49 protein-coding genes and 1 riboswitch (1 of these 50 only partly in view) are annotated in these 56,100 nt (G+C 72.7%); of the genes, 25 read left to right on the top strand and 24 right to left on the bottom strand.

Translation table 11 applies throughout. From position 1 onward, the window contains the following. The 4 genes in view from ACFOSY_RS20055 to ACFOSY_RS20040 are tightly spaced (at most 57 nt apart) and all read left to right on the top strand, a layout consistent with a single transcriptional unit that may run on beyond the window. Positions 1-55 carry the 3' end of a sensor histidine kinase gene (locus ACFOSY_RS20055; RefSeq protein ID WP_394308756.1) on the top strand. Its footprint begins 1,454 nt before the window's first position, so the window shows 55 of its 1,509 coding nt (coding positions 1,455-1,509); its start codon lies off the left edge, out of view; it ends in the stop codon at positions 53-55. Continuing rightward, the gene (locus ACFOSY_RS20050; protein ID WP_394308754.1) at positions 52-714 is read left to right on the top strand and encodes a response regulator transcription factor; all 663 of its coding nucleotides are present in this window, start codon (positions 52-54) and stop codon (positions 712-714) included. The genes ACFOSY_RS20055 and ACFOSY_RS20050 overlap by 4 nt, the downstream gene beginning before the upstream one ends. A gap of 57 nt (positions 715-771) precedes the next feature. Continuing rightward, positions 772-2,187: an SLC13 family permease gene (locus tag ACFOSY_RS20045; protein WP_394308752.1), complete on the top strand. Its 1,416-nt coding sequence runs from the start codon at positions 772-774 to the stop codon at positions 2,185-2,187. Between the two features lie 13 nt (positions 2,188-2,200). Continuing rightward, entirely contained in the window at positions 2,201-3,361 is a 1,161-nt protein-coding gene (locus ACFOSY_RS20040; protein ID WP_394308750.1) for a glycerate kinase family protein, read from the top strand. 169 nt (positions 3,362-3,530) lie between these two features. On the opposite strand, the gene ACFOSY_RS20035 is transcribed toward ACFOSY_RS20040, so the two are convergent. The 6 genes from ACFOSY_RS20035 to ctaE form a co-directional block, all read right to left on the bottom strand. Further along, positions 3,531-4,901 (bottom strand): aminotransferase class V-fold PLP-dependent enzyme, encoded by a 1,371-nt coding sequence (locus ACFOSY_RS20035; protein ID WP_394308748.1) that lies wholly within the window; start codon positions 4,899-4,901, stop codon positions 3,531-3,533. A 172-nt stretch (positions 4,902-5,073) separates the two neighbouring features. Beyond that, a riboswitch (SAM riboswitch) is annotated at positions 5,074-5,190 on the bottom strand. A 71-nt stretch (positions 5,191-5,261) separates the two neighbouring features. Continuing rightward, positions 5,262-6,326 (bottom strand): anthranilate phosphoribosyltransferase, encoded by a 1,065-nt coding sequence (trpD, locus tag ACFOSY_RS20030; RefSeq protein ID WP_394308746.1) that lies wholly within the window; start codon positions 6,324-6,326, stop codon positions 5,262-5,264. 150 nt (positions 6,327-6,476) lie between these two features. After that, positions 6,477-8,114, bottom strand: coding sequence for a cytochrome bc1 complex cytochrome b subunit (gene qcrB / locus ACFOSY_RS20025; protein WP_394308744.1), 1,638 nt, complete (start codon positions 8,112-8,114; stop codon positions 6,477-6,479). Further along, a complete protein-coding gene (qcrA, locus tag ACFOSY_RS20020) occupies positions 8,111-9,169 on the bottom strand; it encodes a cytochrome bc1 complex Rieske iron-sulfur subunit (RefSeq protein WP_394308742.1) in 1,059 nt (352 codons plus the stop codon). The genes qcrB and qcrA overlap by 4 nt, the downstream gene beginning before the upstream one ends. Then, positions 9,166-9,978: a cytochrome bc1 complex diheme cytochrome c subunit gene (gene qcrC, locus ACFOSY_RS20015; protein ID WP_394308740.1), complete on the bottom strand. Its 813-nt coding sequence runs from the start codon at positions 9,976-9,978 to the stop codon at positions 9,166-9,168. The genes qcrA and qcrC overlap by 4 nt, the downstream gene beginning before the upstream one ends. Positions 9,979-10,055: 77 nt before the next feature. Continuing rightward, the gene (gene ctaE / locus ACFOSY_RS20010) at positions 10,056-10,667 is read right to left on the bottom strand and encodes an aa3-type cytochrome oxidase subunit III (RefSeq protein ID WP_031019600.1); all 612 of its coding nucleotides are present in this window, start codon (positions 10,665-10,667) and stop codon (positions 10,056-10,058) included. Positions 10,668-10,882: 215 nt separating this feature from the next. Between ctaE and ACFOSY_RS20005 the strand changes: the two genes are divergently transcribed. Then, on the top strand, positions 10,883-11,284 hold the full coding sequence (locus ACFOSY_RS20005; RefSeq protein WP_394308737.1) for a hypothetical protein: 402 nt from the start codon (positions 10,883-10,885) through the stop codon (positions 11,282-11,284). Between the two features lie 73 nt (positions 11,285-11,357). Here ACFOSY_RS20005 and ACFOSY_RS20000 read toward each other — a convergent pair whose 3' ends face one another. The 4 genes from ACFOSY_RS20000 to ctaC all read right to left on the bottom strand — a co-directional run bounded on the left by ACFOSY_RS20000 (position 11,358) and on the right by ctaC (position 15,895). Then, the gene (locus tag ACFOSY_RS20000; protein ID WP_394308735.1) at positions 11,358-12,644 is read right to left on the bottom strand and encodes a L,D-transpeptidase; all 1,287 of its coding nucleotides are present in this window, start codon (positions 12,642-12,644) and stop codon (positions 11,358-11,360) included. Positions 12,645-12,774: 130 nt separating this feature from the next. Next, positions 12,775-13,173 carry a cytochrome c oxidase subunit 4 gene (locus ACFOSY_RS19995; RefSeq protein ID WP_394308733.1) on the bottom strand — a complete coding sequence of 133 codons (399 nt, stop codon included), beginning with the start codon at positions 13,171-13,173 and terminating at the stop codon, positions 12,775-12,777. Further along, entirely contained in the window at positions 13,170-14,906 is a 1,737-nt protein-coding gene (ctaD, locus tag ACFOSY_RS19990; protein ID WP_394308731.1) for an aa3-type cytochrome oxidase subunit I, read from the bottom strand. Before ctaD ends, ACFOSY_RS19995 begins: the two co-directional genes overlap by 4 nt. Next, positions 14,903-15,895, bottom strand: a complete 993-nt coding sequence (ctaC, locus tag ACFOSY_RS19985) for an aa3-type cytochrome oxidase subunit II (RefSeq protein ID WP_394308728.1) — start codon at positions 15,893-15,895, stop codon at positions 14,903-14,905. The genes ctaD and ctaC overlap by 4 nt, the downstream gene beginning before the upstream one ends. Before the next feature lie 274 nt (positions 15,896-16,169). Here ctaC and ACFOSY_RS19980 point away from each other — a divergent pair, with 274 nt between their 5' ends. Then, entirely contained in the window at positions 16,170-17,558 is a 1,389-nt protein-coding gene (locus ACFOSY_RS19980; protein ID WP_394308726.1) for a cysteine desulfurase/sulfurtransferase TusA family protein, read from the top strand. A gap of 25 nt (positions 17,559-17,583) precedes the next feature. Here the strand turns inward: ACFOSY_RS19980 and ACFOSY_RS19975 are convergent, their stop codons facing one another. Continuing rightward, positions 17,584-18,558, bottom strand: coding sequence for a carbohydrate kinase family protein (locus ACFOSY_RS19975; RefSeq protein WP_394308724.1), 975 nt, complete (start codon positions 18,556-18,558; stop codon positions 17,584-17,586). 129 nt (positions 18,559-18,687) lie between these two features. Here ACFOSY_RS19975 and ACFOSY_RS19970 point away from each other — a divergent pair, with 129 nt between their 5' ends. Both ACFOSY_RS19970 and ACFOSY_RS19965 read left to right on the top strand, forming a co-directional pair. Next, positions 18,688-18,897, top strand: coding sequence for a hypothetical protein (locus tag ACFOSY_RS19970; protein WP_394308722.1), 210 nt, complete (start codon positions 18,688-18,690; stop codon positions 18,895-18,897). Positions 18,898-19,040: 143 nt separating this feature from the next. Beyond that, on the top strand, positions 19,041-21,185 hold the full coding sequence (locus ACFOSY_RS19965; RefSeq protein ID WP_394308720.1) for a hypothetical protein: 2,145 nt from the start codon (positions 19,041-19,043) through the stop codon (positions 21,183-21,185). A gap of 89 nt (positions 21,186-21,274) precedes the next feature. Here the strand turns inward: ACFOSY_RS19965 and ACFOSY_RS19960 are convergent, their stop codons facing one another. Continuing rightward, positions 21,275-21,631, bottom strand: a complete 357-nt coding sequence (locus ACFOSY_RS19960) for a HesB/IscA family protein (protein ID WP_006135694.1) — start codon at positions 21,629-21,631, stop codon at positions 21,275-21,277. A gap of 286 nt (positions 21,632-21,917) precedes the next feature. Between ACFOSY_RS19960 and nadA the strand changes: the two genes are divergently transcribed. Then, on the top strand, positions 21,918-23,102 hold the full coding sequence (gene nadA / locus ACFOSY_RS19955) for a quinolinate synthase NadA (RefSeq protein ID WP_394308717.1): 1,185 nt from the start codon (positions 21,918-21,920) through the stop codon (positions 23,100-23,102). A gap of 789 nt (positions 23,103-23,891) precedes the next feature. Here the strand turns inward: nadA and ACFOSY_RS19950 are convergent. The 5 genes from ACFOSY_RS19950 to ACFOSY_RS19930 form a co-directional block, all read right to left on the bottom strand. Continuing rightward, entirely contained in the window at positions 23,892-27,038 is a 3,147-nt protein-coding gene (locus ACFOSY_RS19950) for an efflux RND transporter permease subunit (RefSeq protein WP_394308715.1), read from the bottom strand. Positions 27,039-27,197: 159 nt separating this feature from the next. Continuing rightward, on the bottom strand, positions 27,198-27,887 hold the full coding sequence (locus ACFOSY_RS19945) for a response regulator (RefSeq protein WP_394308712.1): 690 nt from the start codon (positions 27,885-27,887) through the stop codon (positions 27,198-27,200). A gap of 22 nt (positions 27,888-27,909) precedes the next feature. Further along, positions 27,910-29,133 (bottom strand): sensor histidine kinase, encoded by a 1,224-nt coding sequence (locus ACFOSY_RS19940; RefSeq protein ID WP_394308709.1) that lies wholly within the window; start codon positions 29,131-29,133, stop codon positions 27,910-27,912. Between the two features lie 115 nt (positions 29,134-29,248). Beyond that, the gene (gene pspAA / locus ACFOSY_RS19935) at positions 29,249-29,530 is read right to left on the bottom strand and encodes a PspA-associated protein PspAA (RefSeq protein WP_369155639.1); all 282 of its coding nucleotides are present in this window, start codon (positions 29,528-29,530) and stop codon (positions 29,249-29,251) included. A 20-nt stretch (positions 29,531-29,550) separates the two neighbouring features. After that, positions 29,551-30,342, bottom strand: a complete 792-nt coding sequence (locus ACFOSY_RS19930) for a PspA/IM30 family protein (RefSeq protein ID WP_275412775.1) — start codon at positions 30,340-30,342, stop codon at positions 29,551-29,553. A 365-nt stretch (positions 30,343-30,707) separates the two neighbouring features. Here ACFOSY_RS19930 and ACFOSY_RS19925 point away from each other — a divergent pair, with 365 nt between their 5' ends. Next, the gene (locus tag ACFOSY_RS19925; RefSeq protein ID WP_394308981.1) at positions 30,708-31,253 is read left to right on the top strand and encodes a DUF3043 domain-containing protein; all 546 of its coding nucleotides are present in this window, start codon (positions 30,708-30,710) and stop codon (positions 31,251-31,253) included. Between the two features lie 86 nt (positions 31,254-31,339). Then, positions 31,340-32,017, top strand: coding sequence for a methyltransferase domain-containing protein (locus ACFOSY_RS19920; RefSeq protein WP_394308706.1), 678 nt, complete (start codon positions 31,340-31,342; stop codon positions 32,015-32,017). Between the two features lie 52 nt (positions 32,018-32,069). On the opposite strand, the gene ACFOSY_RS19915 is transcribed toward ACFOSY_RS19920, so the two are convergent. Further along, complete coding sequence (locus tag ACFOSY_RS19915; protein WP_394308703.1) at positions 32,070-32,315, bottom strand: hypothetical protein; 246 nt, start codon at positions 32,313-32,315, stop codon at positions 32,070-32,072. Between the two features lie 116 nt (positions 32,316-32,431). Here ACFOSY_RS19915 and ACFOSY_RS19910 point away from each other — a divergent pair, with 116 nt between their 5' ends. Next, positions 32,432-33,631 (top strand): bifunctional adenosylcobinamide kinase/adenosylcobinamide-phosphate guanylyltransferase, encoded by a 1,200-nt coding sequence (locus ACFOSY_RS19910; protein WP_394308701.1) that lies wholly within the window; start codon positions 32,432-32,434, stop codon positions 33,629-33,631. A gap of 158 nt (positions 33,632-33,789) precedes the next feature. Here ACFOSY_RS19910 and ACFOSY_RS19905 read toward each other — a convergent pair whose 3' ends face one another. Then, entirely contained in the window at positions 33,790-34,839 is a 1,050-nt protein-coding gene (locus tag ACFOSY_RS19905) for a class I SAM-dependent methyltransferase (RefSeq protein ID WP_394308699.1), read from the bottom strand. A gap of 222 nt (positions 34,840-35,061) precedes the next feature. Here ACFOSY_RS19905 and cobT point away from each other — a divergent pair, with 222 nt between their 5' ends. Beyond that, positions 35,062-36,126: a nicotinate-nucleotide--dimethylbenzimidazole phosphoribosyltransferase gene (cobT, locus tag ACFOSY_RS19900; protein WP_394308696.1), complete on the top strand. Its 1,065-nt coding sequence runs from the start codon at positions 35,062-35,064 to the stop codon at positions 36,124-36,126. A 158-nt stretch (positions 36,127-36,284) separates the two neighbouring features. Here the strand turns inward: cobT and ACFOSY_RS19895 are convergent, their stop codons facing one another. Then, positions 36,285-37,025: a hypothetical protein gene (locus ACFOSY_RS19895; protein WP_394308693.1), complete on the bottom strand. Its 741-nt coding sequence runs from the start codon at positions 37,023-37,025 to the stop codon at positions 36,285-36,287. A 60-nt stretch (positions 37,026-37,085) separates the two neighbouring features. Here ACFOSY_RS19895 and ACFOSY_RS19890 point away from each other — a divergent pair, with 60 nt between their 5' ends. Beyond that, the gene (locus ACFOSY_RS19890) at positions 37,086-37,907 is read left to right on the top strand and encodes an adenosylcobinamide-GDP ribazoletransferase (protein ID WP_394308691.1); all 822 of its coding nucleotides are present in this window, start codon (positions 37,086-37,088) and stop codon (positions 37,905-37,907) included. An 82-nt stretch (positions 37,908-37,989) separates the two neighbouring features. Further along, complete coding sequence (locus ACFOSY_RS19885; protein ID WP_394308689.1) at positions 37,990-38,595, top strand: RDD family protein; 606 nt, start codon at positions 37,990-37,992, stop codon at positions 38,593-38,595. Here ACFOSY_RS19885 and ACFOSY_RS19880 read toward each other — a convergent pair. Beyond that, positions 38,555-39,379, bottom strand: coding sequence for an endo alpha-1,4 polygalactosaminidase (locus tag ACFOSY_RS19880; protein WP_394308686.1), 825 nt, complete (start codon positions 39,377-39,379; stop codon positions 38,555-38,557). The two genes, ACFOSY_RS19885 and ACFOSY_RS19880, sit on opposite strands and share 41 nt — an antisense overlap. A 331-nt stretch (positions 39,380-39,710) precedes the next feature. Between ACFOSY_RS19880 and ACFOSY_RS19875 the strand changes: the two genes are divergently transcribed. From ACFOSY_RS19875 to ACFOSY_RS19845, 7 genes are all read left to right on the top strand, one after another. Then, on the top strand, positions 39,711-41,249 hold the full coding sequence (locus ACFOSY_RS19875) for a leucyl aminopeptidase (protein WP_394308683.1): 1,539 nt from the start codon (positions 39,711-39,713) through the stop codon (positions 41,247-41,249). A 227-nt stretch (positions 41,250-41,476) separates the two neighbouring features. After that, the gene (gene lpdA, locus ACFOSY_RS19870; RefSeq protein WP_394308680.1) at positions 41,477-42,865 is read left to right on the top strand and encodes a dihydrolipoyl dehydrogenase; all 1,389 of its coding nucleotides are present in this window, start codon (positions 41,477-41,479) and stop codon (positions 42,863-42,865) included. 60 nt (positions 42,866-42,925) lie between these two features. Further along, positions 42,926-44,701: a 2-oxoglutarate dehydrogenase, E2 component, dihydrolipoamide succinyltransferase gene (sucB, locus tag ACFOSY_RS19865; protein ID WP_394308678.1), complete on the top strand. Its 1,776-nt coding sequence runs from the start codon at positions 42,926-42,928 to the stop codon at positions 44,699-44,701. A gap of 240 nt (positions 44,702-44,941) precedes the next feature. Next, entirely contained in the window at positions 44,942-45,565 is a 624-nt protein-coding gene (locus tag ACFOSY_RS19860; RefSeq protein ID WP_006130137.1) for a GntR family transcriptional regulator, read from the top strand. A 434-nt stretch (positions 45,566-45,999) separates the two neighbouring features. Further along, positions 46,000-48,702, top strand: a complete 2,703-nt coding sequence (gene aceE, locus ACFOSY_RS19855) for a pyruvate dehydrogenase (acetyl-transferring), homodimeric type (RefSeq protein ID WP_394308675.1) — start codon at positions 46,000-46,002, stop codon at positions 48,700-48,702. Between the two features lie 75 nt (positions 48,703-48,777). Further along, positions 48,778-49,767, top strand: coding sequence for a helix-turn-helix transcriptional regulator (locus tag ACFOSY_RS19850; RefSeq protein ID WP_394308673.1), 990 nt, complete (start codon positions 48,778-48,780; stop codon positions 49,765-49,767). Between the two features lie 133 nt (positions 49,768-49,900). Continuing rightward, complete coding sequence (locus ACFOSY_RS19845; RefSeq protein WP_394308979.1) at positions 49,901-50,422, top strand: DUF4240 domain-containing protein; 522 nt, start codon at positions 49,901-49,903, stop codon at positions 50,420-50,422. A 28-nt stretch (positions 50,423-50,450) separates the two neighbouring features. Here the strand turns inward: ACFOSY_RS19845 and ACFOSY_RS19840 are convergent, their stop codons facing one another. Continuing rightward, positions 50,451-50,627 (bottom strand): hypothetical protein, encoded by a 177-nt coding sequence (locus tag ACFOSY_RS19840; RefSeq protein WP_225654090.1) that lies wholly within the window; start codon positions 50,625-50,627, stop codon positions 50,451-50,453. Then, the gene (locus ACFOSY_RS19835) at positions 50,624-51,445 is read right to left on the bottom strand and encodes a peptidoglycan recognition protein family protein (protein ID WP_394308670.1); all 822 of its coding nucleotides are present in this window, start codon (positions 51,443-51,445) and stop codon (positions 50,624-50,626) included. The genes ACFOSY_RS19840 and ACFOSY_RS19835 overlap by 4 nt, the downstream gene beginning before the upstream one ends. 308 nt (positions 51,446-51,753) lie before the next feature. Between ACFOSY_RS19835 and ACFOSY_RS19830 the strand changes: the two genes are divergently transcribed. Next, positions 51,754-52,938 carry a MarP family serine protease gene (locus ACFOSY_RS19830; protein WP_394308667.1) on the top strand — a complete coding sequence of 395 codons (1,185 nt, stop codon included), beginning with the start codon at positions 51,754-51,756 and terminating at the stop codon, positions 52,936-52,938. A gap of 12 nt (positions 52,939-52,950) precedes the next feature. Here ACFOSY_RS19830 and ACFOSY_RS19825 read toward each other — a convergent pair whose 3' ends face one another. Beyond that, on the bottom strand, positions 52,951-53,442 hold the full coding sequence (locus ACFOSY_RS19825; RefSeq protein WP_394308665.1) for a GNAT family N-acetyltransferase: 492 nt from the start codon (positions 53,440-53,442) through the stop codon (positions 52,951-52,953). Between the two features lie 63 nt (positions 53,443-53,505). Here ACFOSY_RS19825 and ACFOSY_RS19820 point away from each other — a divergent pair, with 63 nt between their 5' ends. Further along, positions 53,506-54,408, top strand: coding sequence for a TIGR01777 family oxidoreductase (locus ACFOSY_RS19820; protein ID WP_394308663.1), 903 nt, complete (start codon positions 53,506-53,508; stop codon positions 54,406-54,408). A gap of 207 nt (positions 54,409-54,615) precedes the next feature. Continuing rightward, positions 54,616-56,022 (top strand): NAD(P)/FAD-dependent oxidoreductase, encoded by a 1,407-nt coding sequence (locus ACFOSY_RS19815; RefSeq protein WP_394308661.1) that lies wholly within the window; start codon positions 54,616-54,618, stop codon positions 56,020-56,022. Positions 56,023-56,100 lie beyond the last annotated feature (78 nt).

Below are 56,100 nucleotides of genomic sequence, written 5' to 3'. Positions count from 1 at the left end.
CACCGAGGGCGGCGGCGCCACCTTCGTACTCACCCTGGAAGAGGCCCGCGGATGAACCGGATCCTGATCGTCGAGGACGAGGAGCGCATCGCCTCCTTCGTGGAGAAGGGGCTGCGCGCCAACGGCTTCACCACCACCGTCGTCGGGGACGGCGAGGCCGGCCACGAGTACGCCCTGACCGGCGGCTTCGACCTGGTGGTGCTGGACATCGGGCTGCCCGGCCGGGACGGCTTCACGGTGCTGCGCGAGCTGCGTGAGGCGCGGGTGACGACGCCGGTGATCGTGCTGACCGCACGGGACTCGGTACGGGACACCGTGGCCGGCCTGGAAGGCGGGGCCGACGACTGGATGACCAAGCCGTTCCGGTTCGAGGAGCTGCTGGCCCGGATCCGGCTGCGGCTGCGCACGGCGGCCAGGGCGCCGGAGGTGACCGTGCTGCGGTCCGGCTCGCTCGGCCTCGACCTGCGCACCCGGCGCGCCCGCGCGGACGGACGCACGGTCGATCTGACGGCCCGTGAGTTCGTGCTGCTGGAGCTGTTCCTGAGGCACCCGGGCCAGGTACTGTCCCGCGAGCAGATCCTGTCCCACGTGTGGGGCTACGACTTCGACCCGGGCTCCAACATCGTGGACGTGTACGTGCGGGCGCTGCGCAAGAAGCTGGGCGCGGACCGGGTCGAGACGGTCCGCGGGATGGGCTACCGCCTCCCCGCGTGAAGTTCCCTTCATCTTCGGCTCATCGACGGCTCACGGCCCCGGTGGATCGTCGATGACGTGACGTTGACCCCCCGGCTGACCGCCGCCCTGTGCGTGGCCCTGTCGCTGTGCGCCCTGCTCGCGGTGCCCGGCACCTTCCCCGGCCTGAGCGGGGACGCGCGCCTCACCCTCGCCGTGTTCGCGCTGGCGACCTGCGCCTGGATCGGTACGCCGATCGACGACACGTACATCGCGCTGGGCGCCGGACTCGCCCTGACGGTGACCGGGGTGATCAGCAGCGACACCCTCTTCGGCACCCTCGGCGACTCGACGGTGTGGCTGCTGATCTGCGCGTTCGTGCTGGCGGCCGCGGTCGCACGGACCGGGCTCGCGGGTCGGGCGGCGACATTCCTGGTCGGCGGGGCGCGCACGGTACGGCAGCTGACGCACCTGACGACGGCGGCGCTGGTCGTCACGGCGTTCGCGGTGCCGGCCACCTCCGGGCGGGCCGCGCTCGCGCTGCCCGTGTTCCTCGCCCTCGCCAAGGCCCTCGCCGACCGCGCGCGGCTGGTGGTGATGCTGGCGCTGCTGTTCCCCACGGTGATCCTGCTGTCCGCGGTGGCGACCCTGATCGGCGCGGGCGCCCATCTGATCACCGTGTCGGTGCTGTGGGAGGCCACCGGGGAGCGGGTCGGCTTCACCGAATGGCTGCTGCTGGGGCTGCCGCTGGCCGTGGTGTCCTCCCATCTCGCCGCCGAGGCCGTGCTGTTGACCACCACCCGGCGCGCCGACCGCACCGGCCCCGTGCGGATCACCGCCGAGGAGATCCAGCGGCACAGCGACCGCCCGGTCACCGGCCCCTGGACGCAGGGAGAGAAGCGGTGCGCCCTGCTGCTGGCCACGGTGGTCGCCCTGTGGTGCAGCGAGCCCCTGCACCGGGTGTCCCCGGCCGTGGTCGCGCTGATCGGCGCGGTCGTCGCCGCCTCCCCCGCCCTCGGCACGGTGCGCCTGAAGGACGCGCTGAGGACGGTCCCGTGGTCACTGCTGCTGTTCATGGCGGCGACCATGGCGATGGGCGTGGCGCTCGCCGAGTCCGGCGCGGCCGACTGGCTGGTCGGCGGACTGCCCGCAGGCATCGGCCCGTTGACGTTCCTGGCGGTCGTCGTCGCCGTCAGCACGGCCGCCCACCTGGTCCTCCAGTCCCGGTCCGCGCGCTCCTCGGTCCTGGTGCCGCTGGTGGTCGCGGCGGCCGTGACGGCCGGGGTGAACCCGGTGACCGCGGCGCTCGCATCCACCGCCGCGGCCGGCTTCTGCCACACCCTGCCCGCCTCCGCCAAGCCGGTCACGCTCTTCGCGGAGATCCCCGGCACCCCCACCTACACCCCGCGCGACCTGCTCCGGCTGTCCGCCGTGCTGGCGCCGCTCACCGCCGCCCTCGTCCTGCTGTTCGCCGTCACCCTGTGGCCCGCGCTGGGCGTGCCGGTGACCCCCTGAGGAGTACGCAACCATGCTGAACCGAGTCGTCGTCGCCCCCAGCGGCTTCAAGGAGTCGCTGTCCGCCCCCGCCGCGGCCGACGCCATCGCGGCGGGCGTCCGCCGGGTGCTGCCGGACGCCGAGATCGACCGTGTCCCGCTGGTGGACGGCGGGGAGGGAACCGCCGCCGCGCTGGCCCGGGCGACCGGCGGCCGGCTGGTCGCCCTGGCCGCCACCGGCCCCGTCGGCGAACCGGTCGGCACCCACTTCGCCCTGCTGGGCGGGCAGGACACCGCGGTGGTGGAGATGGCGGCGGTCGCCGGCCTCTCCCTGGTCCCCCGCACCCGGCGCGACCCGGGCGCGACCACCACGTACGGCGTCGGGGAGCTGATCCGCGCCGCGCTGGACCAGGGGGTGCGGCGGATCCTGGTCGGCTGCGGCGACTCGGGCACCTCGGACGGGGGTGCCGGGGCGCTCCAGGCGCTGGGGGCGCGGCTGCTGGACGCGGACGGACGGGACTTGGCGTTCGGCGGAGGGGAGTTGACGCGCCTGGCGCGGGTCGACGCGACCGGGCTCGACCCGCGTCTCGGGGACGTGGAGCTGGTCGTCGCCTGCAACCCGTACAACGTGCTGTGCGGGGAGCGGGGGGTGGCGCGGGTGTTCGGGCCGCAGAAGGGGGCGACCCCGCGGCAGGTGGAGGAGCTGTCGGCGGGGCTGGAGAACTGGGCGCGGGTGCTGACCCGTGACCTCGCCGTCACCGGGGTCGATCTGCGGCTCGGACGCGGGACGGGCGCCTCCGGAGGGCTGGGGGCGGGGCTGGCCTCGCTGGGCGCGGCGCTCCTGCCGCGCTTCCCGGTCCTGCTGGACCATCTCGGTCTGGACGAGCGCCTCGCCCGGGCCGACCTGGTGGTCACCGCGGAGGGGGCGCTGGACCGTCAGACGCCTCGGGGGAAGGTGCCGGCGGAGGTGGCGCGGCGGGCGAAGCTGTCGGGGCGGCCGGTGCTGGCGCTGGCGGGGACGCTGGGGGAAGGGGCGGGGGAGGTGCCGGGGGTGGACGCGTGTCATGGCATTCTGCCGGGGCCCATGGAGTTGGCGGAGGCTCTGGTCCGCGGCGCGGAGCTGTTGACGGACGCGACGGAGCGGGCGTTGCGGATGATCGTCCTGGGAGCGCGGCTCCCGTCCACCCAGGGGTAGTTCGCCCCCGCCGCCCCTTCCCCTTCCCGTCCCCGGGGGCGCTGCCCCCGGACCCCCGCTCCTCAAACGCCGGAGGGGCTGGAAGTCAGCCCCTCCGGCGTTTGAGGAGCGGAGTCTGGGGCGGAGCCCCAGTTTCGGGACGGGAAGGGGCGGCGGGGGCGAGACCCTCCTACGCCCGCCCGGACGTGTCCGGGACGCAGCGGCCGTCCACCGTCCGGTAGGACCACCGCGCCCCGTCCCGCACCAGCTCCCGCACCGCCCGCACGAACCGCGCGACATGCTCCTCCGGCGTACCGGCCCCGAAACTCACGCGAATCGCGTTCAGCGCCCCCGCATCCGGCGCCCCGCACTCCCCCGCCCCACCGGTGTCCCCGCCCAGCAGCCTCCGCACCAGCGGGTGCGCGCAGAACAGACCGTCCCGCACACCGATGCCGTACTCGGCGGACAGCGCCGCCGCGAAGTGGGAGCTGTTCCAGCCGTCGACCACGAAGGACAGCACTCCGACGCGCGGCGCGTCCTCGCCGAACAGGGACAGGAACCGCACCTCCGGCACGTCCGCCAGCCCCTCCCGCACCGCCCGCACCAGCGCCTCCTCCCGCGCGGCCAGCGCGTCGAAGCCGGCCTCGGTGAGCGCCTTGCAGGCGGAGGCGATCGCATAGGCGCCGATGACGTTGGGCGAGCCGGCCTCGTGGCGGGCGGCGGTCTCGTGCCAGCGCACGTCCACGCCCCCGTCCGCGCGCCGGGCGACCGTACGGCTGGCACCGCCGCCGGCGAGGTAGGGCTCGGCGTCCCGGAGCCAGTCGGCGCGGCCGGCCAGCACCCCGGAACCGAAGGGCGCGTACAGCTTGTGCCCGGAGAAGGCGACCCAGTCGACGTCGAGTTCGCGCACGCTCACCGCGCGGTGCGGGACGAGCTGGGCGGCGTCCAGCACGATCCGGGCGCCGTGCGCGTGCGCGGCGGCGGCGAGTTCGCGCACCGGCCACAGCTCGCCGGTGACGTTGGAGGCGCCGGTGACGCAGACCAGGGCCGGGCCGTGGGGGTCGCGGGCGGCGAGGGCGCGCTCCAGGGTCGCGACGGCCTGCGCGGGGCTGTCGGGCGCGTCGAGGAAGGTCACCCGGCCGGCCCGCTGCCACGGCAGCAGCGCCGCGTGGTGCTCGGTCTCGAAGACGAAGACCTCGCAGCCGTCGGGCAGGGCCGCGGCGAGCAGGTTGAGGGAGTCGGTGGTGGACCGGGTGAACACCAGTTGGTCCTCGACGCGGCAGTCGAGGAACTCGGCGACGGTCCGGCGGGCGTTCTCGAACAGGTCGGTGGAGAGCTGGGAGAGGTACCCGGCGCCGCGGTGGACGCTGCCGTAGTAGGGGGCGTAGGCGGCCACGTCGTCCCAGACGCGCTGGAGGGCGGGAGCGCTGGCGGCGTAGTCGAGGGCGGCGTAGGTGACCTCCCCGCCGGTGACGAGGGGGACGGCGACGTCCCGGCCGAGGACGGGCAGCGGGGAGCGGACGGACGGGTCGGCGGCGACGGCGGCAGCGACAGCAGGCATGACAAAACTCCCGGAGGGCATGACGGATCCCCGCGCGAGCGGACGGCGACGGCGGCGCTCCAGCGCGAAGGAGAGATACGACAAGGGTGTGCGGAGGCGGGGCTCGACGCCCTAGCGCATTCGCTTGCTCACGGAAGACTCCTCGACGACCCAGGACCCCTGGTGTGCGAGGGGTCCGCGCTTGCCGTGAGCCTTGCTGCCCACGGCCTGGTCTTCACCCGGGGCACCCCGCCACGGACGGAGGGTTGCCGGACAGCCGGCCGGGGCCTGATGGCTGTCACTCATGACCTGGAAAGGAACGTACGTGAGGGGACGGCCGTCCCGCAACCCGTATCCGGATGGCGGAACGGCCGCTCATGCCTACGCGTTGGTGACGGCGACCCAGCGTTCGAGGACGCGCCGGGCGGCGCCGGAGTCGATCGACTCGGCGGCCTTCGCCATCCCGGCGCGGATCTGTTCGGTGAGGGTGCCCGGGCCCGGCTCCAGGGCGACCAGCGCCGCCGCCGAGTTCAGCACCACCGCGTCCCGCACCGGGCCCCGCTCTCCGTCCAGGAGCCGGCGGGCGACCTCGGCGTTGTAGGAGGCGTCGGCGCCGCGCAGCGCCTCCACCGGGACCAGGTCGAGGCCGACGTCCCGCGGGTCGAAGGTCTCCTCGGTGACCTGGCCGTCGCGGACCACCCACACCCGTGAGGTGCCGGTGGTGGTCAGCTCGTCGAGGCCGTCGTCGCCGCGGAACACCAGGGAGGAGTGACCGCGCCCGGCGAACACCCCGGCCATGATGGGCGCCATGCGCGGGTCGGCGACGCCGACCGCCTGGGCCTTGACCTTCGCGGGGTTGGCGAGCGGGCCGAGGAAGTTGAACACCGTGCGGACGCCGAGCTGGCCGCGGGCGGCGGCCACATGGCGCAGCGCCGGGTGGAACTTCACCGCGAAGCAGAAGGTGATGCCGGCCTCCTCGGCGACCTCGGCGACCCGGCGCGGGGTGAGTTCGAGGTTGACGCCCAGCTTCTCCAGGACGTCGGAGGCGCCGGACGCCGAGGACGCGGCGCGGTTGCCGTGCTTGACGACCTTCGCGCCGGCGCCGGCGACGACGATCGAGGACATGGTGGAGATGTTCACCGTCTTCGCGCCGTCGCCGCCGGTGCCGACGATGTCGACGGTGGCGCCCGGCACCTCGATCACGTTGGCGTGGTCGTACAGCGCCCGGACGCAGCCGGTGATCTCGTCGACGGTCTCGCCCTTGGCCCGCAGGGACACCGCGAAGCCGGCAATCTGCGCGTCGGTCGCCTCGCCGCGCATGATCAGGTCCATCGCCCAGGCGGCCTCGTCGGCGGACAGGTCCCGGCCGTCGAGGAGCTTGTTCAGCAGGGCGGGCCAGGAGCGGCCCGCCGCGGTGTCGCCTCCAGCGGGGGTCACAGCGCTCATGGTCGCTCCTGACGGTCGTAGGGGTGCCTGGGGACCGGACGGGTCCCGCACCCACCCTATCCAGCCCCAGGCACGGCGAAGGGCCCCCGTCCGCAGAACGGACGGGGGCCCTTGGCCGTCGTGTGGCGACGTGCGGAGCGACCGAGGGGATCAGTGGTGGCCGTGGCCGCTCGTGATCTCCTTGTACTCCTCGACGGTCGGCTTCTGGATCTGCGACTCCTCGCCGTAGAAGCCCTTGCTGAGCTTGGCGCGCAGCTTCTCGCCGGTCTTCACCTTGCGCCGGACGCCGTTCTCGTCGACCTCCGGGCCGAGCTCGAGCGGCTTGGGCTGCTCGTGCGCGGTGAGGGTGTACAGCTGCTCCTGGCTGAGCGGCTCGTGCACCTCGATGAACTCACCGTGCGGCAGGCGCTTGATGATGCCGGACTCGCGGCCGTGCAGCACCTTCTCCTTGTCCCGGCGCTGGAGGCCGAGGCAGATCCGCTTGGTGACGACGAACGCCAGGACCGGGGCGACGAAGAACGCGATCCGGACGAACCAGGTGATGGCGTTGATCGACAGGTGGAAGTGCGTGGCCCAGATGTCGTTGCCGCCGCCGATGAGGAGCACGAAGTACAGCGTGATCCAGGCGACGCCGAAGGCGGTGCGCGTCGGGGCGTTGCGCGGGCGGTCCAGGATGTGGTGCTCGCGCTTGTCGCCGGTGACCCAGGACTCGATGAACGGGTACACGGCGATGGCGACCAGGACCAGCGGGAAGATCATCAGCGGGATGAACACGCCCAGGACGAGCGTGTGACCCCAGAAGTTGATCTCCCAGCCCGGCATGACACGGATCAGGCCCTCGGAGAAGCCCATGTACCAGTCGGGCTGGGCGCCGGTGGAGACCATGTCGGGCCGGTAGGGGCCGATGGACCAGATCGGGTTGATCGTGGCGATCGCCGAGACGGCCGCGAGCACACCGAAGACCAGGAAGAAGAAGCCTCCGGCCTTGGCCATGTACACCGGCAGCAGCGGCATGCCGACCACGTTCTTGTTGGTCTTGCCGGGGCCCGCGAACTGCGTGTGCTTGTGGTAGAAGACCAGGATCAGGTGCGCCACCACGAGGCCGAGCATGATGCCCGGCAGCAGCAGGACGTGGATCGAGAAGAACCGGGCGACGAAGTCGTCGCCGGGGAACTCGCCGCCGAAGAGGAAGAACGAGATGTACGTGCCGACGATCGGCACGGACAGGATCGCGCCCTCCATGAAGCGGATACCGGTGCCGGAGAGCAGGTCGTCCGGGAGCGAGTAGCCGGTGAAACCGGTGAACATGCCGAGGACGAACAGCAGGAAGCCGAACAGCCAGTTGATCTCACGCGGCTTGCGGAACGCGCCGGTGAAGAACACGCGCATCATGTGCACGAACATGCCGGCCAGGAAGACCAGGGCGGCCCAGTGGTGGATCTGCCGGATGAGCAGACCGCCACGGACGTCGAAGCTGATGTCCAGCGTCGACTTGTAGGCCTCGCTCATCAGCTGGCCCTGCAGCGGGACGTAGCTGCCGTGGTACTCCACCTCGTTCATCGACGGGTGGAAGAACAGGGTCAGGTACACACCCGTGAGGATGATGATGAGGAAGCTGTAGAGGCAGACCTCGCCCAGCATGAACGACCAGTGGTCGGGGAAGATCTTCCGCATGTTGGCCTTGGCCAGGGAGTAGATCCCCAGCCGGCCGTCGGCCCAGTCGGCGACCCGCTCACCGGCGGGCGCCTTCCCGCGTGCGCGGGACTCGGTGCTGGTGGTAGTACTCATCCGCGCTCCCAGAAAGCAGGGCCGACGGGCTCGTCGAAGTCACCGAGCGCTTCGAGGTAGCCCTCGTCGTTCACGCCGATGCGCAGCTGCGGCAGCGGGTGACCGGCGGGACCGAAGATCACCTTGGCGCCGTCGGAGAGATCGAAGGTGGACTGGTGGCAGGGGCACAGGGCGTGGTGCGTCTGCTGCTCGTACAGGGAGATCGGGCAACCGACGTGGGTGCAGATCTTCGAGTAGGCCAGGATGCCCTCGTGCGACCACTCGAGCGACCGCTTGTCCTTGATGTCGTCCGGCTGGATGCGGACCAGCATCAGGGCGGCCTTGGCGATCTCCGTCTGGAACTCGTGGTCGTGCTCCTCCAGGCCCTCGGGCTTGGCGAAGGTCAGCGAGCCCACGATGAGGTCCGACGGACGCAGCGGCTCGTTGGTGTTCATGTTGACGAGCAGCTTGCCCTTGGACCACAGGGTGTGGCGCAGCTTCGTCCCGGGCAGCGGGCCGAGGTCGCGCAGCAGCACCACGCCGGAGAGCGGGAACAGCGCCAGCGCGCCGAACATGGTGTTGCGGATCAGCTTCCGGCGGCCGAGCGCCGACTCCTTGGCGCCCTGGCGGAAGTCGTCCATGACCTTGGCGCGGACCTCGGGGGCGGCCTCGATCGGGTGACGCTCGTCGGCCAGCTCGTGGTCCGACATCAGCGTGCGGGCCCAGTGGACCGCGCCGGCGCCGATGCAGAACAGGGCGAGGCCGAGCGTCATGCCCAGCGCGAAGTTCAGCGCGCTGATGTGGCCGATCGGCCAGATGTAGACCGACCGGTCGACGGGGATGGTCACGTACGAGGCGATGAAGCCGACGGTGGCCAGCATCGACACCGTGAACAGCAGGGCGACCGCGCGCTCGGACCGCTTGGCGGCCCGCTCGTCGATGTCCTGCACCCGCGGCTCGTGGGGCGGGAGGCCCGGGTCGGCGAACGGGTTCTGCTCGTCCGCGAGCTTCACCGCTCCGTGGCTGGTGTCCTGCGCTGCGGGCAGGTTCTCTTCGGGAATGTCTTGGCTACTCATGACTTCTTGGCCTTTGCGGTCCGAGCGGCGACCCAGACGGCGACCGCGATCAGCGCCCCGAGTCCGAAGACCCAGGCGAACAGACCCTCGGAGACGGGGCCGAGGCCGCCCAGCTCGAGGCCGCCGGGGCTCTCGGTCTCATCGCCGTTGACCGCGTTCAGGTACGCGATGACGTCCTTCTTGTTCTGCTCCGACATGGTGCTGTCGGGGAAGGAGGGCATGTTCTGCGGGCCGGTGAGCATGGCCTCGTAGATGTGCTTGGGCGAGACGCCCTCCAGGCTCGGGGCGTACTTGCCGTGCGTGAGCGCGCCGCCCTTGCCGGTGAAGTTGTGGCACTGCGAGCAGTTGTTGCGGAACAGCTCACCGCCCTTGGCGGCGTCGGCGCCCTCGGGGCCGTACTGCGCCTCGGTCGGGACGGCCGGGCCGGCGCCCAGGGAGGCGATGTACGCCGCCAGCTGGTCGATCTCGGCCTGGCTGTAGATGTTCTTCTTGCGCGGGATCTGCGCGCCCTGCGAGGTGGCGGCCGGCATACGGCCGGTGCTCACCTGGAAGTCCACCGCCGCGGCGCCCACGCCGACCAGGCTCGGGCCGTCGGACGTGCCCTGACCGCCGGTGCCGTGGCAGCTCGCGCAGCCGACGGTGTAAAGCTTCTTGCCCTCCTCGATGGTGAGGGACTGGGCGGATTCGTCGGCCTGCGCCTTGTCCGCGGGTGCGAACACGGCGTACAGCCCCCCGGTGCATGCCAGCGCGAGGAGTAGGACGACGAGCGCCGCCAGCGGATGGCGTCGTCGTGCGGAGAGCTTTTTCACGGATTACCCCGGTGTGAGGATCTTCTGCGTCGATGCTTCTGTTGGGTGCGCTGTGTCCAGCGCGGATGAGGGCCCGCCTACTTGATCATGTAGATCGTGGCGAAGAGGCCGATCCAGACGACATCGACGAAGTGCCAGTAGTAGGACACGACGATGGCCGCGGTCGCCTGCTCGTGGGTGAACCTCCGGGCCGCGTAGGTCCGGCCCAGGACCAGCAGGAAGGCGATCAGGCCGCCCGTCACGTGCAGGCCGTGGAAGCCGGTGGTCAGGTAGAAGGCCGAGCCGTACGGGTCGGAGGAGAGGGACAGGCCCTCGTGCTTGACCAGCTCGGTGTACTCGAAGACCTGACCGCCGATGAACACCGCGCCCATGATGAAGGTGACGATGAACCACATCCGGAGCTTCTTCACGTCACCGCGCTCGGCGGCGAAGACGCCGAGCTGGCAGGTGAGCGAGGAGAGCACCAGGATCGTGGTGTTCGTCGCCGAGAACGGGAAGTTCAGCAGGTCGGCCTTCTCCGACCAGAAGTCGGGTCCGGTCACCGATCGCAGGGTGAAGTACATCGCGAAGAGGGCCGCGAAGAACATCAGCTCGGAACTCAGCCAGATGATGGTTCCGACGCTGGTGAGGTTCGGTCGGTTGACCGACGGGTGCGCGTGCCCGGTGTCTACTGTCGTTGCTGTCGCCACGCCGACATTATGTCGGTCGCTTATCCCGCCCTCACTCCCGGGGGTGCCGTTCGGTGTGTTCGCCCCTCCTGGACTGCCCGTATGGCCCACGGGAGCCCCTTTCGAAGCCGTGTCCGAACCGGTGTTGACAGGCGGTCCGAGGGGGTAGCATCCGCGCCATCGGTACCCGAAGTTCCCGACAGAGCCGTGCCCTCTCTCTTACGCGTGGAGGAACAATGCAGGCGACCGCCACGGTGCTGGTCTACAGCGACGACGCCAACACCCGGGAGCAGGTGCGGCTCGCCACCGGCCGGCGGCCGGCGCCGGACGTGCCCCTCGTGGAGTTCGTGGAGTGCGCGACGCCGGCGGCCGTGCTCACGGAGCTCGACCGGGGCGGCATCGACGTGTGCGTGCTGGACGGCGAGGCCGTGCCGATGGGCGGCATGGGCGTGTGCCGGCAGATCAAGGACGAGATCTACAACTGCCCTCCGGTGCTGCTGCTGATCGGGCGCCCGCAGGACGCGTGGCTCGCGACCTGGAGCCGCGCGGAGGCCGCGGTGACGCTCCCGGTGGAGCCCGTGGACTTCGCCGGCGCCCTGGCCTCGCTGCTGCGCCGGAAGGCGCTGGCGGGCGCCTGAGGCGTCCGCCCCGGCCCGTACGGACGACGGGGCCGCCGGCCGCCCGTGGGCGTGCCCGGCGGCCCCGCGCGCGTCACACGGCCGCGGGCCGCAGCCGCGCCGCCTCCTGGGCGGTGCCGGGCGTCTTCCCGCTGCCGGTGAGGGCGCTGCCCTCGCGCCACTTGTCCCAGCTCAGGTTCCAGTCGCCGAAGCCGTTGCCGAACGGCTCCATGGTGTCGCCGTCGGAGTTCACGACCTCCACCAGGTCGCCCGGGCGGAAGGTGTCGAAGAACCACTCGGCGTTGTCGGTGCTCATCCCCACGCAGCCGTGGCTGACGTTGGCGTAGCCCTGGGAACCGACCGACCAGGGGGCGGCGTGCACGTACTCGCCGCTCCAGGTGACCCGGGTGGCGAAGTGCACGTCCAGGTCGTACGACTCGGCGGAGCCCTCGGCGATGCCGACGGTGGTGCTGCGCATGCGTACGAAGCGTTCCTTGGCGAGCACCACCTTGACCCCGTTGCGGGTCTCGAAGCCGGGCTTGCCGGTGGTGACGGGGATCTCCTTGATCTCCTCGCCGTTCTTGTGGACCGTCAGCCGGTGCGCGGCGGCGTCCGTGACGGCTATCACGCGGTCACCGGTGCGGATGGTGAGCGGCTTGGCCGCGTCGCCGCGCAGCCGGTCGCCGACCTTGATGCCCTCCAGGTTGCTGCGCACCCGGACGGTGGCGTGGGCCGGCCAGTAGTCCCGGGGCCGGAAGTGCAGCTTCTTGTCGTCGACCCAGTACCAGGCGCCGGTCACGGCGGGCGTGGAGTCGACCTTCAGGCCGCGTTCGACGACGGCCCGCTGCGCCGGGTCCTTCACCGGCTCGCTGAGCTCCGCGACGAGCGGCTGGCCGACGCCGTAGGTGCCCGCCTCGGGGCCGAAGGTGACGCCCAGGCGCTTGGCGGCGCCGGGCTTGCCGGTGGAGAAGGTGAGGACCTTGCGGCCTGGCCTGCCGTCCTCGTCCTCGGTGCTCACGCGGACCGTGTACTGCGCGGAGGCGGCCAGCGGGGTGGTGCTGTGCCAGCGGCTGCCGTCGGCGGCCAGTTCGCCCGCGAGGTGCCGTCCGGAGGCGTCCACGGCGACGACGTCGGTGATGCGCCCGTCGGAGTCCTCGGCGACGATCTCGAGGGGCTTGTCGGGGTCGGCGGGCTTCCCCTCGTCGAGGGAGCCGCTGAAGGAGATCTGGTCCGCCGCGTCGTACGGCTCGGCGGACAGCGGGCTGCCGTCGGAGGAGCAGCCGGTGACGCCCGCGCCGAGGGCCGCCACCAGCAGCGCGCAGCCGGCGAGGCGGGCCCGTGTGCCGCGAAGGCCGGTGCGGGGGGACTCTGTGTCTCTCATGGCCTCAACGTAGGAAGCCGTGCGCGTCCCGGCTCACCGGGCGGCCCGAACGGGTGAGGCGGATACGGCAAAGGCGGGAGCCCGGACCCTCCTGACGGAGTGTCCGGGCTCCCGCGTGCTCCACGGCGTGCTACTGGGTGCGGTTCTCACCGCGGTAGTACTCGAAGACCCAGCCCCACAGACCGATCAGCAGGATCGGCGCGGAGAAGTACATCAGCCACCAGCCGATCGCCACGCCCATGAAGGCCAGGGCGCCGCCCACGGCCAGGGCCAGCGGCTGCCAGCTGTGCGGGCTGAAGAACCCGACCTCGCCGGCGTCGTCGGCGACGTCCGCCTCCTTGTTGTCCTGGGCGCCCACGTCGACCCGCCGGGCCGTGAAGCCCAGGTAGAAGCCGATCATGATGCTCAGGCCGAAGGACAGGACGAGGGCAGTGGTGCCGACCGGCTCCTTCGACCACAGGCCGTAGACCACGGCCATGGCCAGGAAGAAGAGGCTCAGCCACATGAACATCTTGCCCTGGATCTTCACTTGCCGGCCTCCTTGCCGCCGGAGAGGGCCTTCTCGCCGTGACCGGCGTTCTCGAGCTCGTCGAGCGCGGCGATCTCCGGGTGGTGCAGGTCGAACGCCGGGGATTCACTGCGGATCCGCGGCAGGGTGAGGAAGTTGTGCCGGGGCGGCGGGCAGGAGGTGGCCCACTCGAGGGAGCGGCCGTAGCCCCACGGGTCGTCGACCTCGACCTTCTTGCCGTACTTGGCGGTCTTCCAGACGTTGTAGAAGAACGGCAGCAGCGACATGCCGAGGAGGAACGAGGCGATCGTCGAGACCGTGTTCAGGGCGGTGAAGCCGTCCGCGGCCAGGTAGTCCGCGTACCGGCGCGGCATGCCCTCGACGCCCAGCCAGTGCTGGACCAGGAAGGTGCCGTGGAAGCCGGTGAACAGGGTCCAGAAGGTGATCTTGCCGAGCCGCTCGTCGAGCATCTTGCCGGTGAACTTCGGCCACCAGAAGTGGAAGCCGGCGAACATCGCGAACACCACGGTGCCGAACACCACGTAGTGGAAGTGCGCCACCACGAAGTACGAGTCGGAGACGTGGAAGTCCAGCGGCGGCGAGGCCAGGATGACGCCGGTCAGACCGCCGAAGGTGAACGTGATGAGGAAGCCCAGCGTCCACAGCATCGGTGTCTCGAAGGACAGGCTGCCCTTCCACATGGTGCCGATCCAGTTGAAGAACTTCACACCGGTCGGGACCGCGATCAGGAAGGTCATGAAGGAGAAGAACGGCAGCAGCACACCGCCCGTGACGTACATGTGGTGCGCCCACACCGTCACCGACAGACCCGCGATCGCAATGGTCGCGCCGATGAGACCCATGTAGCCGAACATCGGCTTGCGGGAGAACACCGGGATGATCTCGGAGACGATGCCGAAGAACGGCAGCGCGATGATGTACACCTCGGGGTGACCGAAGAACCAGAAGAGGTGCTGCCACAGCAGCGCTCCGCCGTTCGTCGAGTCGAAGATGTGCGCCCCGAACTTGCGGTCCGCCTCCAGGGCGAACAGCGCGGCGGCGAGCACCGGGAAGGCGAGCAGCACCAGCACACCGGTGAGCAGCACGTTCCAGGTGAAGATCGGCATGCGGAACATCGTCATGCCGGGGGCGCGCATGCAGATGATGGTGGTGATGAAGTTGACCGCGCCGAGGATGGTGCCGAAGCCGGAGAGGGCGAGGCCCATGATCCACATGTCGGAGCCGATGCCCGGCGAGCGGACCGCGTCCGACAGCGGCGAGTAGGCGAACCAGCCGAAGCTGGCGGCGCCGTCCGGCGTCAGGAAGCCGCCGACCGCGATGAGCGAGCCGAACGAGTAGAGCCAGTAGGCGAACATGTTCAGCCGCGGGAACGCCACGTCGGGCGCGCCGATCTGAAGCGGCATGATCCAGTTCGCGAAGCCGGCGAACAGCGGCGTCGCGAACATCAGCAGCATGATCGTGCCGTGCATCGTGAACGCCTGGTTGAACTGCTCGTTCGACACGATCTGCAGGCCCGGGCGGGCCAGCTCGGCGCGCATCACCAGGGCCATCACGCCGCCGATGACGAAGAAGACGAACGACGTCACCAGGTACATCGTGCCGATCGTCTTGTGGTCCGTGGTCGTCAGCCACTTGACCACGACGCTGCCACGGTTCTGGCGCCTGACCGGCAGTTCGTCCTCGTAGTGGGACCCAGCTGCCGCGGCACCCTTGGGTTCGTTGAGGATGCTCACAGGATGTTCGACTCCCGGTTCTTCTCGGGGCCGGACTGCTCGATGCCCGCGGGCACGTAGCCCTTCTGCCCCTTCTTCGCGAGGTCCTTCAGGTGCTGCTCGTACCGCTCGGGGGAGACGACCTTCACGTTGAACAGCATCCGGGAGTGGTCGACGCCGCAGAGTTCGGCGCACTTGCCCAGGAAGGTGCCCTCACGGTTGGGGGTCACCTCGAAGGCGTTGGTGTGGCCCGGGATGACGTCCTGCTTCATCAGGAACGGCACCACCCAGAAGGAGTGGATGACGTCACGCGAGGTCAGCACGAAGCGGACCCGCTTGCCCTCGGGCAGCCACAGGGTGGGGCCCGGGTTGTTGGTCTGCGGGTTCCGGGTACCGGGGATGCCGCAGTCGTAGACACCGCCGGCGTCGGCCGGGAAGGCCTCCTTGTAGCGGTCCGGAATCGCGTCGAGTTCCGGGGACGTCTTGGCGTCGCCCGTGGAACCCTCGACGTTCTCGACGTAGTTGAAGCACCAGCTCCACTGGAAGCCGACCACGTTCACCGTGACGTCCGGCTTCTTGTCGAGCTTCAGCAGCTCGGACTCGTCGCGGGCGGTGAAGTAGAAGAACACCGAGACGATGATGAGGGGGACCACCGTGTACAACGCCTCGATGGGCATGTTGTACCGGGTCTGCGGAGGTACCTCGACCTTGGTGCGGCTGCGCCGGTGGAAGAAAGCACTCCACAGGATCAGGCCCCACACCAGCACGCCGACGGCGAGCGCGGCCGCCCAGGACCCCTGCCACAGGGAGAGGATCCGGGGAGCCTCTTCCGTCGTGGGGGTGGGCATGCCAAGGCGGGGGAAGTCCTCCCATGTGCAACCGGTGGCGGTCGCCAGGACCAGGCCCGCGGTCAGTGCCTGCAGCAGCTTCCGCCGCATCGGGCGCCGCGGCTTGGGGGTACCGCCCACGCCTTCCAGGCCGTGGGGGAGGTCGGAGCCGTTGGGACTCACGTAGCGCCTTCCCGAGAGTCTCGCCCGCGCTGTTCGGCTGCGGCCTGGCCTTCTCGCTGGTCGGTCGCCGCCCTGCGTCGGGCAGGGGTTTGGATGTTTATGCGGACCAAACCCTAGCCGACGCCCTCCGGGGGGTCGCGGGGAGGGGTGCCGTACGCGCTGCGGGTTACACCGAGCGCCTCATCATGCGGGGGTACGGGCGTCGTGACGGCCGCGGCGTCGTCGCGGTGGATCGCGCGGTTCCCCGCGCCGCCGAGGGGGTTAGCGTTGCCGTGTGCCCTACTTCGATGCCGCTTCCGCCGCTCCTCTTCATCCCGTTGCCCGTCAGGCGCTGATGGCCTCTCTGGACGAGGGGTGGGCGGATCCCGCGCGGCTGTACAAGGAGGGGCGGCGGGCGCGGCTGTTGCTCGACGCCGCCCGGGAGACCGCCGCCGAGGCGGTGGGCTGCCGGCCGGACGAGCTGGTGTTCACGCCGTCCGGGACGGCCGCGGTGCACTCCGGGATCGCGGGGGCGCTGGCCGGGCGGCGGCGCACCGGGCATCACCTGATCGTGTCAGCGGTCGAACACTCTTCTGTCCTCCATGCGGCGGAGGTTCACCGGTCCGGCGGCGGCGCGGTCACCGAGGTGCCGGTGGACCGCACGGGCGCCGTACGCCCGTCCGAGTTCGCGGGGGCGCTGCGGCCGGACACCGCGCTGGCCTGTCTCCAGTCCGCCAACCACGAGGTGGGCACCCTTCAGCCGGTGGCCGAGGCGGCCGAGGCGTGCCGCGCGGCGGGGGTGCCGCTGCTGGTGGACGCGGCCCAGTCGCTGGGCTGGGGTCCGGTGGAGGGCGGCTGGTCGCTGCTCGCGGCGAGCGCCCACAAGTGGGGCGGCCCCTCGGGCGTCGGGCTGCTGGCGGTGCGCAAGGGCGTGCGGTTCGCGCCCCAGGGTCCGCGGGACGAGCGGGAGTCGGGGCGGGCGCCCGGCTTCGAGAACCTCCCGGCGATCGTGGCCGCGGCGGCGTCGCTGCGGGCGGTGCGGGCGGAGGCCGCCCAGGAGGCGGTACGGCTGCGGGAACTGACGGAGCGGATCCGGGCGCGGGTGCCGGCGCTGGTGCCGGACGTGGAGGTGGTCGGGGACCCGGAGCGGCGGCTGCCGGGCGTCGTCACCTTCTCGTGTCTCTATGTCGACGGAGAGACCGTGCTGCACGAGCTGGACCGGGCCGGGTTCTCCGTGTCGTCCGGCTCGTCCTGCACCAGCAGCACGCTGACGCCCAGCCATGTGCTGAAGGCGATGGGGGTGCTCAGCGAGGGCAACGTCCGCGTCTCGCTGCCGCCGGGCACGGACGAGGAGGACGTGGAACGCTTCCTCGACGTGCTGCCGGGGGTGGTGGCGGGGGTGCGTGAGCAGCTCGGCGCGCCGGTGTCCCGGACGGAGACCGTCCCCGAGGGGCCGGACGAGGCGCTGGTGGTGGACGCGCTGGGGCGGCGCTGCCCGATCCCGGTGATCGAGCTGGCCAAGGTGATCGGCGACGTGCCGGTGGGCGGCCTGGTGCGGGTCCTCTCGGACGACGAGGCGGCCCGGCTGGACATCCCCGCGTGGTGCGAGATGCGCGGCCAGGAGTACGTCGGCGAGCAGCCGGCGGACCGGGGCGCGGCCCATGTGGTCCGCCGGCTGTCGTGACGCGGCTGGTGACTCGGCCGGTGACTCAGCTCAGGTGCTCGCGCACCTCGGCGGCTGCGTCGTCGCCGTACGCCTTGGTGAAGCGCTCCATGAAGTGACCGCGGCGCAGCTGGTACTCCTGGGTGCCGACCGTCTCGATGACCAGGGTCGCCAGCATGCAGCCGACCTGCGCGGCGCGCTCCAGCGAGACGCCCCACGCCAGGCCGGACAGGAAGCCGGCGCGGAAGGCGTCGCCGACACCGGTCGGGTCGGCCTTGCGCTCCTCGTCGGGGCAGGCGACCTCGACGGCCGGCTCACCGGCCCGCTCGATGCGCACGCCACGGGCGCCGAGGGTGGTGACCCGGTGGCCGACCTTGGCGAGGATCTCCTCGTCGGTCCAGCCGGTCTTCGTCTCGATGAGGCCCTTCTCGTACTCGTTGGAGAAGAGGTACGTGGCCCCGTCCAGCAGTATCCGGATCTCCTCGCCGTCCATGCGGGCGATCTGCTGGGAGAAGTCGGCGGCGAACGGAATGCCCCGCGAGCGGCACTCCTCGGTGTGCCGGAGCATCGCCTCCGGGTCGTCCGCGCCGATGGACACCAGGTCCAGACCGCCCACGCGGTCGGCGACGGTCTTCAGCTCGATCAGGCGGGCCTCGCTCATCGCGCCCGTGTAGAAGGAGCCGATCTGGTTGTGGTCGGAGTCCGTGGTGCACACGAAGCGGGCGGTGTGCAGCGTGTCCGAGATGCGGACGGAGTCGGTGTCGACGCCGTGCCGCTCCAGCCAGGCCCGGTACTCGTCGAAGTCGAACCCGGCCGCGCCGACCAGGATCGGGCGGGTGCCGAGCTGACCCATGCCGAAGGCGATGTTCGCGGCCACCCCGCCGCGACGTACGTCGAGGTTGTCGACCAGGAAGGACAGCGAGACCGTGTGCAGCTGGTCCGCGACGAGCTGGTCGGCGAAGCGGCCGGGGAAGGTCATGAGGTGGTCGGTGGCGATGGAGCCGGTGACTGCGATGCGCACGGCGTGGATTCTCCTGGGGGAGGCGGTTTGACACTTCACGCTACCGGGTGGGGACGGTGTGCAGAAGCAGCCGAAACTACCCGATAGTAGCTCTTTCTTCGCGCCTGTCGGCGTGCATACGGTGCGGACATGACGAACACCAAGGTCCACACCCCCGCTCCGGTCGACCTCGAGGGCGACCTGACCGCGCTGCGCGGCGACTGCGCCCGGATGGTCCCGCACTGGGCGGCGCCCGAGCGGGCGGCGGCCCGGCCGGTGTCGCCCTCCCTGATCCATGGGGTGGACGTGCCGCCCGCCTCCGCGCGGATGCTCGACGCCATGTCCGACTACGGCGACTGAGCGACAACGGGGAACCGCGCGCTCCCCCACTGCGTCCCATCGCTGTCCCCCGTAGAGGGGATGCGGGATACGAACCCTCAGCAGCCCCGGTGCGACCGGGCAGGGTCCGCATGGGACAGCTGTGCAGGCGAAGGAGCGATGCGGTGAACACCGAGCGACCCGACCACGACGACGAGCCGCGCCCCGTCTCGGGCGACGCGCCCGACACCGGGGCCTCGGGGCCCGAGGGCGGTGAGGTCGAGGGCGCGGACAGCGGGACGGCTGAGGCCGGGACCGCCGAGCAGCGGCCCGCCACGGCGTCCGGTGGACCCACCGCATCCGCGGCCGGCACAGGTGCGACGGCCGGGTCCGAGGAGCCCGGACGGACCGAACCGCGGGCTGCGTCGGCCGACGCGTCGGCGCCTTCGCGGCTGACGAAACCGGAAGCGGCCGGTTCGCAGGACGGCGACGACACGCCCCGCGCCGAGGCTTCGGCGGCGGAGGCGGGCGAGCCGGCGAAGGGCACCCCCGCAGCCGAGGAATCCGCGCCCACGCGGGCCGACACTACGACGAACGGAGCGGACGAGCCCGCCAAGGACACCCCCGCAACCGAGGAGCCCGAGCCCACACGGGCCGAGGCTTCGGCGACCAGGACGAGCAGTGGAGCCTCCGCGTCCGGAGCCGCCGGCACGGGAGCCGCGGGCGACGCGCTCCCCGGGCCGACCGCAGCGCCCGCCGCCGCGTCGGCCACCGCGCCCGCCGACGACACCGTCGGCGGCGAGCCCGCCGACGACCACGCCTACGCCGGCTCCGAGCCCGTCGTCGGCGCCGGTCATGACCGGGACCGCAGGCCCGGTGGACCGGCGCGGCGGCGGACGCCGGCGCTCGTCGTCTCCGTCGCCGCGGCCGTGCTGCTGGTCGGCGGCGGTGGGGCGTATCTCGCGGCCGGTACGGGCGGGGACTCCGCGGGCGGCGGTACGACGCCGGGGGCGAACGGCGACGCCACTCCCCCGCCGCTCGCCCTGGACGGCTACTCCGAGAGCGGCCCGAACGGGATCGCGCCGGGCGAGCCCAACCCGTACGGCGCGACCTACCGTGCCGAGGGCACGCTCCCCGAGGGACCGGACGCGGCGCCGGTGTTCCATGCGCGGGGCCAGGTCACCGAGAAGCAGGTCGTCGCGCTGGCCGAGGTGCTGGGCGTGGAGGGCAAGCCGGTCGCCGAGGGCGGTTCCTGGCGCATCGGCGGCCAGGACGGCTCCGGCCCGACCCTGCGCGTCGACCGGCAGGCCCCCGGCACCTGGACGTACAGCCGGAACATCCCCGGCGGTGACAACTGCAAGGGCGCCACCTGCAAGGCCCCGACGGGCGGCGCCGGGGGGAGCGCGGTGAGCGAGGCCGCCGCGAAGAAGGCCGCCGCGCCGGTGCTGAAGGCGGTGGGCCAGGACGACGCCAAGCTGGACGCGAGCCAGGTGCTGGACGGCAGCCGGGTGGTGAACGCCGACCCGGTGGTCGGCGGGCTGCCGACGTACGGCTGGACGACCGGGGTGGTCGTCGGGTCCGGCGGCGAGGTGGTCGGCGGCAGCGGCCGGCTGGCTCAGCCGGTGAAGGGCGACGAGTACCCGGTGATGGGCGCCCGCGAGGCGCTGGACGCGATGAACGGCGCGCCCGGCGCCGGGGACCGCGTGGAGATCGGCGGCTGCGCCACGCCCGTACCGCTGGACGGGGAGCAGCAGCGGGAGGAGCCGTGCGCCCCGGCGGCGAAGGAGCCGGCGGGCGACACGGTGTCGGTGGACGAGGCGGTGTTCGGTCTGGCCGCGCACTCGGTGGGCGGCAAGCCCGCGCTGGTGCCGTCCTGGCTGTTCGAGGTGCGCCCGGCGGGCTCGGACAACCCGTTCACGGTGACGCATCCGGCGGTGGAGCCGGAGTTCCTCGCCGCGCCGTCGGGATCCGGGGAGCGTCCGGGCGAGGAGCCGTCGGGTCCCGGTGACGAGTCGACGTCCGCGCCGGCCACCCGTGACGTCGAGGTGCAGGGCTACCGGGCCGAGGGCGACGAGCTGACCGTGACGTTCGAGGGCGGCGTCTGCGCCGACTACAAGGCGACGGCGAGCGAGAGCGGCGGCGAGGTCACCGTGCGGGTGACCGAGACGCCCTGGCCGGACAAGGTGTGCATCATGATCGCCAAGCAGTACGAGCGGACGCTGCGGCTGGACGCCCCGCTGGGCGACCGCCAGGTGGTGACGGCGGACGGCGAGCCGGTGCCGCTGCACAAGGGCGGCGCCCGCCTGCCCGCGCCGGGCGGCGCCCGCTGAGCGCCTGACGGCGCACGCGTACGACGAAGGCGGCGGTCCCGATGCACGGGGCCGCCGCCTTCGTCATGGGCCGGCCGGGCCGGCGACGCTCAGCTGAAGGAGTCGCCGCAGGCGCAGGAACCCGTGGCGTTCGGGTTGTCGATCGTGAAGCCCTGCTTCTCGATGGTGTCGACGAAGTCGATGGTGGCGCCGCCCAGGTACGGGGCGCTCATGCGGTCGGTGACGACCTTCACACCACCGAAGTCCTTCTCCACGTCGCCGTCGAGCGAGCGCTCGTCGAAGAAGAGCTGGTAGCGCAGGCCGGAGCAGCCGCCGGGCTGGACGGCGACGCGCAGGGCGAGGTCGTCACGGCCTTCCTGGTCGAGCAGGGCCTTGACCTTGGACGCGGCGGCGTCGGTCAGGATGATGCCGTCGGTGACGGTGGTGGTCTCGTCCGATACGGACATCTACATCTCTCCCGGGTTGTACGGAGACTGCTTGCCGACGGTTGCAACCGACGGGGCCGCGGATTCATTCCGGGCCGGGTGCGTCTTTTCCTCGGCTCCCTCCTCATGCTCGCACACGCCGTGCGGAGCGGAAACCGTCGCTTGTGGGGGCCCGCGGGGAACGAAGCGGCGGCCGCCGGGATTCACGTCACATGGACGCTATAGCCATCGTCAAAGTGACGTGAACCGGTTATGATAGATAGCGTCAATTCGACGAGAAGTCGCCAGAACAGAAAGGGTGCGTGTCGTGACCACCGCCCAGACCCAGGAGCTCGACGTCCAGCCGACGCCCCTCGCCCTGCTGCTCCTCGGCCGTGAGGCCGACCCGAGGAGCGAGCGCGGTGTGGAGTGCCCCGGCGACCTCCCCTCGCCGTCCGACCCGGACCTGGTGGAGCGCGCCCGCGCGGCCAAGGCGAAGCTCGGGGACAAGGTCTTCGTGCTCGGCCACCACTACCAGCGGGACGAGGTCATCCAGTTCGCCGACGTCACGGGCGACTCCTTCAAGCTGGCGCGGGACGCGGCCGCCCGCCCGCAGGCCGAGTACATCGTGTTCTGCGGTGTGCACTTCATGGCCGAGTCCGCCGACATCCTCACCGGCGACGACCAGAAGGTCGTCCTGCCGGACCTCGCGGCCGGCTGCTCCATGGCGGACATGGCGACGGCCGAGCAGGTCGCCGAGTGCTGGGACGTGCTGACCGAGGCCGGGATCGCCGAGCAGGTCGTCCCCGTCTCGTACATGAACTCCTCCGCCGACATCAAGGCCTTCACCGGCAAGCACGGCGGCACGATCTGCACCTCGTCGAACGCGCAGCGCGCCCTGGACTGGGCGTTCCAGCAGGGCGAGAAGGTCCTCTTCCTCCCCGACCAGCACCTCGGCCGCAACACGGCGGTGCGGGACATGGGGATGTCCCTGGAGGACTGCGTCGTCTACAACCCGCACAGGCCGAACGGCGGCCTGACCGCCGAGGAGCTGCGCGCCGCCAAGATGATCCTGTGGCGCGGCCACTGCTCGGTGCACGGCCGCTTCAGCCTGGACTCGGTGAACGAGGTCCGTGAGCGCATCCCGGGCGTCAACGTCCTGGTGCACCCCGAGTGCCGCCACGAGGTCGTCGCCGCGGCCGATTACGTCGGCTCGACCGAGTACATCATCAAGACGCTGGAGGCGGCCCCGGCCGGCTCGAAGTGGGCCATCGGCACCGAGCTGAACCTGGTCCGGCGCCTGGCGAACCGTTTCGCGTCCGAGGACAAGGAGATCGTGTTCCTCGACCGCACGGTCTGCTTCTGCTCGACGATGAACCGCATCGACCTCCCCCACCTGGTCTGGGCCCTGGAGTCCCTCGCCGAGGGCACCCTGGTCAACCGCATCGAGGTCGACAAGGAGACGGAAGCCTTCGCCAAGCTCGCCCTGGAGCGGATGCTGGCGCTGCCGTAGCCGCCCGCCCCGCCCTCACCCCGACACGGGCTCCCGGTCGGGGTGAGGGCGAGTGCTGTCGGAACACAACTGTGGCCAACTTCCCCATTGAGGTTCGTAGCTGACGTGTAGTGAAATCTGATCTCCATCATCGGAATCCGGTTCTTAGACGGGGAGTCATGAAGCGACTGCTCTCAACAGCTGCCGTCACGGCGGCACTTGCCGCCGGCATTGTCATCAACACCTCAACCCCCGCAGCCGCGGCTGAGGCCCCTCCGCTTTGCAACAGCGCCGTTCAGATCGGTAGCACCGCTTACATAGAGTGGCGCGGGCAGAGTGTCGTCTCTGTGAAGCAGTTCAAGGGCTGCGGAAAGAATTGGGCGTACGCCTACGTCTGGCAGAGCTTCCGGGACACCCACCCCTCTTGGAGAATCAGCAGTTGGATTCGAACGGGTTCGTCCAATTTGGGGGTGAGGACCTCACAGGGAATAGAGGTCTGGTCAGAGGGCACCCCTACGCTGGATGTATGCACACAAGCGGGGGGCCAACTCGATTTCAATTCCCAGCGCTTGTTCGACTACACGGACACACGCTGCTGACGCCGTCATCCTCCAGCCCTTGCAGGTGGGGCACAACACCCAGGCCTACCAGCGGCGGTGAACCCGCGTCCAGCCTCAGCTGAGTGGCTACAGGGAATGCACGTCACGCGGCCATGCCGCCGTGGATGCAGCATATGCACGGCAAATCGACGGTGGCCGGTTCCCGAACCGATCGTTCCGGTTCGGAAACCGGCCACCGCTGGTCAGTTGATCAGACGGACGCCGGCCGCGTCTCGTCGGAGGAGGCGTCCGGCGCGTCCGGCGCCGGCTGCTCGGGCAGGCCCGCCTTCCTGGCCCGCTTCGCCGCCCGCTTCTGGGCGCGGCGCTCCTTGCGGAGCTCCAGCATCGCGTAGAGCGTCGGGACCAGGAGCAGGGTGAGCAGGGTCGACGTGATCAGGCCGCCGATCACCACCACCGCGAGCGGCTGGGCGATGAAGCCGCCCTCACCGGTGACGCCGAGCGCCATCGGGAGCAGGGCGAAGATCGTCGCCAGGGCCGTCATGAGGATGGGCCGCAGCCGGTGCCGGCCGCCCTCGAGCACGGCGTCGACGACGCCGTAACCCTGCTTGCGGTACTGGTTGATCAGGTCGATCAGCACGATCGCGTTGGTGACCACGATGCCGATCAGCATCAGCATGCCGATCATCGCCGGGACGCCCATCGGGGTGCCGGTGACCAGCAGCAGGCCGATCGCGCCGGTCGCGGCGAACGGGACGGACACCAGCAGGATCAGCGGCTGGGCCAGCGACCGGAAGGTGCCGACCAGCAGCATGAAGACGATCGCGATGGCGGCCAGCATGGCCAGGCCCAGGTTGACGAAGGCCTCGTCCTGGTCCTCGGTCACGCCGCCGATCTCGGCCGTCGCGCCCGCGGGCAGCGTCAGCTCGTTGATCTTCGTCTGGAGCGCCGTGCCCACGGCGCCCGTGTTGTCGCCGACCGGGCGGGCGGTGACGGTGGCCGCGCGCTGGCCGTCGATCCGGGTCATGGAGACCGGGCCGTCGACCACCCGGACGGTGGCGACGTCACCCAGCTTCACCGGGCCGAGGCGCAGGTTGCGCAGCTGCTCGACGGTCGTGGCGGGCCGCGCCGAGCGGATCACGACGTCCCGCTCGGTGTCGTCGAGGACGGCCTTGGCGGCCGGGGTGCCCTTCACCGACTGGGCGACGGCCATCCCGAGCGTCTGGGCGTCGAAGCCGGCCGCGGCGGCCTTCTCGTTGGGCTCGACCGAGATGCGGGGCACGCTCTGCGCCAGGTCGCTGGTGACGTCGGTGACGTCGTCCAGGGAGGCCACCGCCTCGCGGACCTGCTCGGCCGCCTTGCTCAGCACCTGCGCGTCGGCCGCCTTGACGACCACGCTGAGGTCCTGGCTGCCGAAGCCGTCACCGGAGGCCACCGTGGTGGTGCCGATGCCGTCGAGCCCGGCGAGGCCCTTCTCGATGTCGTCCCGGACGTCGTCGGAGGACGCGGAGTCCTCCAGCATGATCTGGTAGGTCGCCTGGTTGGTGTCGGTGCCGCCGCCGAAGGCCGCCATGAAGCCGGACGAGCCGACGGTGACCTGGTAGTCCTTGACGCCCTCGGTGTCCGAGAGCAGCTGCTCGACCTTCTTCGCCTGGGCGTCGGTGGCGGCCAGGCTGGCGCCCGGCTTCAGCTCCTGACGGACGGTCAGGACCTGCTGCTCGCCCGCGTCGAAGAAGTTGGTCTTCAGCAGCGGTGCCATGGCGAAGGTGGCGATCAGCACGACGACCGCGATGGCCACGCTGGTCAGCCGGCGCCGGGTGGCGAAGCGCAGCACGGGCACGTAGACGCGCTGGAGGCGGCTCTTCGCCTCCTTCTCCTCGGCCGCCCTGCGGGCCTCCTCGGCGTCCTCGGGGGTGCCCTTCGGGGGCCGCAGGAACCAGTACGACAGGACCGGGACGACCGTCAGCGACACCAGCAGGGACGCCAGCAGCGCGGCGGTGACCGTGAGGCTGAAGGAGCCGAACAGCTCGCCCACCATGCCGCCGACCAGGCCGATCGGCAGGAACACGGCGACGGTGGTGAGGGTGGAGGAGGTGACCGCGCCGGCCACCTCGCGCACCGCGTTCATGATCGCGGAGTGGCGTTCCTCGCCGTAGCCGAGGTGCCGCTTGATGTTCTCCAGGACGACGATGGAGTCGTCGACGACCCGGCCGATGGCGATGGTCAGGGCGCCCAGCGTCAGCATGTTGAGGGACAGGTCGCGGGTCCACAGCACGATCAGCGCGAGCACCACCGACAGCGGGATGGACACCGCGGTGACGAGGGTGGAGCGGACCGACGCGAGGAAGACCAGGATCACCAGCACGGCGAAGAGCAGGCCGAGCGCGCCCTCGGTGGTCAGGCCGTCGATGGCCTTGGAGACCGCGGGGCCCTGGTCGCTGACCACGGTGAGGGTGGCGCCGTCGCCGAGGTCCTCGCGGAGCTCGGGCAGCTTGTCCTGGACGGCCTCGGAGATGGCGACGGCGCTGCCGTCGTGGTCCATGGTGGCCATCACGGCGAGGCTGGGCCTGCCGTTGGTCCGGGTGAGGGAGTTCGAGCTCGCCTCCTCCTGGCGCACGGTGGCGACGTCGCCGAGGCGGACCGGGTCGCCCTCGCCGGGGGCGGCGGTGACCATCAGGTCCTGGATCTGCCGCACGGAGGTGAAGCCGCCGCCGACCTGGACGGTGCGGTTGGCGCCGTTCTCGTCGAAGGAGCCGGCCGGGACGGTGGCGCCGCCGGCCTGGAGGGCCTGCGCGATGGACGCGGTGGTCAGGCCCGCCTCGGCGAGCTTCGCGTTGTCGGGGACGACGGTGACCTGGAGGTCCCGTACGCCGTCCACCTGGACCTGGCCGACGCCGTCGATGCTCTTCAGCTCGGGCACCACCGTGCGGTCCAGCTGGTCGGCGAGCGCCTGCTGGTCCTTGTCGGAGGTGACGGCGAGCACCACGGTGGGGATGTCGTCCGTGGAACCGGCGACGACCTGCGGGTCCACCTCGGACGGCAGCCGGGCGCCGGCCCGGTTGACGGCCTGCTGCACGTCGGCGACGAGCTGCTGGGTGTCGTTGCCGTAGTCGAAGGACGCCATGATCACGGCGGTGCCCTCGCTCGCCTTCGAGGTGACGCCGGAGATGCCGTCGACGGCCTCCAGGCTGTCCTCGATGGGTTCGACGACCTGCTTCTCCACCACGTCCGGCGACGCGCCCTGGTAGGGCGCGATCACGGAGACCATGGGCAGTTCGATGGTGGGCAGGAGCTGCTGCTTGAGCTGGGGTATCGCGATCGCCCCGAACACGAGCGCGATGATCGACATCAGTCCGATCAGCGCCCGTTGCGCGAGGCTGAATCTGGACAGCCAGGACATAGGTCAGGGTCTCTTTTCCGTGGAGCGGCGGAGGTCCGGCAGGCGGGCGCGCGCACAGTGGGCGGCCCGCTCTACACCCTGGGCCATGACCGGGGGCCGATCCGTGGTCCCGAGGTCCGATTCTTCACACGGCGCCTACTCCCGGCGCAGTACTCGCGGCTACGCCTGGTCCGTCCTCGGACGGACCAGCCCCGACTCGTAGGCGATCACCACGAGCTGGGCCCGGTCGCGGGCGCCCAGCTTGGCCATGGCGCGGTTGACGTGGGTCTTCACCGTGAGCGGGCTGACCTCGAGCCGCTCGGCGATCTCGTCGTTGGAGTGGCCGCCCGCGACCTGCACCAGCACCTCCCGCTCGCGCACGGTGAGCGAGTCCAGGCGCTCGGCGCGCTCCGGGTCCCGGTCGGGTCCCGGCGGGCCGTCCTGGGCGAGGAAACGGGCGATGAGGCCCTTGGTGGCCTGCGGGGACAGCAGCGCCTCTCCCCCGGCGGCGATGCGGACGGCGCTCAGCATCTCGCCGGGCTCGGAGCCCTTGCCGAGGAAGCCGGAGGCGCCCGCCCGCAGCGACTGCACCACGTAGTCGTCGACCTCGAAGGTCGTCAGTATCACCACCCGCACCTCGTCCAGCGCGGGGTCGGCGCTGATCTCGCGGGTGGCGGCGAGCCCGTCGGTGCCGGGCATGCGGATGTCCATGAGGACCACGTCGGGCCGGTGCTCGCGCGCCAGCCGGACGGCCTCGGCGCCGTCGGACGCCTCGCCCACCACCTCCATGTCCGGTTCGGAGTCGACCAGGACGCGGAAGGCGCTGCGCAGCAGTGCCTGGTCGTCGGCGAGCAGGACGCGGATCGTCATGCGGGCTCCAGCGGGGCGGCGGTCACGGGCGTCCGCCGGGGGCGGCGGTGGTGCGGGGCTCGACGGGAAGGATCGCATGCACGCGGAAGCCGCCGCCGTAGCGGGGGCCGGTGGTCAGGGTGCCGCGCAGCGCGGTGACGCGTTCGCGCATGCCGAGCAGTCCGTGCCCGCCGCCGGGGGCGGCGGCCTGGCCCTCGTCGCTGCCGTCGTCGAGCACGGTGACCTCGATGTGCGGTCCGACGCGTACGACGCTGACCTCGGCGCGCGCGCCGGCCCCGGCGTGCTTCTGCACGTTGGTCAGCGCCTCCTGGACGATCCGGTACGCGGCGAGGTCGACGGCGGCGGGCAGCTCGGTGCCCTGGTCGGCGCGGGCGACCTCGACGTGAAGTCCGGCGTTGCGGAAGGTGGCGGCGAGCTCGTCGAGGCGGTCGAGGCCGGGGGCGGGCTCGGTGGGCGCCTCGGGGTCGCCGGACTGGCGCAGCAGGCCGACGGTGGCGCGCAGTTCCCCGAGCGCGTGGCGGCTGGCCTCGCGGACGTGGGCGAGGGCCTCCTTGGCCTGGTCGGGGCGCTTGTCCATGACGTGGGCTGCGACGCCGGCCTGCACGTTGACCAGGGCGATGTGGTGGGCGACCACGTCGTGCAGGTCGCGGGCGATGCGCAGGCGTTCCTCGGCGACCCGGCGGCGGGCCTCCTCCTCGCGGGTGCGTTCGGCCCGTTCGGCGCGCTCCCGGATGGCCTGGACGAAGGCGCGGCGGCTGCGGACGGCGTCGCCCGCGGTGGCGCCGATGCCGGTCCAGGCGAGGATCGCCAGGTTCTCCTGGGCGTACCAGGGCAGGGGTCCGGCGGCCATCGCGGCGCCGGTGAGGACGGTCATGGTGAGCAGGCCGAGCCGCCAGGTGGTGGGGCGGTCGGTGGAGGCGGCGACGGTGAAGAGGGCGATCACCGCGCACATGGCGACGGGGGCGCGGGGGTCGCCGGTGACGGACTCGGCGACGGAGAGGCCGCCCGTGACGCCGAGCACCGTGAGGGGGGCGCGGCGCCGGAGGACGAGCGAGGCGGCGCCGAGCGTCATCAGGACGAGGCTGAGCGGGTCGGGGGTGCGCAGGGCCCAGCGGACCCCCTCGGGGTCGTGCGGGTCGACGAACGACCCCGCGACCATGCACAGCAGGACGCCGACGGCCAGTGCCGCGTCCACGGCGGTCGGGTGGGCCCGCGCCCGGCAGCGGGCGCGTGTCAGGGTGCTCACGGCTGGTTGCGGTGACCGGGGCGGACGCCCGTGCGGCGCGGCCCCGGCTCCCCCCTCTCTGCGGACGGCCTGTGGACGGCGCGCGGACGGTCGGACCCGGGTGTCCCGGGACGTCTCAGGTCCCCGGGATGAGGCCCTCGTCGGTGAGGAGGCCGCGGACCTCCTCGAGGGTGGCGTCGGGGGACGGGAGGATGAGGTCGGACGGCTCCAGGGAGTCGTCCGGCAGCGGCTCGCCCAGCTCGTGCACCTTGGCCAGCAGTGCCTGGAGCGTGGCGCGGAAGCCGGGTCCGTCGCCCTTCTCCATCTCAGCGAGCAGTTCCTCGTCCAGCTTGTTCAGCTCGGCGAGCCGGCTCTCCGCCAGCGTCACCTGCCCCTCCCCCATGATCCGTACGATCATGTCGCCCTCCTCGGCGTGGGCTACTGCTTGTCGAAGCGCGGGGTGTCCTGCGGCTGCTGCTGGGTTTCCGGCTGCGCCTGGCCCTGGCCGCCCTCGAGGGCCTGCCGGTCGCCGGAGGTGCCGCCGGCCAGCTCGGCCTTCATGCGCTGCAGTTCGAGCTCCACGTCCGTGCCGCCGGAGAGGCGGTCCAGCTCGGCCTGGATGTCGTCCTTGTGCATGCCGGACTGGTCGTCGAGCGCGCCCGAGGCGAGCAGCTCGTCGATCGCGCCGGCCCGCGCCTGGAGCTGGGCGGTCTTGTCCTCGGCCCGCTGGATGGCCAGGCCCACGTCGCCCATCTCCTCGGAGATGCCGGAGAAGGCCTCGCCGATCCGGGTCTGCGCCTGGGCCGCGGTGTAGGTGGCCTTGATGGTCTCCTTCTTGGTGCGGAAGGCGTCCACCTTGGCCTGGAGGCGCTGCGCGGCCAGCGTCAGCTTCTCCTCCTCGCCCTGGAGCGTGGCGTGCTGGGTCTCCAGGTCGGTCACCTGCTGCTGGAGCGCGGCGCGGCGGGAGAGGGCCTCGCGGGCCAGGTCCTCGCGGCCCAGCGCGAGCGCCTTGCGGCCCTGGTCCTCCAGCTTCGACGACTGGGACTGGAGCTGGTTGAGCTGGAGTTCCAGGCGCTTGCGGCTGGTCGCCACGTCGGCGACGCCACGGCGGACCTTCTGGAGCAGCTCCAGCTGCTTCTGATACGAGTAGTCGAGGGTTTCGCGCGGGTCCTCGGCCCGGTCAAGGGCCTTGTTCGCCTTCGCGCGGAAGATCATCCCCATACGCTTCATGACACCGCTCATGGGCTTCGCGCGCCCCCTTCTGACGGACTCCAGCTCCAGTGACTGCCTCAGAACCCACAGTACGGGCCCTGCATCCATTACCGCACTGTTCGGGGACGGATGCGCTCATCCCCAAGGACGACTGCGTACCCTCCTGATCCGGCGTAGGGAGTAGGTGGTCCCCGGGGTGGAGGTCCGCCGGCCGTGCCGTCGGGCCCCCCGCTACGTCCCCATCTGTCCTAGGAGAGACGTCCGGTGTTGCCGGATCGTTCCCCGTGGGGCTGTGGTCCAACCCCGGCCACCCCGTACCCTTGGGTGTTGTGTTCCGTAGCCGTGCCAAGGAAGAGAAGGCATCCGGCGCCGACAAGGCGACGATGACCGACTCCAGTCAGCCCCGTCATCCGGAGGCCCCCAAGGGCCGCCCCACACCCAAGCGCAGCGAGGCCCAGTCGCAGCGCCGCAGCGTGGCCAACACCTCGATGTCACGCAAGGAGGGTGCCAAGCGCCAGCGTGAGGAGCGCCGTGCCGCACTGGAGCGTCAGCGCCAGGCGCTGGCCAGCGGCGACGAGCGGTACCTGCCCGCGCGCGACAAGGGTCCGGTGCGCCGGTTCGCCCGCGACTTCGTGGACTCGCGCTTCCACATCGCGGAGTGGTTCCTGCCGATGGCCGTGGTCATCCTCGTGCTGAGCATGGTGCGGGTGGCGCAGCTCCAGAACATCGCGCTGCTGCTGTGGCTGGTCGTCATCGTGATGATCGTGCTCGACTCGGTCGTGACGGGCGTCCGGCTGAAGAAGACGCTCGCCGAGCGCTTCCCGGACGAGAACCGGCGCGGCGCGGTCGCCTACGCGCTGATGCGCACGCTCCAGATGCGCCGGCTGCGGCTGCCCAAGCCCCAGGTGAAGCGCGGGGAGCGGCCCTGAGCACCACCCCGTTCGCGCACGGTACGACGGCGCCGGGTCCGGTCGGCGGGCCCGGCCGTCTGCGTGACGTCGTCCGTGAGGAGCTGGTGGCCCGCCAGCTGGAGGAGCAGATAGTCGGGCGTTTCCCGGTCGGGAAACGGTTGCGGGTGCTCGACGTGGGCATGGGCCGGGGCGCGCAGGCGCTGCGGCTGGCCCGGGCCGGCCATCAGGTGACGGGCGTCGAGCAGGACGCCGCGTCGCTCGCGGCGGTCCGGGAGGCGTTCGCCGGGGAGCCCGAGGGCATCCGGGAGCGGATGCGGATCATCGAGGGGCATGCCGGGGACACCGGTGTGCACTTCCTGCCGGGCAGTTTCGACGTCGTGCTCTGTCATGGCGTGCTCATGGGCGACGTGGAGGAGCCGGACGCGCTGCTCGCGGGGGTGGCGCGGATGCTGGCGCCCGGCGGGATGCTGTCGCTGCTCGTGCGCAACGGCGACGCGGCGGCGATGCGGGCGGGGCTGTCCGGCGACTGGGCGGGGGCGCTGGCGGCGTTCTGCCCGCCGACCTCCTCGTACGGGCTGGCGCGGCTGACGTCGACGCTCGCGGGCATCGGGGCGCCGCTGCACACCTGGTACGGCGTGCGGGTCTTCACCGACACGGCGGCGGACGACGCGGTGCTGCCGGACGATCTGGACGCGGTGCTGGCGGTGGAGGACCGGGCCGGGCGGACGGACCCGTACCGGGGGGTCGCGGCGCTGCTGCACCTGTGCGGGGTCCGGGGCTGAGGGCTCAGCCCCGGAACGCCTCAGCCCGGACCTCGTCCTGGGTGAGGTCGGCTCACGCCTCGTCGGCGGTCTCGCTCTCCGCCGCCGTGGTCTCGTCCGCGTGCAGGCTCATCGGGCCGTAGATCTCGGTGCCGTCCTCCAGCAGCCGCACCTGGTCGGCGCCGCCCTCCTGGAGGGCCTTCCAGTTCTCCCCGATCCAGGACTCGGCGTCCCCCTGCGTGGTGAACTCCTCCGGCGGCACCGCGGGCGCGACCTGCGTCCCGTCGGCCTTCTCGAACCGCCACGTCCATGCCGCCATGTACGCCTCCCTAGCGTGTGAGCTCACTGCACAGCAGAAGCCGGATCTTGGTCCGGCTCCTGACCAAGAGCGTAGTCGGACGGGCATCGGCTGTGGGGAAAGGTGAGAATCGGGGCGTGGAACTCACTCTGCTCGGCACCGGCGCCCCGGCGGGACTGCCCCGCCCCGACTGTCCCTGCGCGGCGTGCGCGTGCGCGCTCGGACCGGACGCGCGGGCGGCGACCTCCGTGCTGGTGGACGGCGTGCTGCTGCTCGACCTCACTCCCGGCGCGGCCTTCGCCGCGGCCCGTGCGGGGCGTTCGCCGGCAGGCGTACGCCAGGTGCTGCTGTCCCACCCGCACGACGGCCCCGCGGTGGAGGTGCCGGCCGGGCTGCCGCAGCCGGGGCGGGTGCCGGACGGGCGGGAGCTGACACTGCTGACGGGGCACAAGGTGCGGGCGGTGGCGCTGGACGCGCCGGGCACCGGGTACGCGGTGACCGGTCCCGACGGGCAGCGGCTGCTGTACCTGCCGCCGGGCGGCGCGCCGGCCGGGCTCGAGGCGCCGGCCGAGCCGTACGCGACGGTCGTGCTGGACGTCCTGGGCCGCCCGGACGCGCTGGCGCGGCTGCGGGAGACGGGCGCGGCGGGGCCGGCCACGGACGTCGTCGCCGTGCACCTGGACCACGACGTGCCGCCGGGTGCCGAGGTACGGCGCCGGCTCGCGGCGGCGGGCGCGCGCGCCGTGCCGGACGGGACCACGCTGGAGGCCGGCGCGTACGACGACGTCCCCGCCGTGCCGCGCCGCACGCTGGTGCTGGGCGGGGCGCGGTCGGGCAAGTCGGTGGAGGCGGAGCGGCGCCTGGAGTCCTTCCCCGAGGTCCTGTACGTGGCGACCGGCGGCTCGCGCAACGGGGACACGGAGTGGGCGGCGCGGGTGTCCGCGCACCAGGAGCGGCGGCCGGGGTCCTGGCGGACCGTGGAGACCTGCGACCTGGTGCCCCTGCTCAAGGACGACGGCCCGCCGCTCCTCGTCGACTGCCTGTCGCTGTGGCTGACGGACGCGATGGACGCGGTGGGCGCCTGGGACGACGCGGAGTGGGCGGACGGCGGCGAACGGGCCCTCCGCGACCGGGTGCGCGCCCTGACGGACGCGGTCCGCGAAACCCGCCGCACGCTGGTCGCGGTCTCCAACGAGGTCGGCTCCGGCATCGTCCCCGCCACCGCCTCGGGCCGCCGCTACCGCGACGAACTGGGCCGCCTGAACACGGCGTTCGCGCAGGAGTGCGAGCAGGTACTGCTGGTGGTGGCGGGCCAGACGCTGGCGCTGCGCGGCTGATGGGGACGCGGCGTCCGGCCCGGGCCTCCGCCGCGAGTTGCGCGTCGTCGGGCCCGCGGGCGACGGCCCCGGCTCGCCGGTGACGGGTCGCGAGGCAGCCCGGCACGGCAACCAGGTGCGCGGTTCCGCGCGTGCGGCAGCGGGCCGTGCGGCGCGGGTCAGCGTTTCGGTTTGCGGGCGATGACCCGGTACGTGTTGGCGAGCGGGGTGTGGCGGGCCAGGGGGGAGAGGGCCAGGTCCAGCGCCGCCGCCGCGACGACCAGGGGGATGCCGGCACGCAGCAGTGCGGCGCGCAGGCGTTGATCCGCCGGGGAGGGCGGGACGGCTCGCCAGGGGGTGTCCGGGGCGGGGAGCGCGTGCGACAGGGCGAGGGCCGCGAGGCCGGCCAGGTCGTGCGGCACGTGGGCGGCACGGTGGCCGGCGGTGACGATCTCGCAGCCGCAAGCCTCGAGTTCCTCGCGGAGGTTGCGGCGGGGCAGCAGGTGCAGCCGGCGGGGCTGGTCGTAGGGCAGCCACCAGCGGCCGAACAGGACGGCATAGACGCAACGCGGGTCGAGGGTCTCGATCAGCAGGTGACCGCCGGGGCGCAGCGCGGCGAGGGCGGCGTGCAGTTCGGCGCGCGGGTCGGTGGTGCGCTCCAGGTGGTGCAGCAGGCTGACCACGTCGTAGCGGCCGGACAGCCGGGCCAGCACCCCGGGGTCGGTGAGCGGCCCCACATGGGCCTCCTCGACCCGGCCGAGCTCACGGGCCCGCTCGACGCGCGAGGTGAGGTCGGTGCCGTCGAACGCGGTGTACGGGAAGAACTCCCGCGCCGTGTCCGGGAAGCGGGCGAGCCCGGTGCCGACGTCCAGCCAGCTCTCCGGTTCGCCGAACGGCAGCATCGCGCGGGCCGTGGCGCGGCGGCGGTGCCGTACGGCGTGCAGGGCGAGGACACGTTCGGTGGCGGGGTCGCGCGGGGCGCCGCGCACCGCGCGCCGGTAGAAGGCCAGGCCCTCGGGGGTGAGCCTGGGGTTCTGGAAGGTGTGGCCGCAGTCCCGGCACTCGTCGACGGTGAACAGCCCGGGCCGGTGCCGGCGCAGATCCCCCGTTCTCAGCCGGGTGCGCAGCCGCGCGGAGCCGCACCAGGGGCAGTCCGGGCGGCGCGGTTCGTGCACCCGGGCGGAGCCGTGCGGGGCGGGGAACGCGGTGTCGGGGGCGGTGGCGGACATGGGCGGCTCCCGGCGTGAGGGCGTACGGCACGCGGGTGGCGCGACGTGCGGGGACGGTCGGGGACGGACGGAGGGATCTCCGGCATTCCCGAGCAAAACGTTACGTACGGGAGGGCCTCGCGGGGTGGATCACGGCCGGGGTGGCGTGGTGGGGGTGAGGCCGCGAACGCGGGGACGACCGGCGCTCCGGGGTGTTCGACGAGGGCCGGTACTGTTCGGCGAATGAGCTCGCTTAATCTCGACGACTTCACCGATCTGATCGAGCGTCCGGACGGCGGGGTACGCCGTGACGCGGAGGAGCACCGGGCCCGCCTCGTGGTCCCGCCCGGGTCGCTGGGCCGCCTGGACGACCTGGGTGAGTGGCTGGCCGCGGCGCAGTCCTCGGTGCCGGTGCGGCCGGTGGAGCGGCCGCGGGTGGTGCTGTTCGCGGGCGACCACAAGATCGCCGAGCTGGAGGTCTCGGCGCGTCCGGCGGGCACCGCCGTGGAGCTGGTGCGGGACGTGCTGGAGGGCGGCCGGCCGGTGTCGGTGCTGGCGCGCCGGCTGGACGTGCCGGTGCGGGTGGTCGACATGGCGCTGGACTGCGACCCGGCGTCGCTGCCCGAGGACGTCGTACGCCACCGGGTGCGGCGCGGCAGCGGACGGATCGACGTGGAGGACGCGCTGACCCTGGAGGAGGCCGAGGCGGCGTTCCGCGCGGGGATGGCGGTGGCGGACGAGGAGGCCGACTCCGGTACGGACCTGGTGGTGCTGGGCGACGTCAGCGTCGGCGGCACGACCGCGGCGGGCGTGCTGGTCGCGGCGCTGTGCGGGACGGACGCGTCGGTGGTGACCGGGCGCGGCGGCCTGGCGATCGACGACCTGGCGTGGATGCGCAAGTGCGCGGCGATCCGGGACGCGCTGCGGCGGGCGCGGCCGGTGCTGGGCGACCAGCTGAAGCTGCTGGCGACCGTGGGCGGGGCGGACCTCACCGCGATGACCGGGTTCCTGTTGCAGAGCGCGGTGCGGAAGCTGCCGGTGCTGCTGGACGGGGTGGTGACGGCGGCGTGCGCTCTGGTGGCGCAGCGGGTGGCGTTCCGGGCGCCGGACTGGTGGCTGGCGTCGCACGCGAGTGGGGAGCCGGGGCAGGCGAAGGCGTTGGACCGGATGGCGTTGGAGCCGGTGCTGCCGCGGGGGGTCGCGGTGGGGGAGGGTGCGGGGGCGCTGCTGGCGCTGCCGTTGGTGCAGGCCGCGGCGGCGTTGGCCGCGGAGTTGCCTGCTCGGCAGGAGCTTGCCAAGGGCGCGTGAGGTGACGCCCCTCAGGGGTGTGGGGGTTGCGCGGACGGGAGTTCGACTCAGGGCGCCCTTTGAGGCCCGGGGGGACGGTCACGCCTCGGGGGCTTCGCCCCCGGACCCCCTTCGCGCAGTTCCCCGCGCCCCCAAGGGCGTCGCCCTCCCCCGCGCTTTCATGGTGGGTCCGGTTTGCCGCCCAGCCAGTCCTGGATCGCCCGCGCGGGACGCGACCAGCGGCGGTCGTGGTGGTAGGCGCGGAGGAGGGCCTTCGCGCGGGCGCGATGGCGCCGGCGGTAGAACCGCTTGGCCCACGGGGAGCCCGGGCGCGCCAGCCGCAGGGAGGCGACGATCGCCACCAGCGGGACGACCACGCCGAAGACCGCGAGCCGCACCTTCCCCTTGCTCAGGGCGATCAACGCGAAGCCGAAATTCGCGGCGATGCCGGTCAGCACGCCAGCGCGGTTCTGAAGTTCCTGCTGCGTGAGGTCGTTGACGCCGAACGGCGCGAACCCGGCCAGCAGGAGGCCGACCAGCGCCGCCGTGACCACCACCATCTCCACGCTCTTGCGTCCGGCCTCCGACCAGTACACGTCGTCCAGGTGCAGGATCAGCGCGAACTCGTCGAGCACGAGCCCCGCGCCCATGCCGAACAGCACGGCGCTGACATAGGGCCCGGAGCCGTGTCCCCCGCTCGCCACCGCGCCGAAGCCGCCGACGACGGTGAGGATGACTCCGGGCACCACGTGGTGGACGTGCACCGAGCCGGCGGTGACGTTGCCGAAAGGACCCTTGCCGGCGCGGATCAGGCGGGTGATGACCCGGGTGATCACGAACGTGAGGACGAAGGCGCCGAGGGCGAGGAGCAGCGGGAGCTTGCCCGGCTCGATGACGTTCCGCTCCAGCCACTGTCCCATATGCGTACTTTATTCTCGGCCGCACCCGGCGCCCTGGTGACCGCCGGGTAATCTGCGCCGGTGCCCGAGCCCTCCCCCGCGTCCCCCGCGTCGTCCCCGTCCTCCGCCTCCCTCGCCGACGGCCTCCGCTTCGCCTTCGGCACCCTCACCGTGCTCCCGGCCGGGCGGCTGACCCGCTGGGACCGTCCGGCCGCGCGGGCGGGCATGCTGTGCGCGCCCGTGGTCGGGCTGGTGGTGGGCGCAGTGGCCGCCGCGACCGGACTGGCGCTGCTGCTTCTCGGGGCGGGGCCGCTGCTCGCCGCCGTGGCCTGTGTCGCCGTTCCGGCCGCGCTGACCCGGGGGCTGCACCTGGACGGGCTGGCCGACACCGCGGACGGACTGGGCAGCGGCAAGCCCGCCGAGGACGCGCTGCGGATCATGAAGCAGTCGGACGTCGGGCCGTTCGGGGTGCTCACGCTGGTGCTCGTGCTGCTGGCGCAGGTGGCCGCGCTGGCACAGGCGTACGACGGCTCCTGGGCGCGGGGCGCGCTGGCCGCCGTGGCGTCGGCGGTCGCGGCGCGGCTCGCCCTCACCCTGGCCGCGCGCACCGGCGTGCCGGCCGCCCGGCCGGAGGGGCTGGGCGCGGCGGTCGCGGGGGTGGTGCCGGTGCCGCGCGCGGCGGCTGTCGCGCTCCTCGCCACCGGGCTGCTCGCGGCCGCGGGCGCGGCCCTGGGGGCGTACGACGCACTGCGCGCCGGGCTGGCCGTGGCGGTGGCCGCCGGAGCCGCCGATCTGCTGCTGCGGCGCTGCGTACGGCGGTTCGGCGGGGTGACCGGCGACGTGTTCGGCGGGGTCGCGGAGACGGCGGCGACGACGGCGCTCGTCGTCATGTCCCTGGGCTGAGACGATCGTCGTATCCCCCTGCGGACACTCCGCACCGCTCCTACACTGTGGGGTCGAATCGGCAGACACACGGGGGACGTTGATGTCGGCATTTCGTCGTGCCACGGCCTGGTTGATCGACTTCGCGCTGGTGGCGGCGCTGGCCTCGCTGCTCGCGGTGCTCACCTTCAACCGGATGTCCGCGCTGGTGACGGACGTGCCCGAACTGGCCGCGCGCGGCGGCTTCGACCTGCTCACCTCGCGCGGGGACGTGCTGGACGCGTCGGCCGGCCTCGGCACGTCGCTGTGGGACAAGTCGGTGGGGTACGTGCAGCAGGCGTTCGGGCTGCTGGTCGTCGCCGTCTTCCTCTACCGGTGGGCGTGCCTCGCCCTCGCCGGGCGGACCGTCGGCAAGGCCCTGACCGGGCTGAAGGTCATGCCGCGCACGCCCCGCCGGGCGGCGCTGCGCGCGGCGGTGACCACGTCCACCGACGTCGCCGTGTACGCGGTGGCGTGCGTGCTGCTGGTCGAGGGCGAGATCGCGCTGTCGGTGCTGGTCTGGCTGGTGGCGGTGGCGCTGTTCCTGCTGAACGCGCTGCCGGTGCTGGGCGGGCGGCGGCGCTCCCTCGCCGACCGGGTCGCGGGCACCTCGGTGGCGTCCGTGGAGCTCAGCAGGTTCGCCGCCACGCGTCGAGCGAGTACCGCTTGAGCAGGGAACTCAGCTTCAGGCGGCGGGAGTCGGCGCAGAAGCGGGCGGTGGGCAGTTCGTACTCGACGTGGAAGACGGCCTTGCCCGCCGCGACGAACGGGGTGAGCCGGTCGCACTCGCCGTACTGGGCGCACTGCTCGTTGACCGCGAAGTCGAAGTCGCCGACCAGTTCGGGGATCTGGTCGAGGTCGTTCTTCAGGCCGACGGCCATGCCGCGCTCGTGCGCGAGCCGGGCGATCAGCCGGTTGTAGCGGAGCTGGTCGGCGGCGGTCAGCGGGAAGCCGGTGCGGTTGCGGTAGCCGTCCATGTTGTCCGGCTCCACGGCGTCGAAACCCTTGTCGCGGCACATGTCGAGGCGTTCGGCCATCAGCGGCTCCAGGACATCGGTGCGGCGGATGTCGAGCCAGCGCTCGCCCTCCCAGCCGTTGCCCCGGCCGATCACCGGCCTCGGGAAGTCGTCCGCGTCCGGGCGGAAGTCCTCCCAGGCCCCGGTGGACAGGTAGCAGACGGCCTTGCGGCCGGCGCGGTGCAGCGCGGCGACGGTCTCCTTCGAGTGGTGGAAGCCGTCGATGTCGTACACGGGGACGTCGACGGTGGTGTCCAGGCGGCCGGTGAGCTGCCACTGCCAGGCCAGACCGGGCCGCGGCCGCCACCACTCCCCCGGCGCCCCCGAGGACGCCTCGCCGTCCGCGCCCCCGGGATCGCCCCCGGAGCCCCCGGAACTCGGTCCACACCCCGTCAGCACCAGGGCCAGCAGGACGACCACCGCGCACACTCTTCTCACCGCACGCTCCCCCTTCACGGCCGCCGCACCCCGGCGGCACGAACGGCACCCCATGATCGCGCGGGGCGCCCCCGGCCCGCGACGGGGCATCCCCGGCCCGACGCGGGGCATCCCGGGCCCGTCGCGGGGCACCCGCCGCGCCGGAACGGGCGCGCACCGGCCATGAGTGCGGGCGCACACGCGCGTAGGCTCGGGGCCGAGTGTTCGCCGCACCGGGGGAGGCCCCGACGGGATCGCACCCGGACGTCACGTTTAGGGTCGGCTGCCGGGCCCGGTCGACCCACACCCTTCGGCCACTGAAACTTCACATCGGAAGCGAGAATTCACCACCGTGACTGCTCTGACTCTCAGCACCGCCGCGGTCGCCGGCCTGCGCGCCGACGCGATCGTGATCGGTGTCGCCAAGGGCTCCGCGTCCAAGCCCCAGGGACCCGTCGTCGCTCCGGGCGCCGAAGCCGTGGACCAGGCGTACGACGGCAACCTGGCCGGTGTCCTGGAGACCCTCGGCGCGTCCGGTGCCGAGGGCGAGGTGACCAAGCTCCCCGCGCCGGCCGGCTTCAAGGCGCCGCTCGTGGTGGCGGTGGGCCTCGGCGCCCAGCCCGAGGGGGACTCCGGCTACGACGCCGAGGCGCTGCGCAAGGCGGCCGGCGCCGCCGCCCGCGCCCTCACCGGCACGAAGAAGGCCGCGTTCGCGCTCCCCCTGGCGGACGCCGCCGACGCCGGCGCGGTCGCCGAGGGCGTGCTGCTCGGCGCGTACTCCTTCGACGCCTACAAGGACCAGGGCGACGCGAAGAACGGCAAGGGCGGCAAGACCCCGCTCGCCGAGGCCGCGCTGCTCGGCGGCAAGCCCCGCGACAAGGCGTACAAGGCGGCCGTCGACCGTGCCGTCGCCGTGTCCGAGGAGCTCAACCGGGCCCGCGACCTGATCAACACCCCGCCGAACGACCTCAACCCCGAGGCGTTCGCGGCGGTCGCGCAGGCGGCGGCGAAGGAGCACGGCATCAAGGTGCAGGTGCTCGACGAGAAGGCCCTCGTCAAGGGCGGCTACGGCGGCATTCTCGGCGTCGGCGCCGGCTCCGCGTCCGGCCCGCGCCTGGTGAAGCTGTCGTACACCTCGTCCAAGGCGAAGAAGCACCTGGCGCTGGTCGGCAAGGGCATCACCTACGACTCGGGCGGCATCTCGCTCAAGCCGGCCGGCCACAACGAGACGATGAAGTGCGACATGAGCGGCGCCGCCGCCGTGTTCGCCGCGGTCGTCGCCGCCGCCCGGCTCGGCCTGGAGGTCAACGTCACCGGCTGGCTGGCGCTGGCCGAGAACATGCCCTCCGGCTCCGCGACCCGCCCGGGCGACGTGCTGCGCATGTACAGCGGCAAGACCGTCGAGGTGCTCAACACCGACGCCGAGGGCCGGCTGGTCCTGGCGGACGCGCTGTGGGCGGCCTCGGAGGAGAAGCCGGACGTCATCGTGGACGTGGCGACCCTGACCGGCGCCATGGTGCTGGCGCTGGGCAGCCGCACCTTCGGCATCATGGCCAACGACGACGACTTCCGCGCCGCGGTGCACGAGACCGCCGAGGAGGCGGGCGAGCCGGCCTGGCAGATGCCGCTCCCCGAGCACCTGCGCAAGGGCATGGAGTCGGCGACCGCCGACATCGCCAACATGGGTGAGCGGATGGGCGGCGGCCTGGTCGCCGGCCTGTTCCTGCGCGAGTTCGTCGGCGAGGGCATCACCTGGGCCCACCTCGACATCGCGGGCCCGGCCTTCAACGAGGGCGGCCCCTTCGGCTACACCCCCAAGGGCGGAACCGGTTCCGCCGTGCGCACCCTGGTGCGGCTGGCGGAGCGGGCCGCCGCGGGCGAGCTGAGCTGACACGTCCTCCGGTGACGGGCCTCGTACGCGGGTGCGACGGGGCCCCGTCACCGGGGAGTGGGACGTCTCACACCACGGCCCGGCGTCTCGTACGGCCCCGACAAGTGCGAGGATAGGGCTCGGCAGGACAGGGCCCCACACAAGGGCCGAGAACATAGAGCGGCCGGACACCAGCCGCCGACCGGTCACTGGAGACCGGCGTGGCGCACATGCATGGAGGACGTGACGTGGCGAACGACGCCAGCACCGTTTTCGACCTAGTGATCCTCGGCGGTGGCAGCGGTGGGTACGCCGCGGCCCTGCGCGGGGCGCAGCTGGGCCTGGACGTCGCCCTGATCGAGAAGGGCAAGGTCGGCGGTACCTGCCTGCACAACGGATGCATTCCCACCAAGGCCCTGCTGCACGCGGGTGAGATCGCCGACCAGGCCCGCGAGAGCGAGCAGTTCGGTGTGAAGGCCACCTTCGAGGGCATCGACATCGCGGCCGTCCACAAGTACAAGGACGACGTGATCGCGGGTCTGTACAAGGGTCTTCAGGGGCTGATCGCCTCCCGCAAGATCACCTACATCGAGGGCGAGGGCCGGCTGTCCTCCCCCACCTCCGTCGACGTGAACGGTCAGCGCGTCCAGGGCCGCCACGTCCTGCTGGCGACCGGCTCCGTGCCGAAGTCGCTGCCGGGCCTGCAGATCGACGGCGACCGGATCATCTCCTCCGACCACGCCCTGACCCTGGACCGCGTGCCCAAGTCCGCGATCGTCCTGGGCGGCGGCGTCATCGGGGTCGAGTTCGCGTCCGCGTGGAAGTCGTTCGGCACCGACGTCACCGTCATCGAGGGCATGAAGCACCTCGTCCCGGTCGAGGACGAGAACAGCTCCAAGCTGCTCGAGCGCGCGTTCCGCAAGCGCGGCATCAAGTTCAACCTGGGCACGTTCTTCGAGAAGGCCGAGTACACCCAGGACGGTGTGAAGGTCACCCTGGCGGACGGCAAGGAGTTCGAGGCCGAGGTCCTGCTCGTCGCCGTCGGCCGCGGCCCGGTCTCGCAGGGCCTGGGCTACGAGGAGGCCGGGGTCGCCATGGACCGCGGCTACGTCCTGGTCGACGAGTACATGCGGACGAACGTCCCGACGATCTCCGCCGTCGGCGACCTCGTCCCGACGCTCCAGCTCGCGCACGTCGGCTTCGCCGAGGGCATCCTGGTGGCGGAGCGGCTGGCGGGTCTGAAGACCGTCCCGATCGACTACGACGGCGTCCCGCGCGTGACGTACTGCCACCCCGAGGTCGCCTCCGTCGGCATCACCGAGGCCAAGGCCAAGGAGATCTACGGCGCGGACAAGGTCGTCGCCCTGAAGTACAACCTCGCCGGCAACGGCAAGAGCAAGATCCTGAAGACCGCGGGCGAGATCAAGCTCGTCCAGGTCAAGGACGGTGCGGTGGTCGGCGTCCACATGGTCGGCGACCGTATGGGCGAGCAGGTCGGCGAGGCCCAGCTGATCTACAACTGGGAGGCGCTGCCGGCCGAGGTGGCCCAGCTCGTGCACGCCCACCCGACGCAGAACGAGGCGCTCGGCGAGGCCCACCTGGCGCTGGCCGGCAAGCCCCTCCACTCCCACGACTGAGCCATCGGTCACCGGGCGCGACGACACAGACTTCCGCACTTCTAAGGAGCAACCGAAACCATGGCGGTTTCCGTAACCCTTCCGGCGCTCGGCGAGAGCGTCACCGAGGGCACTGTCACCCGCTGGCTGAAGGCCGAGGGTGAGCGCGTCGAGGCCGACGAGCCGCTGCTCGAGGTGTCGACCGACAAGGTCGACACCGAGATCCCGGCCCCCGCCTCCGGCGTGCTGTCCTCCATCAAGGTCGCCGAGGACGAGACGGTCGAGGTCGGCGCCGAGCTGGCCCTGATCGACGACGGCAGCGGCGCCCCCGCGGCCACCGAGGCGCCCGCCGCCGAGCAGGCGGCCCCGCCGGCCCCCGCGCCGGAGCCGCAGGCCCAGCCGTCCACCGAGCAGGCCGCCCCCGCCCCGGCGCCCACCGCCGAGGCCGCGGCCGGCGGCGGTTCCGCGCAGGGCACCGACGTGGTGCTGCCGGCGCTGGGCGAGTCCGTCACCGAGGGCACCGTCACCCGCTGGCTGAAGTCGGTGGGCGACACCGTCGAGGCCGACGAGCCGCTGCTCGAGGTGTCCACCGACAAGGTCGACACCGAGATCCCCGCCCCCGCGTCCGGCACCCTGCTGGAGATCGTGGTCGGCGAGGACGAGACCGCCGAGGTCGGCGCGAAGCTCGCCGTCATCGGCGAGGCCGGCGCCGCTCCGGCCGCCGCCCCCGCCGAGGAGGCCCCGGCCGCCCCGGCGCAGCCCGAGCCCACCCCGGCTCCCGCGCCGCAGGCTCCCCCGGCTCCGGCTCCGGCGCCCGCGCCGGCTCCGCAGCAGGCCGCCCCGGCCCCCCAGCCGGCCGCCCCGGCGGCCCCGGCCCCGCAGGCGCCCGCGGCTCCGGCCCCGGCCGCCGCGCAGGCCACGGACGACGGCGCCTATGTGACCCCGCTGGTGCGCAAGCTCGCCGCCGAGAACGGCGTCGACCTGTCCACCGTCAAGGGCACCGGCGTCGGCGGGCGTATCCGCAAGCAGGACGTCATCGCCGCCGCCGAGGCCGCGAAGGCCGCCGCCGCTGCCCCGGCTCCGGCCGCCGCCGCTCCGGCCGCCTCGAAGAAGGCCCCGGTGCTGGAGGCGTCCCCGCTGCGCGGCCAGACCGTGAAGATGCCGCGGATCCGCAAGGTCATCGGCGACAACATGGTCAAGGCCCTGCACGAGCAGGCCCAGCTGTCCTCGGTCGTCGAGGTCGACGTCACCCGTCTGATGAAGCTGCGCGCCCGGGCCAAGGACGCGTTCGCGGCCCGCGAGGGCGTCAAGCTCTCCCCGATGCCGTTCTTCGTCAAGGCGGCGGCCCAGGCGCTGAAGGCCCACCCGGTCATCAACGCCAAGATCAACGAGGCCGAGGGGACCATCACCTACTTCGACACCGAGAACATCGGTATCGCGGTGGACTCCGAGAAGGGCCTGATGACCCCGGTCATCAAGAACGCCGGCGGTCTCAACATCGCCGGTATCGCCAAGGCCACGGCGGAGCTGGCGGGCAAGGTCCGCGGCAACAAGATCACCCCGGACGAGCTGTCCGGCGCGACCTTCACCATCTCCAACACCGGGTCGCGCGGTGCGCTCTTCGACACGATCATCGTGCCGCCGGGGCAGGTCGCGATCCTCGGCATCGGCGCCACGGTCAAGCGTCCGGCCGTCATCGAGACCGAGGAGGGCACGGTCATCGGCGTCCGCGACATGACGTACCTGACCCTCTCCTACGACCACCGTCTGGTGGACGGCGCCGACGCGGCCCGTTACCTGACGGCGGTCAAGGCGATCCTGGAGGCGGGCGAGTTCGAGGTCGAGCTCGGTCTGTGAACCGGCCTTGAACCGGTCCGTCGACCGGGTGGTGACCCCGGGCCGCTGATCCGGTACCTCGGTGCCCCCGTCCGGAAGTCCTCGTGGCTTCCGGACGGGGGCACCGTCACATGGGGCGTGTAAGTCTCGTCTCACCTGGGGGAAAGCGCCCCCGCGCGCCCTACCCGGGCGGGCTCCCGGCCGTATTGTCTATTCGTCAAAGCCCCCCGGGGGCCCGCGGGCCCCGCTAAGGAGCCCGTCATGACCGCGCCCGTCGTCCATTCGCTGCGCGAACAGATCCGCGAGCACATCCTGGAAGGGATCATCAGCGGGCGCTGGAAGCCGGGCGAGCGGATCGTCGAGCGGCGCATCGCAACCGAGCTGGAGGTCAGCCAGACGCCCGTGCGGGAGGCGCTGCGCGAGCTGGAGTCGCTGCGGCTGATCGAGTCGGCGCCGAACAAGGGCGTGCGAGTGCGGAACCTGACGGCGGCCGACCTGGAGGAGAGCTACCCGGTCCGGGCCGGTCTCGAGGCGATCGCGGCGGAGCTGGCGGCGGAGCGGCTGGCGGAGGACTGCTCGGCGCTGGAGCCGCATGTGGCGGCGCTGTACGAGGCCGACCGGCTGTCGGACGGGACGGGGCAGGTGCGGCACACGGTGGGGTTTCACCGGGAGCTGGTGCGGGCGGCGGGGAATTCTGTGCTGCTGCACACGTGGGAGGGGTTGGGGATCGAGGTGTTCACGGCGCTGTCGATACGGTGGCTGGGGACGGTGCAGCAGTCTTATGCGGAGGAGCACGAGGAGCTGGTCGCGGCGTTCCGGCGCAGGGATCCGCGGATCGCGGAGCTGGTGAAGTCGCATGTGCTGGGGTGTGCGCCGCGGGCCTAGGGAGTTCGCCCCGCCGCCCCTTCCCGTCCCGTCCCCGGGGGCTCCGCCCCCGGACCCCCGTTCGCGCCCACGCGGCGGAGCCGCATATCGGGTACAGCCCCGCGCCCCTGAAGGGGCGCGGGGAACTGCGCGATCAGCCCCCACCGGCCCGCGGTCGCCATCCCACCGCACCCCCCGTGCTCTTCCGCGCGTCGACCCCCTCACCTGCGCAAACGCGCCGAATCGCCGTCACCGCGTGCCACCGCCGGAGGCACCCCGTGCCGACTTTCTCCGGATCAAGGAATTTTGCCCCTCAACCCTTTGATCGATCATCGATCACGGAGTTATTGTCGCCTGCGGACTTCCACCGAAGTCCGCAGCCCTGTCCTGCCAAAGACCAAGGGCACCCCCGAACCCTTCTGAGGGCACCCCCTTCGACTGAGGAAGGCGGCGACATGACCGACCCCAACGCCATCCAGCCGAGCGAGCTCGACCAGCTCCCGGACCGCGACCCCGAGGAGACCGCCGAGTGGCAGGCCTCCCTGGACGCCGTTGCCGCGGCGGCCGGGCCGCACCGTGCCGCGTACCTGATGCGGCGCACGCTGGAGCGTGCCGAGGGCGCCGGCGTCGCGCTGCCCAAGCTGCTCGAGACCGACTACGTCAACACCATCCCCACCGCGGCCGAGCCCGCCGTGGACGGCGACGAGGCGATGGAGCAGCGCATCACCGCCTGGAACCGGTGGAACGCGGCGGCGATGGTGACCCGCGGCAGCAAGTACGGCGTGGGCGGCCACATCGCCACCTTCGCCTCGGCCGCGTGGCTCTACGAGACCGGCTTCAACCACTTCTTCCGCGGCAAGGAGGGGGACGGCTCCGGCGACCAGCTCTACATCCAGGGCCACGCCTCCCCCGGCATCTACGCCCGCGCGTTCCTCGACGGCCGGATCGGCGAGGAGCAGCTCGACAACTTCCGCCGTGAGGCGGGCGGCAACGGCCTGCCGTCCTACCCGCACCCGCGGCGCCTGCCCTGGCTGTGGGAGTTCCCCACCGTGTCGATGGGCCTCGGCCCGATCTCCGCGATCTACCAGGCGCGCTTCAACCGCTACCTGACCAGCCGCGGCATCAAGGACGTCTCCGACTCCCACGTGTGGGCGTTCCTCGGCGACGGCGAGATGGACGAGCCCGAGTCGACGACCGCGCTCACCCTCGCCGCCCGCGAGCAGCTGGACAACCTGACCTTCGTCATCAACTGCAACCTGCAGCGCCTCGACGGCCCGGTCCGCGCGAACTTCAAGATCGTGCAGGAGCTGGAGGCCCAGTTCCGCGGCGCCGGCTGGAACGTGATCAAGACGCTGTGGGGCACGGCGTGGGACGAGCTGTTCCAGCTCGACACCACCGGCGCCCTCGTACGCCGTCTCCGCGAGGTGCCGGACGCGCAGGTGCAGACGTACCAGACGCGTGACGCCGCCTACATCCGCGAGGACTTCTTCGGCAAGGACCCGGCGCTCGTCGAGATGGCGAAGCTGCTGAGCGACGACAAGATCCTCGAGTGCTTCCACTTCTCGCGCGGCGGCCACGAGTCCCGCAAGGTCTACGCCGCCTACAAGGCCGCGCTGTCCCACAAGGGCGCGCCGACCGTGATCCTGGCGCAGACCGTCAAGGGCCACACCCTCGGTGAGGGCTTCGCCTCGAAGAACGCCAACCACCAGATGAAGAAGCTGACGGTGGACGAGTTCAAGGCGATGCGCGACCGCCTGGAGCTGCCGATCGCGGACTCGGCGTTCGTCGACGGCGTGGTGCCCTACGCGCACCCGGGCGCCGGCTCCCCCGAGGTCCGCTACCTCCAGGAGCGCCGCGCCGCCCTCGGCGGCCCCGCCCCGGCCCGCCGCGTGCACCCGGTCGCGCCGCTGCCGCAGCCGGCCGACAAGGCGTTCGCCGCCTTCGACAAGGGCTCCGGCTCGCAGAACGTGGCCACCACGATGGCGTTCGTCCGCCTGGTCAAGGACCTGGTCCGGGACAAGGAGACGGGCAAGCGCTGGGTGCCGATCGTCCCCGACGAGGCGCGCACCTTCGGCATGGAGAGCCTCTTCCCGTCCCTCGGCATCTACTCGCCGATGGGCCAGACGTACGAGCCGGTCGACCGCGACCAGCTGATGTACTACAAGGAAGCCAAGAACGGCCAGATCTTCAACGAGGGGATCACCGAGGCCGGCGCCATGGCCGAGTTCATCGCCGCGTCGACGTCGTACTCGACGCACGGCGAGACGATGATCCCGTTCTACATCTACTACTCGATGTTCGGCTGGCAGCGCACCGGCGACCAGATGTGGCAGCTCGGCGACCAGCTCGGCCGCGGCTTCCTGGTCGGCGCCACCGCGGGCCGCACCACGCTGACCGGTGAGGGTCTCCAGCACGCCGACGGCCACTCCCCCGTCATCGCGGCGACCAACCCGGCCGCCCTGACGTACGACCCGGCGTTCGCGTACGAGATCGCGGTCATCGTCAAAGAGGGTCTGCGCCGCATGTTCGGCGAGGCCCGGCCGGACGAGGACCAGAACGTCTTCTACTACCTGACGGTCTACAACGAGCCGCTGCCGCAGCCCGCGAAGCCGCAGACGGCCGGCGTCGACGAGGGCATCGTCAAGGGCCTGTACCGCTTCAACACGGCGGAGTCGGCCGGCCTGTCCCCCGCCGCGAACGCCCCGCGCATCCAGCTGCTGGGCTCCGGCACGGCGATCCACTGGGCGCTGAAGGCGCAGAAGCTCCTCGCCGAGGAGTGGGGTGTGGCCGCCGACGTGTGGTCCGCCACCTCCTGGACCGAGCTGCGGCGCGACGCGATGGAGGCCGACGAGGCCCTGCTGCGCGGCGAGGACCGGGTGCCGTACGTACGGCGCGCGCTCCAGGGCGCCGAGGGCCCGGTGCTGGCGGTGTCCGACTACATGCGCCAGGTCCCGGACCAGATCGCGCAGTGGGTCGAGCAGGACTACACCTCGCTGGGCGCCGACGGCTTCGGTCTGTCGGACACCCGTGAGGCGGCCCGCCGCCACTTCGGCGTGGACGCCGAGTCCATCGTGGTCGCCGCCCTGGCCCAGCTCGCCCGCCGCGGCGAGGTGAAGGCCACCGCGGTGAAGGAGGCCCGGGAGAAGTACGGGCTGTAAGGCCCGAGTTGCGAAGGAGGCCCCCGTCGTCACGCGTGTGCGCGTGGCGGCGGGGGCCTCTTGCATGATGGGCGCATGCGTGCTGCCCGGTTGATCAAGATGGTGCTGCTGTTGCAGTCCCGGCCCTCCATGACCGCCGCCGAACTGGCCCAGGAGCTGGAGGTGTCGGAGCGTACGGTCACCCGTGACGCCCAGGCGCTGTCCGAGGCGGGCGTGCCCGTGTACGCGGACCGGGGGCGGATCGGCGGCTACCGGCTGGTCGGCGGGTACCGGACCCGGCTGACGGGGCTGGCCCGCAGCGAGGCGGAGGCGCTGTTCCTGTCCGGGGTGCCGGGCGCCCTGCGCGAGATGGGCCTGGAGGACGCGGCCTCGGCGGCCCGGCTGAAGGTGTCGGCCGCGCTGCTGCCGTCGTTGCGGGACGCCTCGCGGACGGCGGCGCAGCGGTTCCACCTCGACGCGCCGAACTGGTTCCGTGAGCCGCAGACGCCGGAGCTGCTGCCGGCCGTGGCGGACGCGGTGTGGGACGACCGGCGGATCACCGCCCGCTACCGGCGCGGGGCGGGCGAGAGCCGGCACGAGGTGGAGCGGGAGCTGGAGCCGTACGGGCTCGTGCTGAAGGCGGGCGTCTGGTACCTGTGCGCGCGGGTCGCGGGGCGGGACTCCTTCCGGGTGTACCGGATCGACCGGTTCACGGCGGTGGAGCCGCGCGAGGAGCGGTTCGAGCGGGCGGAGGACTTCGAGCTGCCCGCGTTCTGGGAGGAGCGGGCGGAGCAGTTCGCGCGGTCGCTGCTGCGGGCGGAGGTGGTGCTGCGGCTGACGGCGGAGGGGATGCGGAGGCTGCCGCACGTGGTGGACGCGGTGTCGGCGCGGGAGGCGTTGGAAGGGGTGGCCGAGCCCGGGGCCGGGGAGTGGGTCGTCGTGACGCTGCAGGTGGAGTCGGAGGAGGTGGCGCGGACGCAGCTTGCCGGGCTGGGGGCGGAGGGGGAGGTGGTGGAGCCGGTGTCGTTGCGGGAGTTCTTCGCCGCCGAGGCGGAGAGGCTGGTGCGGTTGTATCGGCGGGGGTGAGGGGGGTGCGCCTGGGGTTTGTCCGCCCCCTCCGCCCCTTCCCTTCCCGGCCCTGGGGGCTGCGCCACCAGACCCCCCGTTTGCGCAGTTCCCCGCGCCCCCATAGGGGTCCTGACGGATGCTGGGTCCTGTGATGGACGAGACGGAGTTCTGGGCGTTGGTGGACGGGGCTCGGGAGGATGCCGACGGGGATCCCGAGGAGCAGGCCGATCTGCTCGTGGAGCGGCTCGTGCTGCTGGACCCCGAGGCCGTGCTGGACTTCGCCCGTCACTTCGAGGCGCGCTACCAGCGCGCGTACCGCTGGGACCTGTGGGGCGCCGCGTGGGTGCTGCTGGACGGGGCCAGCGACGACGCGTTCGACTTCTTCCGGTGCTGGCTCATCGGCCAGGGGCGTGAGGTGTTCGAGGGCGCGCTGCACGACCCGGACTCGCTGGCCGAGCTGCTCGACGACTTCGACGAGGAGATCGACGGGGACGGGGAAGATCTGGGTTACGCGGCCGACGAGGCGTACGAGCAGCTCACCGGCCTGGTGATGCCGGGTCTCGGTCTCCCTCCGGCTCCCGCGGAGCCGGAGGGCACACCGCTCGACTTCGAGAACGAGGCGCTGCTCGCCGCGCGCTACCCGCGGCTCTGGGAGAGGTTCCGCGGGGACTGAGCCGCGGGGCGCGGGCGCCGGGCGCCGGTCACAGCCGCCGGTGGGGGCTGGGCGTCTGGCGCAGGGGCGCCGCGTTGGCCTGCATGAGGGCGGAGGCCGTGGAGGCCGCCGGGCCGAGGACGACGGCCGCCGCGGCGACCAGTGCGGTCCAGGGGCGGCGCAGGGTGTCCGCCCAGGTGGTACTTCGGTCAGGGGTGTCGCTCATGGGCTCAGCTCTTCGTTCCGTGCGTCGTCTTCCACAGTGACGCGCTGTGTGTCGGTGCCGGTGTCCCGGCCGGGGCCGGTTCCGGCGTCGCGGCCCTGGAGGCGGGCCGCGAGGTCCCTGATCTCCGGGAGCCGCGCGTGCAGGGCGGCGCCCGGGCAGTCGGTCATGTAGCCGTCGCTGTGCCCCGCGACGGCGGGCAGGACGGCGGTGGTGCCGGCCGCGTAGCGGCTGCCGCCGTTGCTGGAGACCAGCCGTACGTCGGAGCGCGGGTCGGTGCCGGAGGGCCCGAGTTTCCAGGCGGTCACGGCGGCGATGGACCGCAGCATCACGTCCGGCACCTCCGCGCCCTCGGTGAAGGTGCCGAGGGCGGCGATGCCGGCGGTGCGGTGGTTGAAGCCCTGGGTGTGGGCGCCGGTGACGGCCCGGTCGGCGCCGCCGGCGCGGCCCTCGTAGACGGTGCCGCAGCGGTCGACGACGAAGTTGTAGCCGAGGTCGTCCCAGTCGCGGCCCTGGGTCTGGCCCTCGTACAGCGACCGGATGATGCCGGGGGCGTCGGCGCAGTCGTACCCGTTGGGCGAGTCGGTGTGGTGGATGAACACGGCGACGACCTGGTCGTCGTAGCGCGGCGGGGGCTGGTCGCGGGCCGCGTCGCCGATCCACGCCGTGCGCGGCACGATGTCCGGCCGGGGGGCGTGGAAGACGGGCGCCGGGCGGGCGGCGGCCTGGGCGTCGGGGGACTCGGCGGCCCGTTCGACGCCGTAGGCGCTCAGCACCAGCGCGACGGCGGCGGCCGCGCCCGGCACGAAGCCGAGGGGCACGGTGACCGTTCGGGGCAGCCGCGTGGAGCGGGGCCCGCCGGGTATCCGGGGTGGGCGGGGTTTCCGCGCGCCGCGCGGTCTCCTGGGGACACGCATGGTCCCACTGTGGGGCGGGCCGGGGCGGCGCGCGACGTCTGCTCCGCCAGTCGGTGGACGGCCGGTGGAACCATCGTCCCGGTGCGTGACGTTTTTCCCCGTGCGGGCGTGCCTCGCGGGCGCCCTCCCCGCGTCCGGCCGGCGTGTGGCTGATCACGTGGCCCCCGGGCCCCGTACTGAGGGTCGGTGGTCCCGAGAGAAAGGCGGCGTGCGTGGATCTGCTCGACATCCTGCTGATGCTGGTCGTTCTGGCCTATGCGGCGTCCGGTTACCGGCGCGGACTGGTCGCCGGCTGTGTGTCCCTGGCCGGTTTCGTGGGCGGCGCGGTCGTCGGCGTGTGGATCCTGCCGTGGGTGATGGACCTGGTGACGCCGGGGACCGCGCGCGCGACGGTGACCGCGGTGTTCACGGTGCTGCTGCCGGCCGTGGTGGGGCACGAACTGGCGGGGCGGCTGGGGCTGCGGCTGCGCAGGGAGCTGGACCGGGGCCCGCTGCGGGTGGCGGACGGGGTCGGCGGGGCCGCGGCGAACGCGGTGGCGGTGCTGATCGTGGCGTGGGTGGCGGCGAGCGTGCTGGGCGCGTCCTCGTCGCCGCTGGTGACGTCGGCGATCCGGGACTCCCGGCTGCTGGGCGCGGTGCAGGACGCGATGCCGGACACCACGCCCGCCTGGTTCTCGCGGGCCACGTCGGCGCTGACGGAGGCGGGTTTCCCGCAGGTGTTCAACCCGTTCGAGAACGAGTCGACCGCGGAGGTCGCCGCGCCGAGCGGGGACAACGTGACGCCGGCCGCGACCCGTGCGGCGCAGCGCAGCACGGTGAAGGTCGAGGGGGTGGCGGGCACGCAGGGCCGTGAGGGCAGCGGGTTCGTGTACGCGCGTGAGCACGTGATGACCAACGCGCACGTGGTGGCGGGCATCGACGAGCCCACCGTGCGGGTGGGCGGGGTCGGGCGGACGTACGAGGCGCGGGTGGTGCTGTTCGACGCGCGCACGGACGTGGCCGTGCTGTACGTGCCGGACCTGCGGGCGCCGGTGCTGTCCTTCGACGACGACGCGGAGCGGGGCGCGGCGGCGGTGGTGGCGGGCTATCCGCAGGACGGCGCCCTGAACCTCCAGGCGGCGACGGTCGCGGCGCGGGTGCAGGCGCGGGGGCAGAACATCTACAACGACGAGCGGGTCACCCGGGAGATCTACTCGATCCGCTCCACGGTCCGGCCGGGCAACTCCGGCGGCCCGCTGCTGACCACCGACGGGCGGGTGTTCGGCGTGGTGTTCGCGCGCTCCACGTCGGACGCGGAGACGGGGTACGTGCTGACGGCGGACGAGGTGGCCGACGAGGCCGAGCGGGCGGCGGCGTCGACCACCCCGGTGGACACCGGGCAGCCGGTGACGGCGTAGGGCGGGCCGCCGTCAGACGAGGCTCCGCCCCATCAGGACGTCGTCGACGTAGCGCCCGTCGAGGTGGAACTCGCCGGGGAGCACGCCCTCCACGGTGAAGCCCTCGGACGCGTACAGGGTGCGGGCGGCGGTGTTGGGGCCGAGGACGCGCAGGGTGATGCGGCGGGCTCCCCGGCGGCGGGCCTCCGCGACGGCGGCCCGCACCAGAGCCCGGCCGGCGCCCTTGCCGCGCGCCTCCTCGGCGACGGCGAGGCCGCGGATCTGGAGGACGTGCGCGTTGGTCGGCACCGCGGTGGGGTGGCCGAGGCGGACGTAGCCCACGACGCGTCCGTCGTACTCGGCGACCTGGTGGGCGTCCGGACCGCAGGTCGGGTGGAAGAAGGGCTCGTCGGGGCCGGGCGGCTCGGGCCTGACCTCGTGCAGCGGTGACCAGGACTCCCGGTCCAGGCGGGCCAGGGCCGGCTCGTCGTCGGGGCGGGCGGGACGTATCAGCGGTTCCGGCATGCGCGTCACTCTACGTGCCCTCCCCACCGTGATTTCCGGGGCGCCGGGGGCAGGATGGACGTCATGGAACATGCGCGGATCGCGGTGACCGGAGCGTCCGGACTGATCGGCGGCGCCCTGGCGCGGTCGCTGACGGCGGACGGGCACACGGTGGTGCGGCTGGTGCGCCGGGCGCCCCGGTCGGCGGACGAGGTCCGCTGGGACCCCGGGCGCGGGACGGTGGACGCGGCGGGTCTCGCCGGGTGCGACGCGGTGGTGAACCTGGCGGGCGCCGGGGTCGGCGACCGGCGCTGGACGGCCGCGTACAAGGACCTGATCCGCTCCAGCCGGGTCCGCGGCACCACCGCGCTCGCCGAGGCGGTCGCCGGGCTGCCCGAGGACGTTCGGCCGCGGGTGTTCCTGAACGGCAGCGCGACCGGCTACTACGGCGAGACCGGCGACCGCGCGGTGGACGAGAGCGCGCCCCCGGGCGAGGGGTTCCTGCCGGGGGTCTGCGTGGAGTGGGAGGCGGCCGCGGCTCCCGCCCGGGAGGCGGGCGTGCGGACGGTGTTCGCGCGCACGGGGCTCGTGGTGGCGCCCGGGGGCGGGGCGTGGGGGCGGCTGTTCCCGCTGTTCAAGGCCGGTCTGGGCGGGCGGCTCGGGAACGGGCGCCAGTACTGGTCGTACATCGCGCTGCACGACGAGGTGGCGGCGCTGCGTCATCTCCTGGACAGCGAGGGGCTGTCGGGGCCGTTCAACCTGACGGCGCCCGAGCCGCTGACGAACCGTGAGATCACCGCGGCGATGGCGCACGTGCTGCGCCGTCCCGCCGTGTTCGCGGTGCCGGCGCCGGTGCTGCGGGCGGTGCTCGGCGAGATGGCGGGCGACGTGCTGGGCAGCGCGCGGGTGCGTCCCACGCGGCTGCTGGAGTCGGGGTTCCGCTTCGCCTTCCCGCGGATCGAGGGGGCGATCAGGGCGGCGCTGTGAGGTGAGGCGGGCGACCTCTCCTGATCCCTCTGCGACCGGACCGTGCCCGTCCGGGGGGCGTATGCGACCGTCGTGCGCCCGTGCACTGTGCGTGCGCGCCTGACCCGGCGCCCGGGTACGGACCTAACCTCGAGCCGAACTCGGGTATCCCTGGGGCCTGTTGAGGGCATGACGTCTCCAGCGCCCGCGCAACCTCGAGGAGGGGACGTGCTCAAGCCCACGTACCAGGCGGACGTCGTCGTCGTGGGAGCCGGGGTGGCCGGTCTCTCCGCGGCACGTCGGCTGACCAGCGCAGGAGTCTCCACCGTCGTCCTGGAGGCCGCCCACGAGGTGGGGGGCCGCATGGCGACGGAGAAGGTCGACGGCTTCCGTCTCGACAGAGTCGGCCGCCTGCTGTCCACGGCGTGCGCCGAACTGCACGTCACCCCGGGGCTGGAGGACCTGGTGCTGCGGCCGTTCGCGCCCGGTGTCCTGCTGCACAGCGACGGGCGGCACCATCGCGCGGGCGTGCAGCCGGGCAGCCGGCGCGCGCGTGGCGCACGGAGCGCGCGGGGCGCGCTTCACGCGGTACGCGCCCTCGCGAGCGCCCCCCGGCCGGGGCCGCGCAGGCCGGTCGCGGTGCCCGGACGGCAGGTGTCCGTGCCCCGCAACCGGGGCGGCGCCCCGCTGGGCACGGCCCTGGACCAGGCGCGGCTGGGCGCCGCCCTGAACCGGCTGGCGGGCACGTCGGCGGAGCGGCTGCTGGCCCGCCCCGAGACCACCGCCGCCGAGGCGCTGCACGGCCGGGGACTGCCCGCCCGCACCGTCGACGGCTTCCTGCGCCCGCTGCTCGCCGCCCTGTTGTGCGACCCGGAGCTCACCACGTCCAGCAGGCCGGCGGACCTCGCGCTGCGCGACTTCGCGCGCGGGCGGCTGTGCCTGCCGGAGGGCGGGGCGGAGGCGCTGCCGCACTTGCTGGCGCGGTCGCTGCCGCCGGGCACGGTGCACACGGGGGTGCGCGTCACCTCGGTGTCGACGACCTCGGTGACCACCGCGGAGCACGGGGAGTTCCGGTGCGCGGCCGTGCTGGTCGCGACGGGCGGGCGGGACGCGGCGGAGCTGCTGCCGGGGCTGCGGGTGCCGGACTTCCACCCGGTGACGGTGGTGCACCACACCACCGACGAGCCGCCGGGCACGGACGCCTCGCTGCTGCTGGACGCGGACCGGGGCGGTCCGGTCGCGCACACGGCGGTCGTCAGCGCGGTCGACCCGTCCCGCGCCCCGGCCGGCCGCACGCTGGTGACCTCCACGGTCCTCGGCCCGGCCACGGCGGACACCGACACGGCCGTACGGGCCCATCTGGCACGGCTGTACGGGGTGCCGACGGCGCGCTGGGAGACGCTGGCGGTCCGGCACACCGCCGACGCGGCCCCCGTGATGCGCCCGCCGCACGACCTGCACCGCCCGGTACGGCTCCTGGCCGGCCTGTACGTCTGCGGCGACCACCGCGACAGCGGCGCGGTCCAGGGCGCCCTCCGCTCCGCCGACCGCGCGGCCACGGCCCTCCTGACCGACCTGGGCGTCAACCGCCCGATGCACACGGCCGACCCGCTCCCGACAGCCCGAGCGGCCTAGTACCGGCACCCGCCGAGCGTGAACACCCCCTCGGCGGGTGCCTTCCAACGAACACCCCGCCGCCTGCGCCCACCCGTG

Source organism: Streptomyces lusitanus (genome assembly GCF_042647945.1).
GTDB lineage: Bacteria > Actinomycetota > Actinomycetes > Streptomycetales > Streptomycetaceae > Streptomyces > Streptomyces pseudogriseolus.
Note: the sequence above shows the minus strand (reverse complement) of the source record. Positions and strands in the feature narration are given on the sequence as shown.

Excerpts from the sequence above, each read along its gene's own strand:
- ACFOSY_RS20050 (WP_394308754.1), top strand. The coding sequence starts at position 52 with ATGAACCGGATCCTGATCGTCGAGGACGAGGAGCGCATCGCCTCCTTC.
- ACFOSY_RS20040 (WP_394308750.1), top strand. The coding sequence starts at position 2,201 with ATGCTGAACCGAGTCGTCGTCGCCCCCAGCGGCTTCAAGGAGTCGCTG.
- ACFOSY_RS20035 (WP_394308748.1), bottom strand. The coding sequence starts at position 4,901 with ATGCCTGCTGTCGCTGCCGCCGTCGCCGCCGACCCGTCCGTCCGCTCC.
- trpD (WP_394308746.1), bottom strand. The coding sequence starts at position 6,326 with ATGAGCGCTGTGACCCCCGCTGGAGGCGACACCGCGGCGGGCCGCTCC.
- qcrB (WP_394308744.1), bottom strand. The coding sequence starts at position 8,114 with ATGAGTACTACCACCAGCACCGAGTCCCGCGCACGCGGGAAGGCGCCC.
- qcrA (WP_394308742.1), bottom strand. The coding sequence starts at position 9,169 with ATGAGTAGCCAAGACATTCCCGAAGAGAACCTGCCCGCAGCGCAGGAC.
- ACFOSY_RS20005 (WP_394308737.1), top strand. The coding sequence starts at position 10,883 with ATGCAGGCGACCGCCACGGTGCTGGTCTACAGCGACGACGCCAACACC.
- ACFOSY_RS20000 (WP_394308735.1), bottom strand. The coding sequence starts at position 12,644 with ATGAGAGACACAGAGTCCCCCCGCACCGGCCTTCGCGGCACACGGGCC.
- ACFOSY_RS19970 (WP_394308722.1), top strand. The coding sequence starts at position 18,688 with ATGACGAACACCAAGGTCCACACCCCCGCTCCGGTCGACCTCGAGGGC.
- ACFOSY_RS19960 (WP_006135694.1), bottom strand. The coding sequence starts at position 21,631 with ATGTCCGTATCGGACGAGACCACCACCGTCACCGACGGCATCATCCTG.
- ACFOSY_RS19950 (WP_394308715.1), bottom strand. The coding sequence starts at position 27,038 with ATGTCCTGGCTGTCCAGATTCAGCCTCGCGCAACGGGCGCTGATCGGA.
- ACFOSY_RS19945 (WP_394308712.1), bottom strand. The coding sequence starts at position 27,887 with ATGACGATCCGCGTCCTGCTCGCCGACGACCAGGCACTGCTGCGCAGC.
- pspAA (WP_369155639.1), bottom strand. The coding sequence starts at position 29,530 with ATGATCGTACGGATCATGGGGGAGGGGCAGGTGACGCTGGCGGAGAGC.
- ACFOSY_RS19930 (WP_275412775.1), bottom strand. The coding sequence starts at position 30,342 with ATGAAGCGTATGGGGATGATCTTCCGCGCGAAGGCGAACAAGGCCCTT.
- ACFOSY_RS19925 (WP_394308981.1), top strand. The coding sequence starts at position 30,708 with ATGACCGACTCCAGTCAGCCCCGTCATCCGGAGGCCCCCAAGGGCCGC.
- ACFOSY_RS19915 (WP_394308703.1), bottom strand. The coding sequence starts at position 32,315 with ATGGCGGCATGGACGTGGCGGTTCGAGAAGGCCGACGGGACGCAGGTC.
- ACFOSY_RS19905 (WP_394308699.1), bottom strand. The coding sequence starts at position 34,839 with ATGTCCGCCACCGCCCCCGACACCGCGTTCCCCGCCCCGCACGGCTCC.
- cobT (WP_394308696.1), top strand. The coding sequence starts at position 35,062 with ATGAGCTCGCTTAATCTCGACGACTTCACCGATCTGATCGAGCGTCCG.
- ACFOSY_RS19895 (WP_394308693.1), bottom strand. The coding sequence starts at position 37,025 with ATGGGACAGTGGCTGGAGCGGAACGTCATCGAGCCGGGCAAGCTCCCG.
- ACFOSY_RS19885 (WP_394308689.1), top strand. The coding sequence starts at position 37,990 with ATGTCGGCATTTCGTCGTGCCACGGCCTGGTTGATCGACTTCGCGCTG.
- sucB (WP_394308678.1), top strand. The coding sequence starts at position 42,926 with ATGGCGGTTTCCGTAACCCTTCCGGCGCTCGGCGAGAGCGTCACCGAG.
- ACFOSY_RS19860 (WP_006130137.1), top strand. The coding sequence starts at position 44,942 with ATGACCGCGCCCGTCGTCCATTCGCTGCGCGAACAGATCCGCGAGCAC.
- aceE (WP_394308675.1), top strand. The coding sequence starts at position 46,000 with ATGACCGACCCCAACGCCATCCAGCCGAGCGAGCTCGACCAGCTCCCG.
- ACFOSY_RS19850 (WP_394308673.1), top strand. The coding sequence starts at position 48,778 with ATGCGTGCTGCCCGGTTGATCAAGATGGTGCTGCTGTTGCAGTCCCGG.
- ACFOSY_RS19845 (WP_394308979.1), top strand. The coding sequence starts at position 49,901 with ATGGACGAGACGGAGTTCTGGGCGTTGGTGGACGGGGCTCGGGAGGAT.
- ACFOSY_RS19840 (WP_225654090.1), bottom strand. The coding sequence starts at position 50,627 with ATGAGCGACACCCCTGACCGAAGTACCACCTGGGCGGACACCCTGCGC.
- ACFOSY_RS19825 (WP_394308665.1), bottom strand. The coding sequence starts at position 53,442 with ATGCCGGAACCGCTGATACGTCCCGCCCGCCCCGACGACGAGCCGGCC.
- ACFOSY_RS19820 (WP_394308663.1), top strand. The coding sequence starts at position 53,506 with ATGGAACATGCGCGGATCGCGGTGACCGGAGCGTCCGGACTGATCGGC.